Origin of the sequence: Glycomyces sp. NPDC049804 (genome assembly GCF_040674615.1) — a bacterium.
Classification (GTDB): domain Bacteria; phylum Actinomycetota; class Actinomycetes; order Mycobacteriales; family Micromonosporaceae; genus Glycomyces; species Glycomyces niveus.
The window spans coordinates 55349-111823 of sequence record NZ_JBFAMQ010000004.1; the positions used below are offsets into that span (position 1 = coordinate 55349).

The following is a 56475-nucleotide window of genomic DNA, read 5'->3' on the forward strand; positions in this document are numbered from 1 at the left end:
TCTCGTCGCCCTTCTTGAGCCGGTCGCGCGCGACCGGGTACACGAACTGCTCCTCGGCCACTTCGTGGCGCACGAGCTCGGCGATGACGTGGTCGACGAGGTCCTTGCGGCCGTAGCCGATCCCGGTGTGGGTCTCGAGCTCGGTGAACACGGCCTCGAAATGGCGGTGGTCCTTGATGATGACATCGATCAAGTCGGTGTCGGCCTCGGTGTAAGGCATCGGTCCTCCCTTGTGCGATCGATCCGATACAGGGCATACCCGAGCTGTGCAGGGCAAAACACCTGCCGTGCCCGGCCGCACACGAGACAGCGCCGCCGCGGCCGAAGCCGCGGCGGCGCCCCACCCCCCTGTGGTCTTGCGTCCCAGGGACTCCCGGTCCGCCCGGTCGGGCGTCAGGACTTGATGGCGTCCACGAGACTGCCGGTGACGGACTCCGGCATGTGATGGGCGACGTCCATGATCGAGATGATGCCCACCAGGCGGCCGTTGTCGATCACCGGAAGCCGGTTGATCTGGTGCTCCTTCATCTTCGCGATCGTGACGTCGACGTCCTCGTTCGCGTCGGCGAGGATCAGGTGCTGCTGCGGCAGCTGGTCGACCGTGTACGACTCCGGATCATGGCCCTTCGCCATGACCTGGAGGACCAGGTCCCTGTCCGTGACCATGCCGTGGAGCTTGTCGTCGTCCGCGCCGCAGATCGGCATGGAGCCGACGTTCAGTTCGGCCATCATCCGGGCCGCGTTGGCGGCCGTGTCATTGCTCTTGACGCAGGTGCACCCGGTGTGCATGAGGTCGCGTGCGGTTGCCATGCTGCTCGTCTCCTTCGTTGAGCCGTTGACACGAGTATCGTTCGCGTCACTTTCCTTTGCGGCGTTTTGACAGTTCTCAGGCCACGAGCCGCTGCGTGGCCCGCACAATCGCGGCCGCGTCGATCCCGGCCGCAGCCAGCTGCTCGGCCGGCCCGGCCGAACCGGGCATGCCGCGCACGGCCAGCTTGTGAAAACGGACATCCGGGATCTGCCCGGCCACGGCCTCCAAGACCGCGTCCCCCAGACCCCCGACCGGCCAGTGGTCCTCCACCGTGAGCACCCGGCCGGTGTCCGCGGCGGCCTGGCGGATCGCCGCCGCGTCCAAAGGCTTGATCGAATACGCGTCGATCACGCGCACCGGAATCCCCTCGTCGGCCAGGCGCTCCGCCGCGCCCAACGCCTCCGAGACCGTGATCCCGGCCGCCACGATCACCGCCCTGTCATGCGCCGAACCCACCAGGGTCCGGCTCCCCCCCACCGGGAACAACTCGTCCGGCCGGTAGATCACCGGCGTCGCCGCGCGCGTCGTGCGCAGGTAGCTGATCCCCGGCAGGTCCGCCATCGTCGCCGTCAGATGCGCGCACTGGTTCGCGTCGCACGGGTACAGCACCACGCTGCGCCACAGCGCCCGGAACATCCCCAGATCCTCCAGGCCCATCTGGCTCGGCCCGTCCGCGCCGATCGACACCCCCGCATGCGAACCCACCACCCGCAGGTCCGCGCCGCCGATCGCGGCCATCCGCAAGAAGTCGTGCGCCCGCGTCAAGAACGCCGCGAACGTCGCCGCGTACGGGATCCACCCCTGCGTCTGCAGCCCCACGGCCGCGCCGATCATCTGCTGCTCGGCGATGTAGCACTCGAAGAACCGGTTCGGGAACGCCTTCTTGAACGCCGCCGTCCGCGTCGAGTCCGCGACCTCGCCGTCCAGCACCACCACATCCGGGTTCGCGTCGCCCAGCGCCTCAAGCGCCGCACCGAACCCGTCCCTGGTCGCCACGTTGCCGCCCACCGGGAACGACGGCCGCTCCACCACCCGCGACGGCTGCGACTGCCGCGGCTCGCTCGACCGCGGCGGATTCACCCGCACCCGCGCCTCACGCACCCCGCCGAGCTCCACCACCGCCTTCTCCGGCTCGTCCAGCGGCTTCCCGTGCAGCCCCTCCTTGTCCTCCGCGGCCGCCACGCCCTTGCCCTTGCGGGTCTGCGCCAGGATCGCCGTCGGCCGCGAACCCTCATGCTCCGCCGCCGCATACGCCCGGTCGATCTGCGCCGGATCGTGCCCGTCGATCTCCACCGTGTGCCAGCCGAACCCGCCGATCTGCGCCGCGTACGCCGCCGTGTCCCACTCGTAGCGGGTCGGCCCCGTCTGACCCAGCCGGTTCACGTCCACGATCGCGCACAGGTTCCCCAGCCCGAAATCCGCCGCCGCCGCGAACGCCTCCCACATGGAGCCCTCCGCGACCTCGCCGTCCCCGCACAGCACCCACACCTTCGCCGGCGAACCCGACAACCGCGCCCCCAGCGCCATGCCCACCCCGATCGGCAGGCCCTGCCCCAGCGACCCCGTCGCCACGTCCACCCACGGCAGCCGCGTCGAGGGATGCCCCTCCAGGTCCGAACCCAGCTTCCGGTACGTCAGCAGATGCTCCTCGTCGATCACGCCCGCCGCGTGCAGCATCGCGTACAGCAGCGGCGACGCGTGCCCCTTCGAGAACACCAGCCGGTCGTTCCCCGGCAGATGCGGATGCTCGAAGTCGTAATGCAGATGCCCCGCCAGCAGCCCCGCCATCAGATCCGCGGCCGACATCGACGACGTCGGATGCCCCGACCCCGCCCGGGCCGACGCGCGCACCGCGTCCACGCGCAGCTGCTGCCCGAGCTCGGCGATGTCACTCGTGCGGGCCTCGATGACGCTCACGGCTGCTCCTCCTGTGTGTCAAGTCCCTGAACGCCAGGACTACCCGTGCTCACCCGCCCGAAACCGGGTGTCGCCGCGCCCCGCCCGGGTACCCCCGCAACGCGGGTCCGACGGACCCCGCGGCGCGCCGCCTCGCCTGGGATGCCCATAGGCGGGCGGGCGGCGCGCTCACACACTTCGAGGAGGGAACGATGAACTCGCACCCGATGTCCACCACCGGACACCACTGGTGGGAGGCCGAACGTCGGCGCACCACCGCCATCCAGGACGGCGCCTCCGGGGTCGGCCTCGTGTTCGTGGTGGTCGGCGTGCTCGGGTTCCTCCCGGGCATCACCCAGGACTTCTCCAGCATGACCTTCTCCGGAACCGACTCCGAGGCCCACCTCCTCGGCGTCTTCCAGGTCTCGGTCCTGCACAACCTCGTCCACCTCGTCTTCGGCGTCCTCGGCCTCTTCATGGCCTGGACCGTCAGGACCGCCCGCTGGTACCTCATCGGCGGCGGCGTCCTCTACCTGCTCCTCGGCCTGTACGGCTTCCCCGTCGGCGACGAGCACGCGGGCAACTTCCTGCCCGCCAACACGGCCGACGACTGGCTGCACCTCGGCCTCGGCCTCCTCATGATCGCGCTCGGCCTCCTCCTGCACTCCAAGCTGCCCAAGGAGAGCGAGGCCCGCGGCGAAGGCGACTTCGGCGAGACCAACCGCGGCGCCGCCCGCTGACCGCGCACGCGCAACGGCGCTTCGGGACGGATTCCCGAAGCGCCGTTCTCTCTCGGTGCTCCGCCGACCAGGCACGGCAGCCCTCTAACAGACCGCGCCGACCGACGGGAGTTGACCCGCAAGCCTCGCTTGCCGGGAAGGACTACCCGACCCGCCCCGAAATATGCGCCCGCGCCCCACCAGGCGCGCCGCCCCCCGGCCAGGTTTTCACCGAACCCGGGCGGGGAACCCGAACCTCATCGCAGCCGGGCGAAACCGGACACCGTGGAGGTGAACGCCATGCCGCAGCGGCAATGGAGCGACAAGGAAGAACGCCAGTACAAGCACATCCGAGACCAGGCCGAAGACCGAGGCATGGGACACGACCGGGCCGAGGAGATGGCCGCGCGGACCGTCAACAAGGAACGCGCCCGCAAGGGCAAGACCAAGACGGCCAGCCGCACTTCCACCAAGGACATGTCGTCCTCCAAGCGCGGAGGACAGCGCTCGCACTCGGGCCCCAAGGGCCGCACCAAAGAGCAGCTCTACCAAGAGGCCCGCCGCATGAACATCGAAGGCCGATCCAAGATGAACAAGGCCGAGCTCAAACGCGCCGTCGACCGGCGCAAGTGAGCCGGCGGAGAGAGGTGACGACATGGAGGTCCGACACGACCCCGAGGCACCGGCCATCCGCGCCGCCGAGCGCGAGCACGAATGGGCCGACCGCGACACCCGCCAGGGCAGGCGCGGCTGGGGCCGTCACGACTTGAACGAACACGACCGGTCCGTCGGCCAGATCGTGGGCGACCTGACGTCAGAGGTCGCGCACCTGGCCCGCGTCGAGGCCCGACTGGCCGCACGCGAGATCGGCGACAAGGCCAAACGCGGCGCCTTCGGCGGCGGCATGTTCGCCCTCGCCGGGGTCATCGCGATCTACGGCGGCGCGGCGCTGGCCCTCGCGGCGGGCATCGCGCTCGCGCTCGTGTGGCCCGCGTGGCTGGCCGCGATCGTGACGGGCGTGGCCCTGTTCGCGCTCGCGGGGATCTTCGCGCTGGTGGGGCGCGCGAAGCTGCGCGCGGCGCTGCCGCCGGTCCCCGACGAGACCATGGAGCACGTCCGGGAGGACGCCCGGGCCCTGCGAGGGAGGATGGACCGATGAGCGGCATGCCAGGACCGACGGGCGGACCGATTCCGCCCGGAGTCGGGCTCGCGCCGCCGCCTTCGGTGTCGATGCCGTACTGGCCGAACGTGGAGGCGCCGAGCGAGTCGGACCTGGAGCACGAGCGCGAATGGGCGCTCCAGGACGCCGAGGCCGATCAGTACAAGTCCAGGGCGGAACTGGAGAAGGACGCCGAGCGGACCCGCGAGCGGGTCAACGACTCGGTGCTGGAGCTGCGCGCGAAGCTGGGGCTCGACCCTGACGCGGCGCACGCCCACGGGCCGTTCACGCCGGTGCGGCGCCACCCGTTCACGGTGGCGATCGCGGCGGCCGGGGCGGCGACGGCGACGGTGATCGGGGTGCACATGTACCGCGACCACCGCAGGTCTTCGAAGGCCGCGCGCGACGCGGCCCGCGAGGCGATGAAGATGAGCGAGCTGCGGCGCAAGGCGGCGCGGAAGGCGGCCCGCAAGCGCTGGGCCGCGGCGAAGGACGTCTTCGGTTCGGCCGCGAGGACCGTGCAGCGGCAGCGCAAGAAGGCGATGCGCCGGCTCACCCACCGGTGAGTCGACGCCTGAGGCGCGGAACGGCGGGCCATGGCCCGCCGTTCCGCCTGTGCGGGCGGGAGACGTGAACGGAGGGTCCCGGCGAATCGGGCAACGGTGCAAATCGACGGCTCGCAAGCGTCGCCGAGACCCGCCCCGGCCCCCGGTTGCAACCTCACCGACGGGTACGACCGTTTCCGGCGCGCCGCGGTCGACCTGCGCGTTCGTGCCGCGGCCGAGAACGGCCGCGGCACGTGTCGTTTCCGCTGGTCAGCCGGGCATGGTCTCGCCGCCGAGGGCGGCGATGACCTCGCCGGTGATGAAGGAGGACATGCGGTTGGCGGCGAGGAACACGAACGAGGGCGCGAGTTCGTCCGGTTCGGCCGGGCGGCCCATCGGCGTCTTGTCGCCGAAGCCTTCGACGTGGTCCTCCGGCAGTGTGGAGGGGATCAGCGGCGTCCAGACCGGGCCCGGCGCGACGCAGTTGACGCGGATGCCGCGCGGCGCGAGCGCCTGCGCCATCGAGTACGTCCAGGCGATGATCGCGCCCTTCGTCGCGGAGTAGTCGATGAGCGTCTTATTGCCGCGCAGTCCGTTCACGGAGGCGCAGTTGACGATCGCGTCGCCTTCGCCCAGGTGCGGCAGCGCCGCCCTGGTGACGCGGTGGAAGCTGTGCATGTTCACGTTGAACGTGTGCTCCCACTGCTCGTCGGTGATGTCCTCGGGCCGCTCGACGGGTGTCTGCGTCGCGATGTTGTTGACGAGCAGGTCCAGTCCGCCGAGGGCCTTGACGGTCTGGTCGACGACTTCCCGGCAGTGGTCGCGGTCGGCGAGGTCGCCCGGGAGCAGCGCGCATTGGCGGTGCTCGGCCTCGACGAGTTCGGCGGTCCGCTCGGCGTCCTCGTGCTCGTCGAGGTACGCGATGGCGACGTCGGCGCCTTCCTTCGCGAAGGCGATCGCGACGGCCCGGCCTATCCCCGAGTCGCCGCCGGTGATGAGCGCGCGGCGGTCCTTGAGCAGCCCGCGGCCCTCGTAACCTTCCATGGCGTCCTTGGGCTTCGGGGTCATCTCCTCGGTCATTCCGGGGGGTTCCTGCTGCTGTCCCGGCTTGCTCATCGGATCGTCCTTCCGCTCCAGCCCGGCCGCGGCGCGGCCGGGTCCCGGTCCGGCGAATACCCGTGGGCCTCCGCAGGTAATCTCGTACGCTGTACGATGTGCTCCGTGAAAAGATGTGCTGAGGGACCTCGGTCACACCCCTGCGCTCCGCTCGGCCGGAATCGATCCGGTATTTCCGGTTCCGCCTCCCGTTCATCGGACCACTGCTGGTACCGAACGTGTGAATGCGTTAGGTTGTTGGGGATCCAACTCTGTGCACACGCCGCCGCCCACCGGTGGAACAGCATCATGTGAGCGATCACTTTTTACTTGTGGACCTCGACGAACGTGTCGAAAACGAGCACCCCCAAGGAGGCGCAATGACGGGCAGCGACAACGATGCCGTTGCTATCGGGATCGACTTCGGCACCTTGTCCGGCCGGGTCGTCGTGGCATCGGTGGCCGACGGCCGCGAGCTGGCCAGCGCCGAGCACGTGTACGAGCACGGCGCCATCGAAGAGGCCCTCCCGGGCTCGGGCGTCCGCCTCGGCCGCAGCTGGGCGCTCCAGTCGCCCAAGGACTGGGTCGACGTCCTCCGCAACGCCGTGCCCGCCGCCATCGCCGCCGCGGGGGTGAGCCCCGACCAGGTCATCGGCATCGCCACGGACTTCACCGCGTGCACGATCCTCCCGACCACCGCCGACGGCACGCCGCTGTGCGAGCTGGACGAGTTCAAGGACCGCCCGCACGCGTGGCCGAAGCTGTGGAAGCACCACGCCGCGCAGGGCCAGGCCGACCGCATCAACGCCGTCGCCGCCGAGCGCGGCGAGGCGTGGCTGCCCCGCTACGGCGGCAAGATCTCCTCGGAGTGGGCCTACGCCAAGGGCCTGCAGCTCCTCGAGGAGGACCGCGAGATCTACGACCGCGCCGAGCGCTGGATCGAAGCGGCCGACTGGATCGTGTGGCAGTTGTGCGGCCAGGAGACCCGCAACTCCTGCACCGCCGGATACAAGGGCATCGTCCAGGACGGCGAGCGCCCCTCCCGCGAGTACCTGGCCGCGCTCAACCCCGACTTCGCCGACTTCAACGCCAAGATGGAGCACCCGCTGCTGCCCTTGGGCGACAAGGCGGGCGAGCTCACCGCGCAGGCCGCCGAGTGGACGGGCCTGAACGCCGGCACCGTGATCGCCGCCGGGAACGTCGACGCGCACGTCACCGCCGCCTCCGCGAAGGCCGTCGGCCCCGGCCAGATGGTCGCCATCATGGGCACCAGCACCTGCCACGTCGTCAACGGCGAGAACCTGACCGAGGCGCCGGGCATGTGCGGCGTGGTCCGCGACGGCATCACCAAGGGCCTGTGGGGCTACGAGGCCGGGCAGTCCGGTGTGGGCGACATCTTCGCGTGGTTCACCAAGAACGGCGTCCCCGGCGAGTACACCGCCGAGGCCGAGCGGCGCGGCATCTCGATCCACCAGTACCTGACCGAGCTCGCCGAAGGGCAGGCCGTCGGCCAGCACGGCCTGGTCGCGCTCGACTGGCACTCGGGGAACCGCTCCGTCCTGGTCGACCACGACCTGCACGGCGTCATCCTCGGCCTGGGCCTGCAGTCCAAGCCCGAGGACATCTACCGGGCGCTGGTGGAGGCCACCGCGTTCGGCACCCGCATGATCGTCGAGACCCTGGTCAAGGCCGGCGTCCCGATCGAGGAGTTCGTCGCCGCGGGCGGCCTGCTGAAGAACAAGTGGCTGATGCAGACCTACTCGGACGTGCTGCGCATGCCGATCACGGTCCTCACCTCGCAGCAGGGCCCGGCGCTGGGCTCGGCGATCCACGCCGCGGTCGCGGCGGGCGCCTACCCGGACATCGTGGCGGCCGCGGAGGCCATGGGCAAGGTCGAGCGCAACGCCTACGTTCCCGACGAGGCCCGCGCCGACGCCTACGACCGGCTGTACGCCGTCTACGCGGAGCTGCACGACCACTTCGGCCGCGGCGGCTCGCGCGCCCTGCACACGCTGCACAAGATCGCCACGGAGGCAACGAAATGACGTTCAAGACGACTGCGGCCGTCGAGGAGATGAAGGTCAAGGTCAGCGACTTGCACGCCGAGCTCCTGCGCTGGGGCCTGGTGACCTGGACCAGCGGCAACGTCTCGGGCCGCGTCCCGGGCACCGACCTCATCGTCATCAAGCCGAGCGGCGTCTCCTATGACGACATGAAGCCCGAGCTGATGGTCGTCACCGACCTCGAGGGCAACATCCTCGACGGCGACCTCGCGCCGTCCTCGGACGCGGAGAGCCACAACGTGGTCTACCAGGAGATGCCCGAGGTCGGCGGCGTGGTCCACACGCACAGCCCGTACGCGACGGCGTGGGCCGCGCGGGCCGAGCCGATCCCGTGCGTGATCACGGCGATGGCCGACGAGTTCGGCGGGGAGATCCCGCTGGGCCCGTTCGCGCGCATCGGCTCGGACGCGATCGGCAAGGGCATCGTGGAGACCCTGCGGGGGCACCGCTCCCCGGCGGTCATCATGCAGAACCACGGCGTGTTCACCATCGGCAAGGACCCCAAGGCCGCCGTGAAGGCCGCCGTCATGGCCGAGGACGTGGCGCGCACCGTCCACATCTCGCGCCAGCTGGGCGAGCCGGTCCCGATCCCCCAGGCGGACATCGACAAGCTCTACGACCGCTACCAGAACGTCTACGGCCAGCAGCCGTCCTCCAAGGAGCAATAGCACACATGGAAACGAAAGAACTCTGGTTCGTCACCGGCAGCCAGCACCTCTACGGCCCCGAGGCGATCGAGCAGGTCGCCCAGAACTCGGCCGACATCATCGCCGGGCTCGACGCGGCCCCCTCGATCCCGGTCAAGGTCGTGGCGAAGCCGGTGCTGACCACCCCCGAGGAGATCAAGAAGGTCCTCCTGGAGGCGAACGCCGACGACGCCTGCATCGGCGTCATCACCTGGATGCACACCTTCTCCCCGTCGAAGATGTGGATCGCCGGGCTCGGCGCCCTGCAGAAGCCGCTGCTGCACCTGCACACGCAGCACAACCGCGACCTGCCGTGGGCCGACATCGACATGGACTTCATGAACCTGAACCAGGCCGCCCACGGCGACCGCGAGTTCGGGTACATGCTCACGCGCCTGCGCCACCGCCGCAAGACCGTGGTGGGCCACTGGGCGGACGCGCGGGTCCAGGGCCGCATCGGCAACTGGGCGCGGGCGGCGCTGGGCTGGAACGAGGTCCAGAACCTGAAGCTGGTGCGCTTCGGCGACAACATGCGCTATGTGGGCGTGACCGAGGGCGACAAGGTCGAGGCGCAGATCCGCCTGGGCGTCGAGGTGAACACGTACGGCGTCAACGAGCTCGTCGAGCGCGTGGCGACCATCGAGGACAAGGCCGTCGACGACCTCGTGAAGGTCTACGAGGCCGACTACGACGTGGTGCCGGAGCTGCGCGTCGGCGGCGAGCGGCACGAGTCGCTGCGCGACGCGGCCCGCATCGAGCTGGCGCTCCGCTCGGTGCTGGAGGAGCACGGCGCGAAGGCGTTCACGGACACGTTCGAGGACCTGGGCGCGCTCAAGCAGCTCCCGGGCATCGCGGTGCAGCGGCTCATGGCCGACGGCTACGGCTTCGGCGGCGAGGGCGACTGGAAGACCGCCGTGCTCGTGCGGGTCATGAAGGTCATGGCGCAGGGCCTCGAGGGCGGCACGTCCTTCATGGAGGACTACACGTACAACCTCGGTTCGGAGACCCCGCAGATCCTGGGCGCGCACATGCTCGAGGTGTGCCCGACGATCGCGTCGGCGAAGCCGGCGGCGGAGATCCACCCGCTGGGCATCGGCGGCAAGGAGGACCCGGTGCGCCTGGTCTTCACTGCGCCGCCCGGCCCGGCGATCGCGGTGGGCCTGATGGACTTCGGGACGCGGCTGCGTCTGGTGGCCAACGAGGTCGACACGGTCGAGCCCGACGAGGACCTGCCGAACCTGCCGGTCGCGCGTGCCGTGTGGGTGCCGCGCCCGGACCTGGAGACGGCGGCCGAGGCCTGGCTGACCGCCGGCGGCCCGCACCACACTTCGTACACGCAGGCCTTCGGCCGCGAGGTGATGGAGGACTTCGCGGAGATCGCGGGCCTCGAGCTCGTCGTGATCGGCGAGGGCACCACCGCCACCGAGTTCAAGCGCGAGCTGCGCTGGAACCAGGTGTACCACCACCTCGAGGGCGGCATCTAGGGAGCGCCGCAAGGCGAAAGCGATGAGGGGCGGGCCCGGTCGGGCCCGCCCCTCACTCGTTCGAGTGGATGCTGCGGCGGGGCGGGGTTACGGCGGGCTTTCTTGTCGGACCCGGGGGCAATGCTGGGCTCCCCTGGGTGGGTGGGGGTTCGGGAAGGCCTGTACGACCATCCCGAACCCCCGCCCTCCCCGAGGGGCTGTCGCGATCATCGCGCCCGGGTGTGACAGCACACCCGGGCGTGTCGCGTTCACTGCCGCGATTTCACCCATTCGGGGGTCAGGATCGCGTCCCACGCGATCTCGGCCGCGCCGGTCAGCGGTCCCGCGTCGCCGACCGTGCCGGGGATGATCCGCGGCGGCTCGTCGCGGCGGAACGCCATCAGGAACTCGGCGCAGCTCGCTTCGATCAGGCTGCGCCGCAAGCGGATCAAATCCACCCCCAGGCCCGAGAGGCTGATCGCCTCCGGGTCGAGCGCGTTCGCGAGCGCGCCGAGCCCGCGGCCGAGCGCGGCGGCGTTCTCGTCGAGGGCCGCGCCGGCCTCCGGGTCGCCGTTCTCGGCGCGGCGCAGGATCTCCCGCGCCAGGTCGCGTCCCGTGCCGTAGCCGGGCTGCTCGCCGAACCGCCGCACGAGCGCGTTCGCGCCCACGTCGAGACTCCAGCAGCCGCGCACCCCGCACATGCACGTCAACTCCGACCCGGTGAGGGGCATGTGCCCGAACTCCCCGGCGATGTTGTGCCCGCCGCGCTGCGCGTCGCCGGCCAGCAGCAGCGTCCCGCCGATGTCGAAGTCGATGTGGAAGTGCATCGCGGTCCCCATGCCGCGCAGCGCGCCCCGCCGCGTTTCGGCGAGCCCGGCGAGCCGCGCGTCGTTGTCGATCACGGTCGTGGGCCAGTCCGCGCCGATGAGCGTCCCCAGCTCCACCTCGTCCCAGCCCAAGTGCGAGATGTGCAGCCGGTGCCCGTCGCGGATCGGCCCTGATGTGGCGAACCCGACGACGGCCAGCCGCTCGTCCTCGTGCCGGGCGATGGCGGCGCGGATCTGCGCGAACACCGCCGGGGTGCGGTCGTGCTCGCCGGATTCGAGCTCGGTGATCGCGCCGCCGAGGGCGACCGACGCGAGTGTCCACGTGTCCTCCCGGAAGTCGACCGCGAACGCCAGCGGCCCTTCGGGATGGGGCACGAGGAGGGTCGTGGGCCGCCCGCGGCCGCTGCTCTCGGCCGGGACCTCGTGCAGCAGGCGGGCCTGCTCGAGCTCGCCGACGAGCGCGGCGGCGGTGTTGCGGCCGATGCCGAGGAGCCGCGCGGCCTCGGCCCGGGTGAACGGCGCGGCGGCGTCGTGGACGGCGCGCAGCAGCCGGACCTGGTTGCGGACGCGGAGGTCGGCGCTGGTCATCGTCTGGGGCATGCAGGGATTATGCCAGCCTCCCGATTTTTGTATTCGGCTTGAACATAACCCTTGACGACAGCCCGCGACCGTTGTTATGTTCATATCGAGAACAAAAACGTGGCGGTGCGCCGCCTCCCGATCGCAAGGACCGACCGCTGTGCCCACCGCGACCACCGCCCCCGACCTCCGCCGCGCCCGCATCGGCCTCCACGGCGCCTTCGCCACCTCAGGCTTCGTCATGGGCGCCTGGGCCGCCTCGCTGCCCGGCATCGACGCCCGCCTCGGCCTCGGCGAAGCGAAGCTCGGCACCGCGCTCCTGCTCATCCAGCTCGTCGGCCTCGGCTCGATGGTCCTCGCCGGCCGCATCGCCGACCGCGTCACCAGCCGCAAGCTCCTCCTGTGGACCGCCCCCGCCACGCAGCTCGTGCTCATCGCCCCCGCCCTCGCCCCGAACTACACCACCCTCCTCGCCTGCGCGGCCCTCTACGGCGTCGGCGTCGGCTTCATCGAGGTCGGCATCAACGCCCACTCGGTCGAACTCGAGCAGCGCTACGGGCGGCCCATCATCTCCGCCTTCCACGGCCTCTGGAGCCTCGGCAGCGCCCTCGCGGGCGCCGTCACCGCCATCGCCCTCGGCATCGGCCTCGGCGGCCGGACCGTGCTCCTCGCCGTCGCCCTCATCAGCGCGGTGGCCATGGCCGCCTTCACACGTCCGCTGCTGCCGCCACCGGGTCGAGACAACTCCGGCGGCAGCAGCGGAACCCCCGTCCGCCGCATCGGCGCACTGCTCCTCGCAGCCCTGTTCGTCCTCGGCCTCGGCGGACACCTCATCGAATCCGGCGCGATCGACTGGGCGAACCTCCACGCCGCCAAGGCCCTCGAGGCCGACGACGCGCTCGCGCCCCTCTCCTACACCGTCTTCGCCGTCGCCATGACCGTCTTCCGGCTCTTCGGCGACCCCATCCGCGCCGCACTCGGCCCCGGCCGCACCCTCCTGTGGGCCGGCGCCACCGCCACCGCCGGCTACGTCCTCGTCCTCGCCTCCGGACAAGCGGGCGGCCTCCCGCTCGCCTGGGCCGGCTGGCTCCTCGCCGGCAGCGGCATCGCCATCATCGTCCCGGTCCTGTTCAGCGCCATCGGCCAAGCCGGCGGCACGCCCTCCAACATCGCCCTCATCTCCATGTCCGGCTCCGCAGGCCTCCTCATCGGCCCCGCCGCCATCGGCTACATCGCCGAAGCCACCAGCATCACCACCGGCCTCCTCGTCCCCACCGCGCTGGCCGCGTTCGCCGCCTTCGCCGGCCCCCTCACCCTCCGCCGCCTCTTCAAGGACCGGGCGCCCGAACCCGAGAAGACCCCCGCCGCAGTCTGACCGCGGCGCACGTCACGCACCGGGCCCGTCGCGCCGCGACGGGCCCCCGCGTAGACTTGCCCGTGCAGAAGGGGAGTAGCTCCCAACGCTGCGGTCGACATACTGGTTCCCCTCGGTTACAGCTCGCAAGCTCCGCCGAGACCGAACCCGGCCGCACGGCCTCGGTCCCCGAGGCGAGCGAGACCTTCGACCAAGGCCGTACGGCCGGGTCGAGGTCGCTGTGTCCCCTCCTCCCGGCGTGAACACTGGGAGGATCACCCTCAATGGAAGCACTGCTCATCGCCGCCGGCGTCGCGTTCGGCGCCGTCTTCCTCGGCGAAATGGGAGACAAGAGCCAGCTCATGGCCCTCACTTTCGCCACCAGATACCGGATGCGCACCGTCATCCTCGGCCTCGTCATCGCCATCGGCGCCCTCATCGGCCTCTCCGTCGGCGTCGGCGCCGCCCTCGGCAACCTCCTCCCCACCGACTGGATCCGCCTCGCCGCCGCCCTCATGTTCATCGGCTTCGGCCTCTGGGGCCTCAAACCCGAACGCGGCGACGAGGAAGCCGAAGGCCCCATCACGGAGCGAAGCACCGGCCTGCTCACCGTCGTCACCGCCATGTTCCTCGCCGAATTCGGCGACAAGACCATGATCATCGCCATGGGCATGGGCTCCAGCTACCACCCTTCCGGCGTCTGGCTCGGCGGCACCGCCGGCATGCTCGCCGCCGACCTCCTCGCCGTCTTCGCCGGCGCCTGGGTCGCCAAGCGCATCCCCGAGAAGGTCATCCGCTACGTCTCCTCCGGACTGTTCCTCGTGATCGGCGTCCTGCTGGCCATCGAGGCCCTCACCGCGCTCGCGGACTAAGCTGGCGGTCATGCCGAAACCGGACGCGAACGAGGACACCGCCGTCATCTACACCGACGGGGCGTGCTCCGGCAACCCCGGCCCGGGGGGCTGGGGCGTCTACTACCAGTGGGGCGAGCACGAGAAGGAGCTGTACGGCGCCGAGAAGGCCACCACGAACAACCGCATGGAGCTCATGGCCGCCATCCAGGCCCTCGAGACCCTCAAGCGCCCCATGCACGTCGTGCTCTACACCGACTCCGCATACGTGCGCAACGGCATCACCTCCTGGATGAACGGCTGGAAGCGCAACGGCTGGATCAACGCCAAGAAGGAACCGGTCAAGAACGCCGACCTGTGGCGCCGCCTCGACGAGGCCGCCGCCCGCCACACCGTCGACTGGCGCTGGGTCAAAGGCCACGCGGGCGATCCCGGGAACGAACGCGCCGACCGCCTCGCCTGCAAAGGCCGCGACGAAGCCGCCGGACGCCGCTGACCCCGCCTATTCCCGCCGCCGCGCGATCCACAACGCACCCGGCCCGCGCTCCCGGGCCCCGATGAGAATGGAACAATCACCACCATGAGCGACCAGGTACCGTCACGATTCTCCGGAGGCGTCGACCTCAGCACCCTCGCGGCCGCCGCCCAGCAGCAGGCGCAACAGGGCGGCCTCGGCGGCGGAGGCGTCCTCGCCATCGACGTCACCGACGCGACCGTCCAGAGCGAAGTGCTCGAACGCTCCCTCGACGCGCTGGTCGTCGTCGCGTTCTGGGCCGACCAGGTGCCCGAGAGCCTCCAAGTGCGCGACCTCCTCCAGCGCCTCGCCGCCGAAGCCGGCGGCGCATGGGTGCTCGCGAAGGCCGACGTGCTGCAGAACCAGCAGCTCGCCGCCGCCCTCCAGCTCCAGTCGCTGCCCGCCGTCGTCGCACTCGCGCAGGGCCGCCCGCTCGACCTGCTCCAAGGCCCCCAGTCCGAACAGGGCCTGCGCCAATGGATCGGCCGCGTCACCCAGGCCGCCGGCCTCGACGTCCCCCAGCCGGTCGACCCCGAGCTCGCCAGCGCCGAGAACCTCATGGTCGAAGGCGACCTCGACGCCGCCGAAGCCGCGTACGACAAGTACCTCAAGAACCACCCCGCGTCCGGCGAAGCCGAGGCCGGGCTCGCGCAGGTGCGCATGCTGCGCCGCGTCGGAGCCCTGCCCGACAACGCCGTCGCGATCGCCGACGCCGACCCCGACAACATCGACGCCGCCCTCGCCGCCGCCGACCTCCAGCTCCTCTCCGGGCAGGCCGAAGCCGCCTATGAGCGGCTGATCGCCCTGGTGGCCAAGAACTTCGGCGACGACCGCGAGCGCCTGCGCAAGCGCCTCGTCGAACTGTTCACCGTCGCCGGGACCGACGACCCGACCGTCGCCAAGGCCCGCCGCAAGCTCAGCGCCGTCCTCTTCTGACCGGACCACCAGCACCGCACGACGCACCCGGACCTCCACGCCACACCGTGACGTGGAGGTCCGGCCGTTCGGTGGACCCCCGGAACTGGTGCCGAGGCGGTCCGCTGTGACAAGCTAGCGAAGCCGGTGCCGAGTGGGAGGTGGGCGTTGCCAGCGACTCGAACGAGACGCATCGCGGTCCTCGACGCGCCCTCCAACCTCGGACTGCGCCCGCCCACACCGAGCACCGTCCCCGGCTGCGCCAAAGCCCCGGGGGCGCTGCGCGACCACCGGCTCCTCTCGCGCCTCAACGCCGTCGACGCCGGCTGCCTCACCCCGCCCCGATTCGACGCCTCCGCCTGGCGGCCCGGCGACGGCGTCGGCCAGGCCAAGGCCATCGCCGAGTACACGCGCCGCCTCGCCGACCGCGTCGAACGGCAGTGGCAGGAGCGCCGCTTCCCGCTCGTCCTCGGCGGCGACTGCTCGATCCTGCTCGGGCCCGCGCTGGCGGCCCGGCGGCGCACCGAACGCGACCGCCAGGACCGCGGCCTGGTCTTCATCGACGCGCACTCTGACTTCCGCCACCCCGGGAACTCGCAGTACGTGGGCGCGGCGGCGGCCGAGGAGCTGGCGCTCGCCACGGGCCGCGGCCAGCCCGACCTCACCGACATCGGCGGCCTGCGCCCCTATGTGGACACCGACCACCTCGTGGTGCTGGGCCTGCGCTCGGACGACCCGCACCGGGTCGAGCTCGAAGCCTCCGGCGTTGCCATGCGCACCGTGCCCGCGCTGCGCGCCAACGGGATCGGACGCTCCGCGGAGTGGGCGCTGGAATCGCTGGGGGACGTGGCGACGTTCTGGCTCCATGTGGACACCGACGTCCTCGACCCGTCTGTGATGCCCGCCGTCGACGGCCCCGCGCCCGGCGGCATCTCGCTCGGCGAGCTGAGCCAGATCATCACCACCTGCGCCGCCGACGACCGCTGCGCCGGCATGGACCTCACCGTCTTCGACCCCGACTACGACCCCGACGGCGAGTACGCGAAAGCCCTCGCCGACCTCCTCGTCGAAGCCCTCCAATAGCGTGCGATCTCGGGGAGTCCCCAAGACCCCTGTCGTCATCATCCGGTCCCGCTCCCGGCATTGGCGTTGGCGTTGCGGAGCCGCCACCGCCGCAGGTTCACGCTCTGCGTAGTACGGCCGAGGAGCCTCGCTGCGTCCGCGATCGTATGGCCGAGCACGACCAGATCCTCTTCGGAGGTCCAACGCTTCCTGACGACGCCGTACCGACCGGCTCTCGCCGGGTCCGGCGCCCAGGCGGCCACCTTGGCCGCCGCTTCGCGCTTGCGGTCGATGCCGATGGTTTCGGGGGAGTGCCACGCCCATGCGGGCCAGTTTCGCGGCGGCGATGTTGACCACCATGATGTTCGCGACGCCGTCGCGCGTGTTCGGCCGCGGGGTGCGGTCGACGCCGCATACCTCCTTGACGACGCCGCAGAAGAACTCGGCGAGGGCCAGGCTGGCGGTTACGAGGCTCACGAACGGATAGCCTTTCGCGGTGAACCCGACCGAGCCGTCGCCGTCGAGCACGCCGCGCACATAGTCGGCTTTCGAGAAGGGCTGCGGTGGCGGTGCGATCGTGCGCGATTTCCGGCCCGGCGGCACCCCGAGCGTGGCGATGGCCCTGCGAGCCTCCTGGTCGAAGAAGCCGAGGCAGGCCGATTCGTATGCCTTGCTGAAGTTCGTGTCCCGCGTTCGGGTACGGATCGAGGTGTAGCAGGGGATGACGGCCGCGAGTCGCGGGAGCACCGCGGCGTCGCGCGCAGCGAGCTCGAGTGTCACTTTGCCTTTGGCGTCGAGGCTGCCGTAGTGGGAGCCGTCCGTCTGCAGTAGGCCGATGAGGTAGGCGACCTCTGGTCGCGTTGCGTCGAACATGGATCAACTGTGCGTATATGGACCGACGCTTCGAGTCACGTAAATTCGACGTAAGCGATGCGAATCACCTTCAGGGAGTCGAGGCGGTTCCCGAAGGCCCGCTTCGAGCCTGAGATCTCCGTGCACCACAACTACGTGGCCGAGGAGACGCACGACGGGCAGGACCTTCTCGTGACCCGCAAGGGCGCGATCCGGGCGGGCCTGGGCGATCTGGGCATCATCCATGGGCGCGGCGAGCTTCATCGTTCGGGGCCTCGGCAAGGGGGCGGCCTACGAGTCGGCCTCGCACGGCGCGGGCCGGAAGATGAGCCGAAACGCGGCGAAGAAGCGCTTCACGGTCGCGGACCTCATCGCCCAGACCGAGGGCGTCGAATGCCGCAAGGACGCCGGGGTCCTCGACGAGATCCCGGGCGCCTACAAGGACATCGAGGAGGTCATGGCCGCCCAGTCCGATCTCGTGGAGATCGTGGCGCGGCTGCGCCAGGTCGTCTGCGTCAAGGGCTGATCCGAACGGCCGCAGGGCCGGACCCGCATCGCGCGGGTCCGGCCCTCAGTCGTCTGCGGGCTCGGGGAAGCCGGTCATCTTGGGAAGTGCTCGGCGCAGGGCGGCGGTGTCGGCGGGTGCCAGGTCGGCGGTGAGGTCGGCGTCGATGCCGTCGGCGATCCGGTTGCAGGCCTGCAGGAGTCGCGTGCCCTCCTCGGTGAGGGCGAGTACTTGGCGGCGGCGGTCGGCGGGGTCGCGGCGGCGGGTGAGCGCGTTGAGGTCTTCGAGTCCGTCGGCGAAGTTGACGAGGAGGCTCGGGGCGACGCCCATGATCGCGGCGGCCTCGGCCTGGGAACGTGCGCGGCCGTTCGCGAGGAGTGCGAGGAGCCCGGCGTGCTTCGGTTCGAGGCCGAGGGGTGCGATCCGGGCCGCGAACCGGTCGGCGACGGTGGTGCCGAGCGCACCGAGCTGGAAGGACAGGGACGAGGTCAGGGCGACCGGCGGTTTCGCGGACATGCCGGAGATGCTGCATGAGCGAAATGATTCACGCTCTGCATCATTCATGCTCGGTGCTGACGAGGGGCATGACGACCTGGTCGAGGATGTCGTCGATGACCTGCTGCGGGGCGGCGTGGCCGCGGGTGAGGAAGTAGTGGGTGAGGAGATTCGGGGCGAGGTTGACCACTCGCGGCTGGAGCGCTTCGGGGCGGACGGTGCCCCGGTCGACGCCGTGCTTGAGGATCTTCGCGAAGACCATGATGCGCGGGGTCTCGATGCGCTGGCGCAGATCCTCGGCCTCGGCCTCGTCGGCGGGGGAGGAGCCGAGCTCGCCGACCCAGCCGCGGATCGCCTCCCCGAACGGCCCGTCCTGGTACTGCGCGATGTACCGCATGACCTTCTCGAGGTCGGAGCGGACGTCGTCGCCGGGCACGAAGTCCGTGTCAACTTCGGTGGCCTTGTAGCGGGCCGCGGCGCGGACGAGGTGCGCGCGGTCGGGCCAGCGCTTGTACAGCGACGCCTTGCCCGCTTTGGCGCGGGCGGCGACGGCCTCCATGCGGAGGTTGGCGTAGCCGACCTCGGCCAACTCCTCCAGGGCGGCCTCGAAGATCGCGCGTTCGAGGTCGTCGCCGCGTCGGCGGCTCGCTGTGGAATCGGTCACCGGCCATCCCTTCAGTAGTGAACGGATCGTTCACTAAATGCTAGCGTCTAATAAGAGACGCAGCGTTCACTACACCGCGTCTGTCTCGTCCTCGGCCGCCGGGCCGCCCATCGACCCCCCGGCCCTCCTCCAGCAACACCCTAGGAGGCCGTCACTTGACCGCCGCAACCGCCGCACCCGCGCCGATGACCCACCGCGAGGTCCTTCGCGCCCTCTCGGGCCTGCTCATGGTCCTGTTCGCCGCGATGGTCTCGTCCACCGTCGTCTCCGTCGCCCTCCCGCGGATCGTCGGCGACCTCGAAGGCACCCAGTCCCAGTACACGTGGGTCGTCACCGCGACCCTCCTCGCGAGCACCGCCTCCACTCCCGTGTGGGGCAAGCTCGCCGACCTGTTCGACAAGAAGCGCCTGCTCCAGGTCGCCATCGTCATCTTCGCCGCCGCCTCGCTCCTGTGCGGCCTCGTCGAGAGCACCGGCCAGCTCATCGCGCTCCGCGCCGTCCAGGGCCTCGGCATGGGCGCCCTCCAGGTGCTCGTCCAGGTCATCATCGGCGCCATGGTCAGCCCGAAGGAACGCGGCCGCTACAACGGCTACCTCGGCGGGGTCATGGCCGTCTCCACCGTCGGAGGCCCCCTCCTCGGCGGCGCCATCACCGACGCCGACTGGCTCGGCTGGCAGTGGTGCTTCTTCCTCGCCGTCCCCATCTGCGTCGCCGCGTTCTGGATGCTCTCGCGCACCCTCCACCTCGCCGAGTCCAAGCGCGCCGACGCCAAGGTCGACTACCTCGGCGCGACCCTCATCGCCGCCGGCGTCAGCCTGCTCCTCCTCTGGGTCACGTTCGTGGGCAACGACTTCGACTGGATCTCCTGGCAGACCGGCGCCATGGTCGCGGGTTCGGCGGTCCTCCTGGGCGCGGCCGTCGTGGTCGAGACCAGGGTCCGCGAGCCCGTCGTCCCCGTCCACGTCCTCAAGCGCCGCGACCCGGCCCTCGCCACCGTCGCCAGCCTCGCGGTCGGCATGGCCATGTTCGGCGGCGCGGTCTTCCTCGGCCAGTACTTCCAGATCTCGCGCGGCTTCTCGCCCACCGAGGCCGGCCTGCTCACGATCCCGATGATGTTCGGCGTCATGGTCGCCTCGGCCGTCGCCGGCCGCCTGGTCTCCCGCTCGGGCAAGGTGAAGCCCTACATCATCACCGGCACGCTCGTCCTCACCGCCGGGTTCGCGGCGCTCGCCACGATCGACCACGAGACGAACCTGGTGTTCATGGGCGCGGGCATGTTCCTCGTCGGCACCGGTGTCGGCATGTCCATGCAGAACCTCGTCCTCGTCGTCCAGAACTCGGTCCCGCTGCGCGAGCTCGGCGCCGCCTCGGGCGCGATCACGTTCTTCCGCTCGCTCGGCGGCACCGTCGGCGTCTCCGTGCTCGGCGCGGTCCTCGCCGACCAGGTCGCGGACACGATCGCCTCCGGCCTGGCCGCCCTCGGCATCGAGGCCGCCGGCGGCGGCTCGTCGAGTCTGAACCTGGACGCCATGCCCGCCCCGGTCGCCGAGGTCGTGCGCGCCGCCTACGGGGACGCCACCGGGCATCTGTTCCTCATCTCCGCGTGCATCGCCGCGGCAGGGTTCATTGCGGCCCTGTTCCTCAGCCCGGTCGAACTCCGCGAGACCGTCGACCTCGCCGAGACCCCGCCGGGGGAGGAGCCCGCTTTGCTGAACGGTTAGGCGCACCAAGCGAAGCCGGGTCCGGACGCACGCCGCGTCCGGGCCCGGCTCCGGTGTTTCCGCGGCACGTGTGTTTATGGCGTAAACATCCTTGTGTATGGTGTAAACATGAGTTCGACTTCGGAGCGGATCGCCGCCGCCGCAAAGGACCTGGTCACCGCAGGCGGCAGCGCCTCGGTGAGCATGCGCAAGATCGGCGACGCCCTCGGCCTGTCGCCCATGGCCGTCTACCGGCACTTCCCGAACCGCGAGGCCCTGCTGGCGCGCGTCGCCGACGACCTGTTCGACGACGCCTACGACCGGTTGAGCCGCAAGGCGATCCCGGCCGACACCGTGGCGGCCCTCCACGGCGCGGTCGACGACCTCGTCGATCTCGCGCTCGACCACCCGCGCCAGTTCGCGTTCATGTTCATCGAGCCCCGCGACGGCGCCCGGACCTTCCCCGCCGACTTCAGCGGCGGCCGCTCCCGCCTGTTCGGCCTGCTCACCGGCATCGTCGACGCCGGGATCGCGAACGGCACCCTCGCCCCGACCGACTCCTGGAAGGTCGGCCTCACCCTCACCGCGAACGTCTACGGCCTCGTCGCCCTCCACCAGGGCGGCCGCATCGCCCTGAGCGACGAGGACTTCCGCGAACTCTGCCACGACTCCCTCGAAAGGCTCCTCAATGGCATCCTCGCCTAAGCGCCCCTGGCCCGCAGCGGTCGCCGCCGCCGCGGCCACCGCCCTCATGCTCGCGTTCGGCTTCGCCCTCGAACCCGTCTCGTGGCTCATGTGGCTCGCCCCCGCGCCGCTGCTCCTGGTCGTGCCCCGCCTCGGCTTCTGGCCCGCGCTCCTCGCGGCCGAAGCCGCCTGGCTCGGCGGCACCGCCCGGATCTGGCGGTACCTGGCCGAATCGCTCGAGATGCCGCCGGTGTTCCTCGTCGTCTCAGCGGTCATGTTCACCGGCATGTACACCGCCGTCACGCTCCTGTACCGGGCGCTGGCGCGCCGCGGCCGCCACTGGTTCGCGTTCCTGGCCTTCCCCTCCGGGGTGGTCGCGGTCGAATACGTCGGCTCGGTCGTCAACGCGGAAGCCGGCGGCGAGTGGTGGAGCTTCGCCTACACCCAGGCCGACGTCGCGGCGGTGCTGCAGCTGGCCTCGGTGACCGGCATCTGGGGGCTCACGTTCCTGCTCATGGCAGTACCGGCCGCGATCGCGACGGCCTTCGCCCCCGGCGCGGTCCGCAAGGCCCGCATCGGCATCGCCGCCACCGCGGCCGCCTGCCTGGCCGCCACCCTCGTCTACGGCCTCGCCCGGCCGGTCGACCAAGGGGAGACGATCCGCGCCGGAGCGCTCGCACTGCCCACCGACCAGGACTCCATCGACGTGGACACCGCCAAGGCCGACGACCTGTTCGCCGCCTATGAAGCCGAGATCGCCCGCATCGGCGCGGGCGACGACCTCGACGTACTCGTGCTCTCGGAGAAGATCTTCCACGTGTCGGCCGAAGCGGCGGGCCCGTACCTCGAGCGGTGGTCCGCCGTCGCCGCCGCTTCCGGCATCGACCTGGTGCTCGGCCTCGCGATCGACTACCCCGAGGACACGTTCAACGCGGCCGTCTGGATCCCCGCCGACGGCGGCGCGACGGGCGAGTACCACAAGCAGCATCTCATTCCAGGCCTTGAGGACTGGATGACCGCGTCGGACGCCGGCCCGGTCTTCGTCGCCGACGAACGGTGGGCGCTGACGATCTGCAAGGACCTCGACTACACCGCGACCATGGCCGCCTACGGCGACCAGGACGCCGGCCTCGTCCTCGCCCCGGCCCTCGACTTCACTGTGGACGGATGGTGGCACAGCCGCGTCGCCGTCACCCGCGGTGTCGAGCAGGGCTTCTCGCTCGTGCGCGCCGGCCAGATCGGCCTGATGACCGTCAGCGACGCCTCCGGAGCGGTGCTCGCCGAAGACGACCGCCTCGCCATCGCCGACGTCCCCACCGGCCACGTCGAGACCGTCTACGGCCGCCTCGGCGACTGGCTCCTGTTCCCCGTCGCCGTCATGCTGCTCGCCGGCATCGCCGCCGCGATCCCCGGTCGACGAAAGGCGAAGCAGTGATCAGCTTGACCAGCCCAGCTCACCGGCGCGCAACCCCGCCTGAAAGCGCGAATCGGCCTCCAGCTTCGCCATCAGCGCAGCCACGCGACGCCGGTACGTGCGCAAGGAGACGCCCAGGCGCCTCGCCGCCGACTCGTCGGTGAGGCCCGCCCCGAGCGCTTCCAGCACCATGCGCCCCTCCTCGTCCAGGTGGGGGACGTCGCTCCGCAGGTAGGCGTCGAGGCCGAGAGCGCCGTCCCAGATCGCCTCGAACAGCGAATGGACGCCGTCGACCAGCGCCTTCGATGTCGTCACGGTGTACTCGCGGTCGCCGCCGGTCGCTCGCCCGGCGAGGATCATCACCCGCCGGTCGATCATGATCGTCTCGTGCGGCAGCTGCGAGCCGCTGATCCGCACGACCGCACCCCGCGCCTGCACATGCCGCAGATGCTCGCGCGCCTCCTCGTCAGCCAGCGCGACCGGACTGAGCAGCTTGCGGGTCGAGAACCCAGCCGCGCGCATCCGCCTCCCGATCGACGCCCGCGCCTCCGGCTGCGACCATGTCTTCAGATCCCTTGCCGCACAAATGAATTCGGTGCGCGCCGCATGGAAGAGATGACCGGCGCGCACCATCAGCTCGGCATCGCCCCGAACGGTAAGGACCTGCTCCTCGCGCATCGCTCCAGTCTCGCACCCGTGGCAGCTTGCTGCCACTGCCTCGCATCCCGGCCCGCGTGCGGCGACGATGGAGCACATGACGAACACGACGCACACCCTCGGCGGCGACCGCCCCGTCAACCGGCTCGGCTTCGGCGCGATGCGCCTGGCCATGGGCACCTTCAACGGCCCGGCCCGCGATCCGGAGACCGGCATCCGCGTGCTCAAGCGCGCCGTCGAACTCGGCGTGGACCACATCGACACCGCCGGGTTCTACGGACGCGGCGACGTGCGCGCGAACGAACTCATCCGCAAGGCACTGCGCCCCTACCGCGACGACCTGGTCATCGCCACGAAGGTCGGACCAATGCCCGGCCCCGACGGCAGGCCAAGCCACCAGGCCACGCCGGAGCAACTGCGCGGCCTCGTCGAAACCGACCTGCGCACCCTCGGCCTGGAACGGCTCGACCTGGTCTATCTACGAGTGGGCGGCATGACCGGACCCGGCGGCGAGTCGATCGCCGAGCGTTTCGCCGCACTGGCCGAGCTCCGCGATGCAGGACTGATCCGGCACCTCGGCGTCAGCAATGTCGATGCGGCGCAGTTCGGAGAGGCACGCGCCATCGCCCCTGTCGCGGCCGTGCAGAACCACACCGACAACGACGGGCTGCTCGCCGAATGCGAGGCGGCCGGGATCGCGTATGTGCCGTTCTTCCCGATCGGCGGCGGCGGCAACCCGCTCGACGAGGAGCGGCTCGGCAAGGTCGCCGCACGCTTGGGCGCCACCACTGTGCAGGTAGCGGTCGCGACGCTGCTCGCGCGATCTCCGGTGGCGCTGGCGATCCCGGGCACCGGTTCGCTCGCGCACCTTGAGGAGAACCTCGCCGCAGGGGAGCTGACTCTGAGTGACGAGGACCTGGCCGAACTGCGTGCCTGATCCCTCAGCGCGCGGGCCGGTCTGGCGGGCCGGGCACCCAGCTAGACACCAGCGAGACCAGCAGTGCTGCAACCATCCTCAGAATCCGCCCAGCCGTCCGGCCCCCCTGCCCCCCGGGGCGCCGCCGACGAGGAACGCCCTGCGAACCGAGCGCGCCGGGGCCCGCCGCATTAGGCTGTCGGGCATGGTCGAGCGCATACGAAACCGCGTCGTCGAGGGCGGTACGACGTGCCCGGGTGGCTGAGCGCGGGCGGCTGGGGCCTGCTCGCGGGTTCCGCCCTGGTCATGGGCGCGCTGGCCGGGTACCTGGTCCGCGTGCCGCCGAGAGTCATCGCGAGTGTCATGGCATTCGGCGGCGGGGTGCTGCTCTCTGCCGTGTCGTTCGACCTCATCGCCGACGCGAACGAACGCGGCGGCCTGCTGCCGACCTCGCTTGGAGCGGTCGCCGGAGCCCTGGCCTACACGCTGTCCAACGTAGCGCTCGCGCGCCGGGGCGCACGCCACCGCAAGCGCTCAGGCGAGCTGCAGCCCTCTGAGGACGCCCACCCCGGGTCGGGCACGGCGATCGCCCTGGGGGCCTTGCTGGACGGCATCCCCGAGTCAATCGCCATCGGCACCAGTCTGCTGGGCGGCGGGGCGGTCAGCGTGACGACCGTGGTCGCGGTGTTCATCAGCAACGTCCCTGAAGGACTCTCGAGCGCCGCTGGTATGCGGCGGGCCGGGCGAGGCCGCGTCTATGTCTTCGGCCTGTGGAGCGCGATCGCCCTTGCGAGCTGCCTGGCCTCGATACTCGGCTATAGCCTGCTCGGCGACGCCCCGACTTCGGCCCTGGCTGCGATCACCGCGCTGGCGGGCGGCGCGATCTTGGCGATGATCGCCGACACGATGATTCCCGAAGCCTTCGACGACGCCCACTTGTGGACTGGGCTGATCGCGGTCCTCGGATTCCTGGCCGCCTTCAGCCTCGAGCAGTGGTGACGCGCCGCGGCCCTCGCTGCGCCCGCGACCCGATCGCTGCCGCCCGGCGGAGCCTGCAGGCGCGCGTCGCGATCTGACTCGTTCACTCGAGGCCGCGTTCATCGGCACCTCGGTTCTGCCACGGCAATGACCGGGTGCTGGCCGGAGAGGCTGAGCTGGTGGCGCTCGATGACTCGCCAGCCTGATCGCTCAGCTTCGAAATGGCACAAGAACTCCGGTGGCACCAGGCACACGAGCCGCCCGTCGTCGGCGATGACCCGCCGCCACTCCGTCAGGAGCGCAGGGAAACGCCGTGGCATGGCAACCTGGCGTCCCCAAGCCGGATTGGTCACGATCCGATCGATGCCGCCGGTCGGTATCGGCAGCCGAGCGGCATCAGACTCGGCGAAGGCGATGCCGGTGAGGTGCTGCGCGTTGCGCGCCGCGGCGGTAAGTGCCTCCGGGTTCAGGTCGGAACCGATGAAGCCGGCGCCGGGGGTGAGGTCGCGGGCTTCGACGAGGATCGTTCCGGCCCCGCAGCAGGGATCGAGCACGGTCATCCCCGCTTCCATCCCTGCGAGCCGGGCCATTGCCGCGGCGACCGGCGGATGCAGCGTGCCGGGAACCGATGCGGTCTTCCAGGCACGGCGGTGGAGTGGCGGTCGGCGGCCTCGGTAGCCCAGCAGGAGGCCCTCAGGCGAGAGCACCGCGCGCCATTCGGCGGCACCGGCCGGAGGGCGGAGGCCGCCGCGTCGGGTGGCGAACTGTGCTCCGAGTCGCTCGGACAGAAACGAGCCGATCGCGTCCTCGAGGTCGTGGCGGTTGTAGGTGCGCCGGCCGATCATCGACGCCGAAACGGTGAGCACCGGATCGCCGTGATCGAAGTCGGACTTGATCGGCCGCAGGTCGGCAGCATCAAGTAGGAGAGGCAGACGCTGCAGATCTGCCTTGGTAGGCCCGGGATCGGCAGTTCGTACGATCTGAATCAGCAGGTCGTCGACCGTCCGTGGCAGATCGGCCATGCACGGCTTGGGAGTCGTGAGCAGGACCTGGCGCTTCCTGATGGAATCGACCTGGCATCCGAGCTCGGTGAGTTCTGCGGCGGCAAGGTGCTCGAGTCCGTTGACGGTGCTGGCGAAGAAGGGCTGATGTTCCGGTGAATCGGGCGTAGACGAGCCCACCGTCGAAGGACGGTTCGGTGACATGACAAAGCTCCGGGTGAGCGACCTGGAGCGGCGGGCAGCCGCACCACTTCGCTAGCCACGGGTGTTCCCTCTGGACGGCTAGCGGAGCGCTAACCGAGGAGGAAGAAGCTGTATGTCACGGCGCCATGCTAACTCACCCGGACGAGACCTGTCCTTCAGCTGCTTGCCGGTAACAGGCGGCACCGCACGAATCAACCTGGCCCGCAAGCCCGCACCGATGGACTCCTCCGACCGGAGATCATCGAACTGGTTGTAACTTGCCATGGCTCCTCTTGATGGACAAGCGGGTGCGATGGAGGCCGCAAGCTTCTGACAATGTGGTGTCCTGTGCGGACTCCCCGATCACTCCTTCCGTTCGATGACGTTCTCGCACTCCCGCAGTAATGAACTCGCAGGCGCGATACCGACCATGCGGACCTGGCTGTGGGGCGGGCCCGCACTCGACTGGTTCATCCGCTCAGGCCTGCACATGCCTCGACGGTCGTACCGGTCGTCTTCGTATGCCTCGTTCCGAGCATTGCCTCCGGCCGGGGTGATCCCGACCGGCGATCTCCCACCCAGCACGGCCTCTGAGGGCCGTGGTCAGCTGCGGATCCCGATAGCACTCGGGGACTGAGACCAGCATCCTGGTGAGGTTGCGGTCTCGGAATCGGTCCGGTTTGTGAGTCGGCGAGAGGCTTGGCGTAGTCTGCGTGCACCTACTCGACACCTGTACGTTTTCCGTATCCCTGTGCGTACGTCAATCATCCCTCGAGCAGCCCGGGGTGTCATCACCCACACGCGCAGAAGCGTCTCATGTTTGTATCTGGCGTCAAGCCGATCCGGCTGCGCCCCAAGCGAAACCGAGAACGCGCCCTCCACCCCGGCCCCGCCGCCTCGTCGTTGCCTGGTCGAACGGTGAGTGGATACGTCCGTGAAGCCCGCAAAAGGCCGGTCAAGTTCAGACTCGTATATGCGGCGAAGGCCCGAACGCTGACGCGCTCGGGCCTGCTTGGGTTTGGGTGCGTCAGTCGCGGCCTGCTGCGCGGAGGAGGCCGGTGTAGTCGGCGGCTCCGAGATCGAGAATCGGGGACTCGTCGCCGAGCTTGCTGTCCCGCACCTGGAAGCCGGAGGAGGCTGGACGGGCTTCAACGCACGCAGAGTCCTGCGCGCCGCCGCTTCGGCTGGACTTGCGCCACCCGGCTTGGCTCATAGCTTGAACTCCTTAATCGGCCTGACCAGGCCTTCCACAGAATCGAGTCCATTGCGGTAGTACCGGACGGACTCGGCCTCCTCGAAGTATAGGTAGGCGTTCTGCGCCTCGACGAAGACGATGTCCGGGTCGTCCTCAGCAGGGAAGGACAGCAGGATGAACGGCAGGTACAGGAGCGGCGGCGGTCCCCCTGAGAACGGGAGGTAGCTCACAGTCGCGTAGTTGAGATCGTCCGCCTCGACCAAGCGGTTGATCTGTTCGGAATCGCATCCGAACCTCAGCACGGCCTCGCTCACCAGGAAGTGGTGTTGTGGCTCGGTGCCCTGCCAGAACGGTCGTTGGCTTTGCAGTCGGAGGTGAACCTCTTGCTCCACCTCGGCTTCGCTGAGTCCGGGGTTGAGACCGAAAAGCATCCGCATATGGCTTTCCGTTTGGAGCTGCCCCGGCACGAAGGTGGACTCGTACTGGTGAACCTCGCTGGCATGGAGCAAGAGTTCGTTGAATGCACTGAACCCGAAGAGGCTCCGACCCCTCGGTTGCGTCCAGGTCGTCGCCGGTCCGAGCCTCCATAGCCGCTCCAGCTCGAACTTCTCCTCCTTCGGCATCCCGTAGAGATCGCACAGGGATCCGATGACGGGGAAGGAGAGCGTGGTGGCTTCGCCGTCCTCCAACCGCTGGACGGTCCGGGTCGATCCGGCCCTCGCGGTGACCTCCGGATGGCGCATGGAGTAGCCCGCTTGCTTGCGCGCGATCTTGAGTTTCCTGCCGATGAGTTTGCGCCGCATGGGAGTCTGGCGCGTCGCGTCGTTACGCATCTCTCCAGTAAAGCAACGGCTACGGATTGCACAACCCTCAACGCACCTCAGTTCGATGTGGCGTTCGGCTGTGGCCTGTGGGCGTACTCCACGCGCCACAGCCAGCGGCCGCAGCCCACGGCAGTGCGCCAACTGCCACCCTCTGACCTGCGGTTTTGCTATTGAATCGACCTCGGAGTCGCCCTACTGTCGACACATCGCGATTCGTTCCGCAGGAGAGGGGACAACGATGTTGCGAGCAGAGAATGGAAAGTCCGCGCCGAGTCCGAATCCAGATCCGTTGGTGCGCGGTGGTTTCACCGATGGAGTACACGAATTCTGGGTGCACGCGCTGAGTGCAGAATCGCCGGATGCGTTCCAAGTGTGCGCCAACGGGAATCAAGCGGACATCGTCCTGATCGTCTCCGGCTTGAACTCCGGGCTGATCCACGCCACCTGGGGTGAAGGCTGGCGGTCGCGGTCCGCGGAGTGGCGTGCGTGGGCGAAGGACTGCGCCGCTCACGTCTTCGACAACGGCAGCCTGCTCAAGGAGCGGCAGGCGGACATGGGGAAGGTCCGGTTCTGCGATGGCTGAGACGCGTTTGGCCGACGGCGAACCCGATCCCGACAAGAACGGCTGGCTCGGCGACTTCGCAAGGGGGCCAGCGGTGTTCTCGGTCTTCCGGACCGGGCCGAACAACGGCGGTCACCCGTTGCTCCCGCCGGAGTTCCGGATCACCTGCAATGACGGGGCGGGGCCGCGTGAGATCTGCCGGTTCACCGAGGAGCCCGAGTTCGCGCCGGAGTGGCTCGGCGCGTGGAGGAATGACCCGTGGTGTCCCTGGATACTCCGACAGGCCAAGAAGCTCATCGAGAACCCTGAGGCGTGAGTGGCGTCGGCCGCCCGCCGTGCGGCATCGCGGCCGCATGCATGGGGCAGCGGGGCGGTGGACCGGGTGGAGTCCGCCGCCCCGCTCGTGTCGTCGGGTCAGGCCTGGGGGAGTACAGAGATGAGGCGGGCGAGTTCTTCGCGGTTGACGCTGAACATGCTCACTTTACGGGGGGCGCCGTTCTGTCGCGCCCGCATGACCTTGGACGTGGCGCGGTCGAAGTAGACGCGTTCGCCCTTCGGCGCGCCGTACGTGTACTTGATGCCGAGCGGCGAGTGCAGGTACAGCGCTCCGGTCGCGGTGTCATAGGTGCAGTAGGGCTTGCTGAGCGAGAGGATGCCCATGATCAGGAACAGGGGTCCGAGGACGATCCAGACGCTGAAGCCACCGGCGAGGATCACGAGCACGCCGACGAGGCCGAGGACCGCGCCCAGGACGATTTCGAGGACCGCGAAGCCGGTGCTCAGCCTGACGGAGACGAGGTGGGGGTTCTGTTGAGTTGTCATCGGTCTTCCTTTGGACGAAGGGGGCTGGGCAGCGCCAGGATAGCGCAGGGGGGCCAGCGGGGTTCCCGGTGCGGTTCAGGCCGGGCGGCAGGGCGGCGCCGCGAGCAGCCGGGGGCGCCCCACGCTCATGACAAGCGCGGTCAGGCGGCCCGGGACGGCGGTCAGTAGTTGTTCCATTCCGACTCGACGCGGTCGAGGATCACCGGGTGCATCAACGTGGACGGCTCCATGTCCATCCGCGCCCGGTCGGGCGGGAAGACCTGGGCGGCTTCGATCAGTTCCGGTGTGAGGGACTGGAACGGGCCCACGGAGGTGTCGAGCCCGAGGGCGGGGGCGTCGCCGTTCGCTTGCACGAGCTGGTATCCCCAGTCGCCGAAGCTCGGCACCGACACCCAGTACGGGCTCGTCGCGTACCCGGCGGCTTCGAGCGTGGACGCGATGGTCCAGAACGTCTTGGGCGCGAAGTACGGCGAACCGGCCTGCACGACCATCCGGCCGGTCTCGTTGAGGTGGGCGGTGGCGAGGCCGTAGAACTCGACGGAGTACAGCTTCGCGGTCTCGGTCGCGTCAGGGTCGGGCATGTCCACGATGATGGTGTCCCAAGTGCCGGTCTGCTCCCGCAGCCACGTGAACGCGTCCGCGTTCACCACTTCCACTTTCGGGTCGTTCATCGCGTTCCCGTTGAGCGCCACCAGGTCGTCGAAGTGGCGCGCCAGGTCGGTGACCGCGCCGTCCAAGTCGACCAGGGTCACCGACTCGACGTCGGGGTAGCGCAGGATCTCGCGCACCGCGAGGCCGTCGCCGCCGCCGAGGACCAAGACGTTCTCGTGCGGGCCGTGCATCGCCGGGTGCACCAGCGCCTCATGGTACCGGTATTCGTCCACTGAGGAGAACTGCAGGTCGCCGTTCAGGTACAGGCGCAGGTCCCGCTCCCCGAACGGCGACGCGGCCTCCGTCATGACGATCTGCTGGTACTGGCTGTCCTCGGTGTACACGATCGGCGCCGCGTACAGCGCCTGCCGCGCCGCCGTCTCGAACCGGTCCGTGTACACGAACGCCGCCACCAGCAGGACCGCCGTCAACCCCGTGACGAGCGCGAGCAGTTGCTTCGCGGCCTTCGGCAGGTCGTCGCGGAACAGGATCCACACCAGCACCACGCCCGCGACGGCGTTCACCGCGCCGACCAGCAGCGCCCCCTGGATCTGCCCGAAGAACGGCAGCAGCACGAACGGGAACGCGAGCCCGCCGATGAGCCCGCCCAGGTAGTCCGCCGCGTTCAAGTCGGCGACCGCCGCGCCGGCGGCCTGCTCCCGGATGCGCTGCAGCAACTCCATGAGCAGCGGAATCTCCGCGCCGATCAAGAGCCCGATCGCCGCCGCGACCACCACCAGCGGCAGGCTGTACAGGTCCGTCCACGAGAACGCCGCGTACAGCAGCATCACACTGAACCCGCCCAGCAGCGCCAGCGCGAGCTCGACCGCCGCGAACGCCAGCGCCGGCCAGCGGCGCAGCGGCTTCGCCGCGAGCGCCCCCAGCCCCATCGCGAACACCATGACCGCCAGCACGATCGACGCCTGCTTCGCGGTGTTCCCGACCAGATACGCGCCCAACGTGATGAGCGCGAGTTCGTACACCAGCCCGCACGCCGACACCGCGAACGCGGTCGCGAGCAGACCGAAGCGCGCCAGGCGGACCCGGCGCGCCGGCATTACCTGCTGAGGGGCGGCCTCAATCGTCAAGATTCCTGCGCCTGCTCTACGACAGCGCCATCGCGATGACCCCGCCCAGCGCGAGGTGCATCGCCGAACTGACCCACACCGCCGGGTGCGGCTCCTCGTCCACGACGAGCGCGCCCAGCTTCCCGGGCGTGATCGCGTCGAGGATCAGGAACGCCACGGCCATCGCGCCGAGCCCGATGACGCCGAACACGAACGTCGAGACCACGCCTTCGACGAGGTTGCCCTCCGACGCCCAGATCGCGCCGACGACGATGAGCCCCACACCGATCAGGTTGGAGGACAGGAGGAGTGAGGCATTGCGGTTGCGGTGCGTCCAGATGAGCTCGCCGAGCTTGCCGGGGGTGAGCCAGTCGACGATGAAGAATCCGAGCACCATCAGCGCGATGCCGATGGCGCTGTAGGCGATCGCGCCGACGACGTCGGTCCCGAACCCTCCGAAGACCTGCTCTCCGAGTGCGAACATGATGGGCTGCCTTTCCTTGACTGGGTTGGGATGGGTTCGGGCTTACTTACCGGAGCCGGGTCCGCCGCCGCGGAACGGCGACGGCGGGGACGACGACCATCCCCACAGGACGAACACCGAGGAGTAGTGGTTGTAGCCGCTGCGGTAGTCGTGCAGCAGGATCTTCGAGCCGCCGTTGTAGGGCGAGACGGCCACGATGTGCTTGGAGTACTGCAGGTAGTAGACGCCGTTCGAGGACCGCTCCGAGCGGGCCTCGGCGTCGTCGTCGATCTGGTCGGCCACCGTCGCCGGCGACGCGCTCGACGTGTACGCCCTCCCGCCGCCCTCGTCGAGGTTCGCGGCCCGCGTGTAATGGTCGCGGATCGTGTCCGTCGGGTTCGAGAAGTTGGTGTTCATCAGGAACACCCCGCCGCAGCACAGGACGAGCACCACGGCGATCGCCGTCCAGTGCTTCCAGTTCAGGCCGCGTGAAGCGGGCGGCGGAGGGGCCGGGTGCTGATAGGTCATCGGTGTTCCTCGGGTCGTCCTGTCGGGGAGTCGGTTCAGCTTACGGGCGCACGGCCATCAAGACGGTACGACAGCGCCGCCGGCTCCGGCGGCGCTGTCGGGAACGACGGTGCTGTGCGTCGTCACGACCTCGCCGTACTGCGGGTAGGTGTGGACGGTCCGCCACGACAGCGGCGCCGTCCCGGTGACCTCGAGCGCGGTGAGCGCGTCCAGGTCGTCCCCGAACACCCCCACCAGCAGGTCCGGCTCCCCGGTGCGCATGACGGCCCGGTCGCGCAGCGACCGGACCCGTTGGCGCAGTTCGGGAACCGTGAGCCGCTCGACCCGGCACTCGTACCGGTGCCGCCAGGAGCCGACGCGCTGGCTGAACGCTTCGGGGAGGTCAGGGGCGAAGTCGGAGCGGTAGGCGAGGGTCTCGGCGATGAGCCCGTCAGGGGTGGCGACGACGGCCTGGTGGCTGGCGCCGAGGAGGCGCAGCGACAGCCGCAGCGGGCCGGCGTCGCGTTCGAGAAGGTCGAGGACCGGCATGGACGGGGCGTCGGGGCGGAAGGTGAGCGAGGCCGCCGAGACGTCGACGAACGGCACCTCGATATGCGCTATCAGCGTGGGCTCCCTGGTGGGGTGGGGCGGGGGACGGGGTCAGGCGTCGTCGCTCTGGTGGTAGATCGTCACCTGGTTGCGGTCCAGGGTAAGCCCCTTCGCCACCTCCCACTTGGCGTCGTCGCCGTACGCCTCGAAGGAGAGCTTCTGCCCGTCGGGACCCGCGTAGTCGTGGTAGCGCAGCGTGCCAGTGGGCGCCAGGCCCGTCGTCGCCTCGCTCACGTACTTCGCCTTGCCCTTCTCGTCCGACTTGAACGAGACGCCTTCGTGACTGAGTTCACGCGGGCCGGGCTGGAGGTCGGTGCCGGTGAGCTCCTCCCACAGGACCATCTCCACGTCGGGGTCGGCCTCGACCGACAGCCAGCGCTTGACGCCCGTCCCGGTGTCGAGGAAGTGCTCCGCCCACTGGTAGTCGCCTTCGGAGAGGCGCAGGGTGCCGCGCACGGCGAGGGTCTTGCCGTACAGCTCGACCAGGTCGGCGGCCTTGATCCGGCGCGGGTCGCCGCGCAGCACGTCGGTGTCGGCGTCGGCGAACGGGTCGACCGGCGGCGGGGGGCCGGCCGGTTCGCTCTTGCGGGTGCTCTTGCGCCACAGCCACCACGCGGCGAACACAGCGGCGACGATGAGGAGGATGACGACGAATTCCATGGTCGATGCCTTCACAGGGTGGGTGCGGGATGGTTCCTTGACGTCACTCTACCGCCAAGTTGGCAATACTGGTGTAACCGATGTGTCGCCTGAGAACCCTAAGATCCCGGGCGGATCCTTACGATCTAGCCTGTAGGCGGCCCACGACGAGGTGGGCCGAGTCGAATCGGACTGGAGATCGAGACGTGTTGGCGTTCATCGGCGACGAAGAGTTCCGCGAGACCCTCCCCGACCGGGAGGAACTGCTCCACGAGGCCGCACAACTGGCCGGATCCGACGCCTCGCTGGCCAGACTGGTAGAGCTCTACTGGAGCCTCGTCGCCGACGACGACCTCGTCGGCCGCAGCGCCCAGCAGCTCCTGGAGACCACCGCCCACCACCGCCGCATGGCCGAGACCCGCGCCCCCGGCGCAGTGGCCCTCGAACTGGACTGCCCCGAAGACGCCGAGGGCCCCGACGCCGCCGCCTCCACCCGGGTCGACATCGTCTGCGACGACTCCCCGTTCCTCGTGGACTCCCTCACCGGCCTGTTCAACAAGCACGGGATCGACATCTCCGTGTTCGTCCACCCGATCGTGCCCGTCACCCGCGACGCGGACGGCACCCTCCAGGAGGCGCCCGCCGCCGAAGGCGGCCGCGCCGAATCCTGGATGCACATCGAGACGCAGCGGGTCGCCGACCCCGCGCTCCTCGCCGAACTCGAGGCCGACATCCTCGAAGTCCTCTCCGACGTCAGCGTCTGCGTCGCCGACTGGCAGGCCATGCGCGGCAAGGCCCTCGAGATCGCCGACGACCTCGACCGCGCCGCCGCGGGCGCGCCCGGCACCACCGCGCTCCCCGTGCCGCCCAAGGACATCGACGACACCGTCGAACTCCTGCGCTGGCTGGCCGACGACAAGTTCACGTTCCTCGGCTTCCGCCAGTACCGCCTCACCGGCGAAGGCGACGATGAAGCGCTCACGCCGCTCGCCGAGACCGGCCTCGGCCTGCTCCGCAAGGCCCCCGTCGGGCCACGCCCGCTCGCCTCGTTCAACACCGACGCGCGCGCCCAGATCGGCGAGCGGCGGCTCCTGGTCATCACCAAGTCGAACGCCCGCTCCACGGTCCACCGCACCTCCTTCATGGACTACATCGGCGTGAAGACCTTCGACGCGAACGGGGAACCCGACGGCGAACTGCGCTTCCTCGGCCTGTTCACCTCCGCCGCCTACCTCTCCAGCGTCACCGAGCTGCCCGTCGTCAAACGCAAGGTCCACGACGTGCTCGAACGCTCCGGCGTCACCCTCTCCTCCCACTCCGGCAAGGACCTCGTCACCGCCCTCGAGACCTACCCGCGCGACGAGCTGTTCCAAGCCCGCACCGACGACCTCTACACGACGGCCATGGGCGTCCTGCGCCTCGCCGGGCGCCGCCGCCTGCGCCTGTTCGCCCGCCGCGACGTGTACGGCCGCTTCTACTCCTGCCTGGTCTACCTGCCCCGCGACCGGTACAACACCGAGAACCGCGAGAAGATCGAGTCCATCCTCAAAAGCCGCCTCTACGGCGTCGACATCAGCTACGACGCCCGCGTCACCGAATCGGTGCTCGCCCGCCTCCACTTCGTCGTCCGCATCGACCCGTTCGTCGACCACCCGCCCATCGACGTCGAGGCGATCCAGGCCGAACTCGCCGACGCCACCCGCTCCTGGGACGCCGACCTCATCCTCCAACTGGACCACCACATCGGCGAAGGCCAGGCCCGCACCCTCGCCAAGCGGTACGCCGGCGCCTACCCGCCCGCGTACAAGGCCGAGCACACCCCCATGGACGCCGCCAAGGACATCGCGGCACTCGAGATGCTCCGCGAGTCCGGCGACATGGAACTGCAGCTGTTCCGCCGCGGCGGCGACGACACCGACGTCCACTTCAAGATCTACGCCCTCAACCAGACCATCGGCCTCTCCGAAGCCCTCCCGGTGCTGCGCCACCTCGGCGTGAAGGTCGCCGAAGAACGCCCGTACCACATCACCCTCGACGAAGCGACCACCATCCACCTCCACGACTTCGGCGTCCAACTCCCCGGCAACGCCGCCGAATCCGTGCCCCAGCTGCGCGTCCGCTTCGAGAACGCCTTCCGCGCCGCCTGGACCGGCGAAGCCGAATCCGACCGGTTCAACGAACTCGTCATCGCCGCCGGCCTCACCTGGCGCCAAGTCGTCGTCCTCCGCGCCCTCGCCAAATACCTCCGCCAATGCGGCTTCGTGTTCTCCCAGGCGTTCATCGCCTCCACCCTCGGCGCCTACCCCGCGATCGCCGCGAACCTCGTGCGCCTCTTCGAAGCCCGCTTCGACCCGCGCGTCGGCGACGACCGGGAAGCCGCCGTCGCCCGCATCGACGCCGACCTTGCCGAAGGCCTCGCCACCGTCCCCAACCTCGACGCCGACCGCATCCTCCGCGCCTTCCTCACCCTCATCCGATCCACCCTCCGCACCTCCTACTTCCAACGCGCCCACACCGGCCGCCCCAAGGAATACGTCGCCTTCAAGTTCGACGCCCGCGCCATCGACTTCCTGCCCAAACCGCGCCCCATGTTCGAAGTGTTCGTCTACTCCCCGAACTTCGAAGGCGTCCACATGCGCTACGGCCGCGTCGCCCGCGGCGGCCTGCGCTGGTCCGACCGCAAAGAGGACTTCCGCACCGAAATCCTCGGCCTCGTCAAAGCCCAAGAAGTCAAGAACACCGTCATCACCCCCGTCGGCGCCAAGGGCGGCTTCGTCCTCAAACGCGCCGACTTCGCCGACCGCGCCGCATTCCAGACCGAAGGCGTCACCCGCTACCGCGAGTTCATCTCCGCCCTCCTCGACATCACCGACAACCGCGACGCCGACAACACCGTCGTCCCCCCGCCGGGCGTCGTCCGCCACGACGGCGACGACCCCTACCTCGTCGTCGCCGCCGACAAGGGCACCGCCACCTTCTCCGACACCGCCAACGCCGTCGCCGCCGAATACGGCTTCTGGCTCGGCGACGCCTTCGCCTCCGGCGGCTCCGTCGGCTACGACCACAAGAAGATGGGCATCACCGCAAGAGGCGCATGGGAATCCGTCAAACGCCACTTCCGCGCCGAAGGCCTCGACACCCAAGCCCAGGACTTCACCGCCGTCGGCATCGGCGACATGGGCGGCGACGTCTTCGGCAACGGCATGCTCCTCTCCGAGCACATCCGCCTCGTCGCCGCCTTCAACCACATGCACATCTTCATCGACCCCAACCCGATCGCCGCCGTCTCCTTCACCGAACGCCGCCGCCTCTTCGACCTCCCCCGATCCACCTGGGCCGACTACGACCCCACCCTCATCTCCGCCGGCGGCGGCGTCTGGGAACGCACCGCCAAATCCATCCCCATCGCACCCGAAGTCCGCACCGCCCTCGGCATCGACGACGACGTCAAGGACCTCACCCCGCCCGAACTCATCCGCGCCATCCTCACCGCCCCCGTCGACCTCCTCTGGAACGGCGGCATCGGCACCTACGTCAAATCCGCGACCCAGACCGACGCCGACGCCGGCGACAAAGCCAACGACGCCGTCCGCGTCAACGGCGAACAGCTCCGCTGCCGCGTCGTCGGCGAAGGCGGCAACCTCGGCTTCACCCAGCTCGGCCGCATCGAATACGCCCAAAGCGGCGGCCCCGAAGGCACCGGCGGGCACTGCAACACCGACTTCATCGACAACTCCGCCGGCGTCGACACCTCCGACCACGAGGTCAACATCAAGATCCTCCTGCGCTCGGCCGCCCTCACCGGACGCATCGACCCCGGCCACCGCGACAAGCTCTTCATGGACATGGCCGACGACGTCGCCGAGGCCGTGCTCGCCGACAACTACGGGCAGAACATGGCGCTGGCGAACGCGAAGCGCCTCGGCACCCGGCTGCTGCCCGTGCACATCCGGCTCATGAAGCACCTGGAGAAGACGGTCGGCCTCGACCGGGAGATCGAAGGGCTGCCCAGCGACAAGCAGCTGAAGGAACGGGTGGCGACGGGCACGGCGCTGACCGAACCGGAGCTGTCGGTGCTCCTGTCGTACGTGAAGATCTGGGCGAAGCGGGCGGTGCTCGACTCGGGGCTCCCCGACGAGGACTGGACGGCGCCGGTGCTGCGGGAGTACTTCCCGGCGCCGCTGCGCGAGCCGTACGCGGACCTCATGGCCGACCACCCGCTGCGGCGCGAGATCGTCGCGACCGCGGTCGTGGGCGAGGCCGTGAACCGGGCGGGCACGACGTTCCTGTTCCGCATCGCCGACGAGACGGGCGCGGACGTGGTCGACGTGATCCGCGCCTACGTGATCATCCGGGACGCGTTCGGGCTGGCCGGGCTGTGGCGGCGCATCGAGGCGCTCGACAACCAGGTGCCGCAGGACGCTCAGATCGCGGGGATGCTCGTGATCCGGCGGCTGCTGGACCGGGGCGTGCGCTGGCTGGTGCAGCACCGGCGGGGGGCGCTCGATGTGGCGGCGGAGTCGGAGCGGCTGCGGCCGGGGCTCGCGGTGCTGCAGCCGCGGCTGCCGGAGCTGCTGCACGACTCGGAGGCGATCGGGTTCGAGCAGTTCTGCGACGAGCTGGAGGAGCAGGGGATGCCCGCGGAGATCGCGCGGGACGCCTCGGCGCCGATCTTCGGGTTCGGCCTGGTCGACGTGGTCGAGGTCGCGCGGGTGTACGAGACGGATCTCCACCAGACCGCGGAGGTGTACTACGGGATCGCGGCGCGCGTGCACTTGGACGCGATCTTGAACGAGATCTCGGCGCTGCCGCGCACGAACCGGTGGCAGACGCTCGCGCGGTCGGCGCTGCGGTACGACCTGTACGGCGCGATGGCGGGCCTGACCGCGAGCGTGATGCAGGCGAAGCCGGGCACGGACCCGGCCGAAGCGGTCGACTCGTGGGCCGAGCGCAACGCCGCCGAGATCGAGCGGATCCACGAGGCGACGGCCGAGGCGTCGCGCTCGGACGAGAAGCTGGCGGTCCTGTCGGTGTCACTGCGCCAGATCAGGAGCCTGGTCGAGACTGAGGGGGAGTAGGCCCGGAGCGGCCGGCGGCCGGGGGTTTCGCGGGCAGGGGCAGAGGCCCCGAGCGCCGTATCGCAGGCCCCCGGTCAAAACCCTGACATGGGGGTACGACAATTTCGTGTCTATTGTGGTGCGTGCCATATTCGCGCGGCGTGCTGCCGGCGGGAGTCGAGCCGCTGGGGCCGTGTTTCGAACCCGGTCACGGCGAATCCGGCGAGCCGTCAACCGGCGGAGCCGAAACCCGGCTTTGGGCGCGACGTTTTCGCACGTGCCGCCGCCCAGGTGCGCGGCGGCCCGCCGCTATTTCGGGTCGCGGTGGGCGTTTACCGATCACCCGTTCGGCTTTCGCGCGCTAGCTGAAGCATTAGCGTGTGGGCTCCCGTGGATAATGTGGGCTCGGAGGAGAAGGAAGTACGAATGCCGAAGAGCCACACCCCCGGGGTGCCGAAACTGCTGCGCGTCCTCAACGACCAGGCCGCGCTGAAGCTCCTGCTGGAGGACGGCCCCCAGACCCGCGCCCAGCTCGCCGAGCGGACCTCGATGTCCAAGGTCACCGCCTCGCAGATGATGGAGCGCCTGCAGAGCCGCGGCCTCGTCGAGGTCGTCGGCTCCAAGTCCGGCGGACGCGGCCCCAACGCGTCCCTGTACGCGGCCGTGCCGACCTTCACCTACGTCGTCGGCATCGAGGTCGGCCCCGTGACCACCAAAGGCGCCTGCGCCGACTTCACCGGCCGCATCGTCGGCCGCGCCGAGATCGACGTCGAGCACTCGACCGACCCCGTCGCCGTGGTCCGCCGCGTCGTCACCGACGCCGTCGCCGACGCCGGCGTCGAAATGTCGAAGGTGCAGCGGATCGTCCTCGGCACCCCCGGCGTCATCGACCCCGCCAGCGGCGACATCGGCTTCTCCTGGAACCTCCCCGCCTGGCACCGCGGCCTGCGCACCGCCCTGAACGAAGAGTTCACCCCCGCCGTCGAGATCGAGAACGACGTGAACCTCGCCTGCCTCGCCGAGCAGCGCTCCGGCGGCGCCGGCGGGGCCACCGACTTCGTGTACGCGTGGTTCGGCGGCGGCCTCGGCCTCGGCGTCATCCTCAACGGCCAGCTCTACCGGGGCGCGTCCGGCGCCGCCGGCGAGATCGGCTTCCTCCCCGTGCCCGGCGGCGACCTCCCCACCGGCGGCGTCGTCACACGCCTCTCCAAAGGCTCGTACCAGCGCGTCATCGGCGGCGACGCCGTCCTCGACATCGGCGCGAAGCACGGCTTCGACGCCACCGACCCCGAAGACGTCCTGGCCGCCGCGATCGCCGCCGGTCCCGAAGGCGCGGCCTGCCTCGACGAGATCGCCCGCGGCATCGCCCTCGGCATCGTCGCCGTCTGCGTCCTCCTCGACCCCACCGTGGTCGTCCTCGGCGGACCGGTCGGCTACGCGGGCGGGCTCGAACTCGCCGGACGCGTCGCCGCCCAGACCTCCCAGCTCGCCCCGGTCAACCCGAGCGTCGTCGCCGGGTCGGTCACCGAGGAGCCGGTCATGCGCGGCGCCATCCTCCACGGCCTCGACGCCGTCCGCGAAAGCCTCTTCGACTGACCACGTCCTCGACCCGACCGGCCCTCGCCTCCGGTCCCCGCGACCGCGACCGACCGACCTTCGAACCGGTCCGGGCGAGAGCCGCGTTCACCGCCCACCGCCTCCGGCCCACGAGGTTCCTCAGCCGCGCCTTGGCATCCGGCTGAGCCCCGACGCCCCGACGCCCCAGCGCCCGCGGCCCGGAACCGAGAACGAAACGCCGCCCGCGGTTCCCCGCGGGCGGCGCTCATCCATCGTCCATCCCATTCGCAGTGCCATGTCACACGGCACATGTCACGCGCCACCGCACGGCACCGGCACCCGATCCCGCAGTGACACGCCACGCGCTACCGCTCACCAGCCCACAACGCCCGCGCAGTGATATGTCACGCGGCACGCGCTACCGGCCGGGCCGCGCCCGGCCGGCAGCGGCTACGCCACGTCGCGGCGCTTGAACGCCCACGTCGCCAAGGCCGCGAACAGGAACACGATCCCGCCCAGCAGCAGCCCGGCCTCGCTCGAAGTGATCACCATGATGTCGGGCTGATCCGAGCTCACATCACTCCAGTCGAACAACTCGACCCGACCCTCGATCCACGCCGACACCCACGTGTACAGCGACAACCGCTCCGGGTACGCCATCTCCAACGCCATGGCCGCGAACCGCACCAACATGTCGCCGACGATCAGATAACCCGCGATGATGCCACCCGAGATCGCCGTATGCCGACCCAGCATCGCCAGCGACGCACCCAGCAAGGTCATCCCGACCGACAGCACCCCAGCGCGAGCGAACTTCTCCAAGTTCTCGTTCCACCACCCGGAGTCCAGATCGCCCACCTCCCCCCGGGCCGCCGCGATCACATACAGCAACCCGAACGCGAGCAGCATCGACACGACCACCGCCGCCGCGCACACCGCAGCCGCCGCGCCCAGCTTCGCCCCCCACACCTTCATCCGGTTCGGGTGCCACAACAGCAGATTCGCCATACCGCCGCTCGACCACTCCGCGCCGATCAGCGACGACGCCAGCATCATCATGACCAGCCCCGCGATGATCGCCACGCCGATGAGGATCAGCGGGCTCTCCGCAGCGAAATCGAACGTGTACGTGTAGATGAGATCCTCGGCAGTCCACATGCCGAACATGTCGGCGCACAGCTCATCGTGCGACATGTCCTCGTAGTACGGCTCCCCCTCGATGAAGCTGTACTCCTCGGTCTCGAAGTACGCCTCGTCGTCCAAGCACTCCTCGTACTCGTAGTTCTCCTCGTTCAACCGGTCGGCCTCGGCCTGCGCGTCGGCCAACTCGGCCTCCGTCGGGCCCTTGCTCGACGTGAACCAGAAGACCGCGGCCAGCACCAGCAGCCCCGCCGCGGCGACGATCCCGAAGACCATGGTCAGACGGCGACGCGCGATACGCCGCAACTCAGCCTTGAACAGATTCACCGCTCGGCCCCTTCCGACTCGACCTGAACCGTCACTTCACCGGCGGACACCGGCGCCGCCGGCGCCTGCGGCACCACGACCGACTCCCCGATCTGGACCGTCTGCCCCGGCACCGGCGCCGTCCCGGTCAACTCCAAGAACACCGACTCCAGGTTCTTCGTCTCCGTCCGCAGCTCCGACAGGTAGATCCCCGCGTCAGCGAGCGTCCTCGTCACCCACGCCGCCTCCGGCGCGCCCTTCACCACGAGCCGATCACGGTCGATCGCAGCGGACACCGCCGCCTTCGACCCCTCCAGACCACTCGACGCCGACACCAACGCCTCAGCCGCCTCCGGCAGCGAAGCCGCATCCGGGAACCGCACGCTCAAGCTCGACTCGCCGTGACCCGCGATGATGTCCGCGACATTCCCGTCCACGATGCGCCGTCCCCTGGAGACGATCGTCATCGAATCGCACAACTGCTGCACCTCCGAGAGCAGATGCGAACTGACCACCACGGTCACACCCTGCGAATGCGCCAGCCACTGCAGCAGCTCCCGCATGTGGTGGATGCCGGCCGGGTCGAGCCCGTTCGCCGGCTCGTCCAGGATCAGCAGCTGCGGCTGCTTCAACAGCGCCTGCGCCACAGCGAGGCGCTGGCGCATGCCCAGCGAGTAGCCCTTCACGGACGCCTTCGCGGCGTCCCTCAAACCGACCTGCTCCAGGACCTCCTCGACACGCGCCTTCGAGACGCCCGTGCTCTCGGCGAGCAGCTGGAGCGTCAGACGCCCGGAGAAGTGCTTGAAGAACTGCGGGGACTCGACGACCGCGCCGATCCGCGACACCACCTCGGGCAGGCGCTGCGGCACCTCCTCGCCGAAGATGCGCATGGTCCCGCCGTCGACGCGGATGAGGCCGAGCAGGGCCCGCAGGGTCGTGGTCTTGCCCGAGCCGTTCGGGCCCAGGAATCCATGCACCTGGCCGGCGGCGACCTCGAGGTCGAGGCCGTCCAAAGCGTTGTGCGGCTGACGGAAGGCCCTCGAATAGGTCTTCCTCAGCCCCGAGATCTCGATGATGGGGGGCATCTGCTCATTCCAGTTAGGACGTACATGGTCAGGTGTTGTCCGGCCGCGTGCGGGGCGACACCGGAGGCGCCTCCCGCCGTCGGGACACGGCGTCCCTATGCAGACGCCGCCGGACGCGGCGTCGTTGCACGGCCCGGGGATCCGCTTCCGCACGCCCAGGGGCGTTCGACCGTGTGTCGTACTCCCACCGCCGAGGCCCGCCCGCGACCGGGCGTCCGGGGTCCGTGGTTTCATTGACCCGTGGCTCAGTCTGAACGCGTCCTCGACCTGTCCGGCGTCACCGTCCGGCGCGGCGGCAACCAGCTCCTCGACGGGGTCGACTGGCAAGTCGACGCCGACCAGCGGTGGGTCGTGCTCGGCCCCAACGGCGCCGGGAAGACGACGCTGCTCAACCTAGCGGCCGCCCGCAACCACCCGACCTCCGGCGTCGTCGAAATCCTCGGCGAACGCCTCGGCCGCGTCGACGTGTTCGAACTGCGCCCCCGCATCGGCCTCACCACCACCCAGGTCGCCGACGCCATCCCCAACGACGAGAAGGCCTTCGACGTCGTCCGCACCGCCGCCTGGGGCATGATGGGCCACTGGCGCGAGGAGTACGACCCGCAGGACGACGAGCGCGCCGCCTCCCTCATGCGCTGGCTCGGCGTCTCGCAGCTCGCCGACCGCCTGTTCGGGACGCTTTCGGAGGGTGAGCGCAAGCGCGTGCTCATCGCCCGCGCGCTCATGACCGACCCCGAGCTGCTGCTGCTCGACGAGCCCGCCGCGGGCCTCGACCTTGGCGCGCGCGAAGCGCTCGTGGCGACCCTCGCCGGCCTCGCCCGCGACGAGGCCGCGCCCGCGCTGGTCCTGGTCACCCACCACGTCGAGGAGATCCCCCCGGGCTTCACGCACGCCCTGGTCCTCTCGGGCGGCGGCGTCATCGCCGCGGGCCCGATCGGCGACGCCCTCACCTCGGAGACCCTCTCCAAGGCCTTCGGCCTCCCGCTCACCCTCACCGCCAACGGCAACCGCTACACCGCCACCGCCGCCTGACCCACACCCGGTGAACCGCGACACCCGAGGTCCAGAACCGCCCGGAAATGTCGCACCCCCGAGTCAGGGTTTTGACCGGGGGCCCGAAACACGGCCCCCAGCGGCTCGGCCCCCGCCCGGAAAACGTCCCCGAACGCGAACATCAATCGGGTTCGTGGGGATGTCGTATCCGCATGTCAGGGTATACATGGGGGACCCGACAGCGGCTTCCTGAAGGCCGGACCCTGCCCGCGTTTTCCCTCCCCAGAGGCTCCCCTCACACGCGCAGCGTTCGTCGGGCCCGGCCGGGCTCGGTTACGCTGACTCGGTGAGATTTCGGTGGTGGCGTGCGACGGTCGTGACGGCCGTCGCCGTTTTCGCGCTCGTCTACCTGGCCGGCCTGAGCCGCCTCGGCGAGGCCGAGGCCGACCAGCTCCACGCGGTCCCGGTCCTCGCGGCCGACCCCGCGGGCGAGCTCGCCGCGCTCCGCGCCGGCGCCCCCGTCGCCGGCGACGACCCCGCCGCCGCGCTCGAGACGGCCCTCGCCGATTCCGCGACCGCCGCCGCCCTCGTCGACGCCGAACCCACCGCCGACTCGGGTGAACTCGGCGCCGCCCTCGCCGAGCTCTACCACGCCGGCGGCGGCCTCGACCCGCTCGATGTCAACGCGTTCTTCACCGGCCTCGGCGACGAGGCCACCGCCTGGCTCGCCGTCCTCTACCCCTCGGTCGTGGCCGAGATGCCCGGCGCTCCCTTCGACGCCCGCATCACCGCGAACCAGCTCATCCTCGAGGCCACCACCACCGCCTCGACCACCTACGACAGCCCCGACCGGCCCTGGACCGACGACGCCGAGCGCCCCGCCCGCGAAGAGCTCAAGGCGCTCGTCGGCACCGACCGCCAGTTCCTCTACCTCGACCCCTACAACAACAACGGCGACGGCTCCTGGATCGAAGTCGTCGGCGACCTCGACACCGCCGCGAACGTCGCGGTCCTCGTCCCGGGCGGCTCGGCCGTCCTCTCCAGCGAGAACTTCGAGCTCTACTACAACCGCGCCAAGTCCTTCGTCGACGCCGCCGACGGCGACCTCGCGATCGTCGTCTGGGCCGCCGCCTCCTGGCCGTCCGGCTGGGTCGAGGAGTCCTGGGCGTCCTGGTCGCAGGTGGCCGCCGAGAGCCTCGCCTCCTTCACGTTCGACCTGCGCAACCAGATCGGCCCGGACCGGCCCCTCACCCTCGCGGGCCACTCGTACGGCGGCGCGGTCATCGGCTACGCCGAGACCTACGACGTCGCGGCCGACCAGGTCCTGCACATCGCGTCCGCCGGCATGGGCAACGACGTGTACAGCCCCGCCGACTACACCGAGCCGTGCCGGCCCCGCTACTCGATCACCGGCCCGGGCGACCCGATCTCGTACGTCCAGGGCATGCCGTACGTGCCGCTCCTCGGCCACGGCGCCGACCCCGACGACTTCCCCGGCAACCGCAACCTCGTCACCGGGAACCTCTCCGACGCCCCCGACGCCGTCGACGACTACGGGCTCAGCCTCGCCGAACAGGGCCTCTCCGGGAAGCCCGTCGAAGGCGTCCACTCGCACTCGGAGATCTTCTACCCCGAGTCGGACGCCTGGAACAACATCTTCAAGGTCCTGCTCAACGAGGCGCCCGAACTCGCCGGCGAGCAGCCCGAACCCTACGAAGCCTGCTCATAGGGCGGGAGCGCGGGGAACGCGAAACGGGCGCCGCATCCGCGACGCCCGCCCCTCGAATCCCCGCCTAGTCCCGTTCGAGCAGCAGCCCGAGGTGCTTCTCCACCACCGGGAGGACCTCCTCGACCGTGACCTCGCGGCCGAGCTCCTGCGACAGGCTCGTCACGTCGGCGTCCGTGATCGCGCACGGCGCGATCCGCTCCCAGTACGACATGTCGGGGTTGCAGTTGAGCGCGAAGCCGTGCATCGTGGTCGCCCACCGCACCCGCACGCCGATCGCGCAGATCTTCCGCTCCGGGCCCTTGTCGTCCTCGGGCAGCCACACGCCCGTCCGGTCGTGCATCCGCCCCCGCGCCGAGGCCACCCCGAACTCGTGGCACACCGCCGCGATGGTGTCCTCGACCCGGCGGACGTAGCCGACGACGTCGACCTTGTTGCGCATCTTCATGATCGGGTACCCGACGATCTGGCCGGGCCCGTGCCAGGTGATCTGCCCGCCGCGGTCGACGGTGACGACCGGGGTGCCGTCCTGCGGCAGCGCCCACGTCTCGGTCCGCCGCCCGGCGGTGTACACGCTCGGATGCTCGAGCAGGAGCACGGTATCGCCGATCTCGTCGTCGATCCGCCGCTGCTGCAGTGCCTTCTGGTAGTCCCAGGCCTCCTGGTAGTCCACCAGGCCGCGCCGTTCGACGGTGATCTTCCCGCCGGCGACGCTCGCGGTTCCCACGGTTGCGGTCATGGATCGACACTAATCCCCGCAGCGCCGCCGCGGCCACCGGAGGCCGCTTGCGTCACGATTGTTCCAGCGATGGGTCGTATCCGTTATGCCCAAGTCGTTCTTTATGATGCTGTTACTTAATTGCCGACTAGTTGCGGCTCTGGCCGCCCCGCTGACCGCGGGTGAGCTGTCACACTACTATTTCCAGGTACTCAAGCCCATCCGCTCGCCCCGCGCCAGTCGAGGGTTGCACACGACAACAGGGACACGAATGGAAGCAACGCAGCCGAAGACACCGATGGTCAGCATCTCCGGGGTCAATAAGCACTTCGGAGACCTGCACGCGCTCAAGGACATCGACCTGACCGTGGAGGACGGCGAGGTGGTGGTCCTCATCGGACCCTCCGGCTCCGGGAAGTCCACCCTCTGCCGCACCATCAACCGGCTCGAGACCGTCGACACCGGCGAGATCACCGTCGCCGGCAAGCCCCTCCCGGCCGAAGGCCGCGCCCTGGCGAACCTGCGCGCCGATGTCGGCATGGTCTTCCAGCACTTCAACCTGTTCGCGCACCTGACGGTGCTGCAGAACATCACCCTCGGCCCGATCAAGGTGCGCCGCACCCCGAAGGCGAAGGCCGAGGCCCGCGCCCGCCAGCTCCTCGAACGCGTGGGCCTCTCGGGCAAGGCCGACGTCTTCCCGTCGCAGCTCTCGGGCGGCCAGCAGCAGCGCGTGGCGATCGCCCGCGGCCTGGCGATGGACCCGAAGATCATGATGTTCGACGAGCCGACCTCGGCGCTCGACCCCGAGATGATCAACGAGGTCCTCGACGTCATGCAGGACCTCGCCCGCGAGGGCATGACGATGGTCGTCGTCACGCACGAGATGGGGTTCGCGCGCCGCGCGGCGAACCGGGTCGTGTTCATGGCCGAGGGCCAGATCGTCGAGACCGCCGCGCCCGACGAGTTCTTCGACAACCCGCAGACCGAGCGCGCCCAGGACTTCCTGTCCAAGGTCATGACCCACTGAGCACCCGCACCACCACCACCACACAGTTCCGCCCCCTTGAGGAAAGGAAACATCCATGCGTACGTTCTTCAAAAGCTCGAGGCGCAGGACCGCGGTCGCAGCAGCGGTAGCCGCTGTCGCCATGTCCCTGGCCGCCTGCTCCGGTGAGGCCAGCCAGGACCAGAAGGAGCAGGAGGAGCTCGAGGACTCGGTCGGCGACTACTCGCTCGCGCAGGCCGAGAACATTCCCGAAGGCCTGATCAAGGACATCCAGGACAAGGGCAGCATCACCGTCGGCGTCAAGTTCGACCAGCCGCTCATCGGCCAGAAGAACACCGCGACCGACAAGATCGAGGGCTTCGACGCCGAGATGGCCCGCCTGCTCACGCAGTACATCTTCGGCTCGGTCGACGAGGAGGGCGACGACGCGAACCTCAAGTTCGTCGAGACGACCTCCCAGAACCGCGAGACCTACATCAACGACGGCACGGTCGACGTGGTCATCGCGTCGTACTCGATGTACCCCGAGCGCCTGGAGAAGTTCGACTTCGCCGGCCCGTACTTCAACACCGGCCAGAACGTGATGGTCCAGGCCTCCAACACCGACATCAACTCGGTCGCCGACCTCGCCGGCAAGGACGTCTGCATCGCCGAGGGCTCGGGCTCGATCGCGAACCTCGAGGCCGAGAACCCGGAGGCCAAGATCACGCCGCTCGCCGACTACGCGGCCTGCGCGCAGGCGCTCGAGAACGGCCAGACCGACGCGGTCAGCACCGACGAGACCATCCTCTACGGCTTCACCGTCGACAAGCCCGACACCTACCGCGTGCTCGACTCCGCCAACATCTTCACCGAGGAGCCCTACGGCGTCGGCATGAAGCTCGGCGAGACCGACGCGCGCCTGTTCATCGACGACATGATCGCCGAGATCACCGCCAACGGCGACTGGGAGAAGGCCTTCAACCTGACCTTCGGCGCGGCCGGCATGCCGATGCCCGCCGAGCTGCCCGTCCCGGACCGCTACGAAGCCAAGTAGCCGGTAACCCGATACCGTTCGGCTGGTCGGCGGCGGCTCAAGCAGCCGCCGCCGACCGCCCTATGGAGGAGTCCGCTTGTTCGACAATTTCGACCTCATGGTCGCGGCCCTGGGCGCGGGCGCATGGACCACGGTGTGGGTCACGCTCGTCAGCTTCACCATCGCCCTCGTCATCGGCACGATCCTCGTGGTCATGCACGTCAGCCCCGCCTGGCCCGCCCGCTGGGCCGCGAACGCCTACACGCAGCTGTTCCGGAACGTGCCGCTCCTGGCCGTCCTGTTCATCATGTACTTCGGCCTGCCCAGCGTTGGGATCGTGGCCGACAGCTGGGTCTGGGCACTGGTCGGCCTCGGCATGTACACCGGCGCGTTCGTCGGCGAGACCCTGCGCTCGGGCATCAACTCGATCCCCCTCGGGCAGGCCGAGGCCGCGCGCTCGATCGGCCTCACGTTCAGCCAGTCGCTGAGCGGCGTCATCCTGCCGCAGGCCGTGCGTGCCGTCATCCCGCCCCTCGGGTCGCTCCTGATCGCCCTGGTCAAGAACAGCGCCCTCGTGCTCGCCATCGGCGTCACCGAACTCACCGCCCAGTCGCGCCGGCTCATCGAGGACAACGAGAGCCGCTTCGACCTGTGGGGGGTCATCATCGGCGTGACCGTCAGCTACCTGCTGATCGCCTTCGCCCTCAGCTACCTCGTGCGGCTCGTCGAACGACGCACCGCCTTCGTCCGATGAGAGCGGGTGACACATGAGCCGACAGAATGAGAGCACAGTCCTGTTCGACGCGCTCGGCCCCAAGGGCAAGCGCAACTCGAACATCGCCTCCGCCGTCTCCGCGGTGGTCATCCTCGGCATCCTGGCCTTCGCGGCCGTGCAGCTCGCCGGCGAGGGCTTCTTCGAGGAGTCGCGGTGGGCCAACCCGCTGGACGTCCTGGTCGTCCAGACCACATGGATCCCCGCGATCATCGACACCCTCACCGCCTTCGCCCTCGGCTCGATCGGCGCACTCCTCCTGGGCACCCTCGTGGGCTTCGGGCGGATCTCGCGGTTCGCCGCGACCCGGTGGGCCTCGACGGTCTACGTGCAGTTCTTCCGGTCCCTGCCGCTGGTGCTGCTCATCTGGATCTCCTTCACCATCGACGGCTACTTCGGGTTCACGACCGAGGTGCTCGGCTGGGACGGCGACGCCCGCCGCCTGACCTTCCTCGTCGTGGGCCTGGCCGTCTACAACGGCGCGGTCCTCGCCGAGATCCTGCGCGCCGGCGTCAACGCCCTGCCCGCGGGCCAGGCCATGGCCGGCTACGCGATCGGCCTGCACCACGGCCAGGTCCAGCGTTTGATCGTCCTCCCGCAGGTGCTGCGGAACATGCTCCCGGCGGTGCTCGCCCAGCTGGTCATCCTGCTCAAGGACACCTCCCTGGGTTATGTGATCACCTACCCCGAGCTCCTGCACTCGGCCAACATCATCGGCCGCGACTACGGGAACTCCTTCCTGCAGGCGCTCATCATCGCCGCGTTCATCTACTTCGTCCTCGCCTACGCGCTCTCCAAGCTCGTGGTCCTGGTCGAGCGCCGCCTGCGCAAGAAGACCGCCGCGCCCGCCGAGAGCGTCCAGCAGATCGAGCAGGCCGCCGTCATCGCCGAATAGCACGTCACACATCACGCATCACGCACTACCGAGGGCCCCGCCGCGAACCGCGACGGGGTCCTCGTCGTTCCCCGGGTCGTTTCCCGGTAGTGCGTGACGCATTACCGCCCACCGCGAAACGACACGCCCGTCACCCGATCGATATGAGGCGCATACGCATTCGCGCCCTGCTAACCTCCTTTTGAAACCAACAACCATTTTCAATTGGTGGGGGACCACAGCATGAAACTCGCCTTCGTCGGCAAGGGCGGCTCCGGCAAGACCACGATGGCCTCGCTCTTCGCACGCCGCGCAGCAGCACTCGGACACCCGGTCATGGCCATCGACGCCGACATCAACCAGCACCTCGCCGCCGCACTCGGCCTCGACCCCGAAGCCGCCGCCATGGGCCCCGTCCTCGGCGAGCACCTGCCCGACATCAAGGACTACCTCCGCGGCGCCAACCCGCTCATCCCCAGCACCGACCTCATGCTCAAGACCACGCCCCCCGGACCGGGCTCCCGCCTCCTCACCGTCCGCGAGGCCAATCCCGTCTTCGACACCCTCTTCACCGAACACGAAGGCATCCGCTTCGCCGCCACCGGCGGCTTCGTCGACGACGACCTCGGCGTCTCCTGCTACCACTCCAAGGTCGGCGCCGTCGAACTCCTCCTCAACCACCTCGTCGACGCCACCGACGAATTCGTCATCGTCGACATGGTCGCCGGCGCCGAAGCCTTCGCCTCAGGCATGTTCACCCGCTTCGACCACACCTTCCTCGTCTGCGAACCCACCCTCCGCAGCGTCGGCGTCTACAAGCAGTACCTCGGCTACGCCGAAGACTACGATGTCCGCATCTCCGTCATCGGCAACAAGATCGACGACGAAGACGACGTCGCCTTCCTCCGCGAGCACGTCGGCGACGCCCTCATCGGCTGGTGCTCCCGCTCCCGCTACGTCAAAGCCGCCGAACGCGGCAGCGTCGGCCCCGTCGCCGACCTCGAACCCCGCAACCTCGCCGTGCTCGACGCCGCCCGCGAACGCGCCGTCAGCGGCGGCAAGGACTGGGCCAAGTTCACCCGCCAAGCCCACGAATTCCACCGCAAGGCCGCCCTGGCCTGGGGGAACGACCGCGCGGGAGTGGACCTTGCCGACCAGATCGTGCCCGACTTCGTGCTCGGGGAGCACCTGCTCCGGGCCCAGACCGTCTGACCGGCGGGGCCGCCCAGCGCCGTGCGGCCTCCCGGGTGCTCGGGGCCGGGCTGAAATTTTCAGGACCTCTCTGCGTCGATTACCCGACAGCGGAGGGTCACCGGGACCGAGCACAATGAACCGATTCGAACCGAGAGGAGAACGCATGTCCCTTGACGTCTCTGAAGACCTGCTCGCCAAGGCCGAGGCAGGGGAGGTCGGCGACGCCGACTTCATCGACTGCGTGAAGCAGTCGCTGCCGTTCGCGTGGGAACTCATCGCGAAGGTGGTGAACGACCTGAAGAACGGGGTCGTCTCGTCCAGCGGCTCGACCCAGTTCGCCGACAACACCACGCCGCCGCCGGACGAGCAGGCGCGCGGGCAGCTGCTGCGGGTGCTCGCCTCGGACTCGATGCGCGGTGCGCTGGAGCGCCACTACGGCGTGAAGCTCGCGTTCCAGAACTGCCACCGGATCGCGGCGTTCCCGATGGCGGAGGTCGACTCGGACACGTACCGCAAGTTCATCTCCCCGCGCGGGCAGCTGCTCAACCAGTCGCCGGAGCTGCGCGACTGCTGAGCCGCACAGCTCGACCTGTTGCGACGCAAGTTGAACGGGCCGACGGGACGCACGTCCCGCCGGCCCGTTCGGCGTTCACGCCGGGCGGCGGGTGATGAGGAAGTCCCGCACGAGCTCCTCGCCCTGCTTCACCAAGGGCCGCAGGATCTTCAGGCGGGAGAGGGCGACGACGCGGGCGGCGAGGGGCGCGGTGCGCTGCGCGAGCTCGCGCGACTTCTCCTGGCCGGGGGAGTTGTCGTACACCCAGTAGAGGACCACGACCATCTGGTGGAGCCACAGCATCTCGGGGAGGATGTCCGCCATGTCCTTGGGCACCTTGGTCTTCGAGCCTTCGAGGACTTCGCGGTAGAGCGCGATGTCGCGGTCGCGGCTCTCGGTCGAGTCTTCGGAGAAGGGGCTGAGCGGGCTGGCGGGGTCGGCGGCGTTCCTGAAGAACTGGCCCGCGAACGCGTGGTAGGGCCCGGCGATGTCGAGCCAGGCGAGCAGCGCCGCCTCGATCCGCTCGGCCAGGGTCTCCTTGCCGTCGAGCAGGCGCGGGGTCAGTTCGGCGTGGCGGGTGGTGGCCTGCTCGTAGAAGCCCTGGATGAGGTGTTCTTTGGACTTGAAGTAGTAGTACGCGTTGCCCACGGACACACCGGCCTCGGCGGCGATCGCGCGCATCGTGGTCTTGTCGTAGCCGCGTTCGGCGAACATGTCGAGCGCGGTGTCGATGATGCGCTGCCGCGTCCGCTCGCCCTTCGATGAGGGGCGGGCGGACGCGTCGGAGGACTCGGATTCGGTGCTCACGCAGGCGATCCTACTTGGGTCAGGCGCCGTACGGCTGCGGCCGCTGGGGCGGGGTCGGCGGTTCGAGGGTGGCGAGGGCGCGGGCGTCGACGTGGCCGCGCTTGCGGAAGCCGTTGAGCACGACCACGTTGAGCACGTGGAGGACGCCGAGGACGAGGAGCACGGCGCCGATCTTGACGGCGACGGTCTCGAAGACGCCGCGTGCGTCGTGGACGGGCTGGGCGGTGCGCAGCCACAGGGCCACGAACCCGAAGTTGAGGAGGTAGAAGCCGACTTGGAGGAGTTTGTTGACGGCCTGGGCCAGCTGCTCGTCGCCGGAGAAGACGTCCTTGATGAAGTGGAAGCCGTTCGCGCCGAGGGTGCGGGCGACCCAGACGGTGAGCGGGATGGCGACGAGGAGGTAGGCGATGTAGCCGACGACTGCCAGGTCCATGACAGTGCTCCGTTCTGTGCGGGGGTGGTGCAGGGCTTGAGTTGAACATGTTCAACTACGGGTCGACGCTACACCCGATTCTTGAACATGTTCAAGACCGATGGGGAAATATGGCGGACGACACGGCCGGGCCGCGCCTGTAGGCTTGCCGCGTGACTGTTGCGGTGCGTGTGATCCCCTGCCTGGACGTGGATGCCGGGCGGGTCGTCAAAGGCGTGAACTTCGAGAACCTGCGCGACGCGGGCGACCCCGTGGAACTCGCGGCCGCCTACGACGCCGCCGGCGCCGACGAGCTGACGTTCCTCGACGTCAGCGCCTCCTCCGGCGACCGGGCCACCATGTACGACGTCGTCGCCCGCACCGCCGAACAGGTCTTCATCCCCCTCACCGTCGGCGGCGGCGTCCGCACCCCCGACGACGTCGACCGGCTCCTGCGCGCCGGCGCCGACAAAGTCGGCATCAACACCGCGGCCATCGCCCGGCCCGAAGTCATCTCCGAGATCGCCGAACGATTCGGCAACCAGGTGCTCGTGCTCTCGGCCGACGTCGCCTCCGGCCGCGACACCGACTCGGGCTGGGAAGTCACCACCCACGGCGGCCAGAAGCGGTCCACCGGGCTCGACGCCGTCGAATGGTGCGCCCGCGCCGCCGAACTCGGCGCAGGGGAGATCCTGCTCAACTCCATCGACTCCGACGGCATGAAGCAGGGCTTCGACCTCAAACTCATCGCCGCCGTGCGCGCGGCCGTCGACATCCCGCTCATCGCCTCCGGCGGCGCGGGCAAAGCCGCCGACTTCCCTCCGGCCGTCGACGCCGGCGCCGACGCGGTCCTCGCCGCATCGATCTTCCACTTCGGCGACGTCACGATCGGCGAAGTCAAGCAGGAACTCAAGAACGCCGGCCACCCCGTCCGCTGACGCCGACGGCGCCGGCCACACCCTGGTCCAGCGGCCAGACCGCTCGGGAACGCTGACGAACCAGAACGCAGCCCCGCTCCCGCACGCAACCGGCGCTCCAACGCCGGCAGCGAATTCGCCGCGATACGCCGCCGACAACCGTGAACGGATGTCCGTCGCAGAGCAGACCACCTCTGCAAATCGACCGCTCACAAGCTGCACCGAGACCAGCCCCGTCTCGACCCTGCCTCACGGGAACGACACCTTCCCGGACCATGCCGCCCGATCCAAGGCGCCGACCTGCCGGAACGGACAAAGCGCGAAACCGGTTGGCGACCGCCGCGCGCGCGAGGCATGATTGCTAGCGGTTGCTTGCCGACCGGCTAGCCAGCGCGCGACACCTGGCGCCCGAACCCACCCGACCGGAGACCCAATGACGCTGCCCACCAGCGACGCCGCACCGTCCCTCGACGATCAGCCCGCTGACGACCGCATCCTCCGCCAAGGTCTGCGGAACATCGGCGACATGATCCGACTCCAACCCAAACCCTTCGCAGTCGGCGCCGCCGGAGCCATGGCCAACACCGCCATGACCCTCTTCCTCTCCTTTGTCGTCGGCTGGGTCGTCTCCGGCATCGCCGTACCCGCCTACGAGAACGGCGAAGTCGCCTTCGGCACCGTCATGATCGGCGTCGCCGCCCTCCTCGGCACCTCCATCATCCGCTTCTCCACCATGTGCGCCCGCCGCATCGGCGCCGGCGTCATGATGTTCAGCGTCCAAGCCCACTGGCGCCGCCAGATCACCCGCCGCTACCTCGCCCTCCCCCTCTCCTGGCACCAGAAGCACCCCACCGGCACCCTCCTCTCCAACGCCAACGCCGACGTCGAAGCCGCCACCCGCCCCCTCGCCCCCCTCCCCTTCGCCGTCGGCACCCTCTTCATGGTCGCCGTCGCCATGGTCGCCTTCTTCTGGATCGACTGGGCCATCGCCCTCGTCGCCCTCGGCATGTTCCCCGCACTCTTCGCCCTCAACGCCCTCTTCGCCACCAAGATGGCCCCCCGCGCCAAACGCGCCCAAGAACTCCGCGCCGAAGTCTCCGCCGTCGGCCACGAATCCTTCGACGGCGCCCTCGTCGTCAAGGCCATGGGCCGCGAAGCCGCCGAAACCGAACGCTTCAGCGCCTCCGCCGAAGAACTCCGCGACGCCATGATCGGCGTCGGCCGCCTCCGCGCCGCCTTCGAACCCGCCATCTCCGGCCTCCCCGAGATCGGCGTCCTCGTCGCCCTCCTCGTCGGCCTCGCCCGCTTCGAAGCCGGCGCGATCGACCTCGGCCAACTCGTCACCGTCTCCTTCATGTTCTCCGTCCTCGCCTTCCCCGTCCGCGCTATCGGCTGGGTCCTCGGCGACCTCCCCGGCTCCGTCGTCGGCCGCCGCCGCGTCGACCACGTCCTCTCCGCCACCGGCGACATGGCCTACGGCCGCAGCGAACTCCCCGACACCACCGCCCCCGCCCGCCTCGGCTTCGACGCCGTCGCCTACGCCTACCCCGACGGCCACGAAGCCCTCCGCGAAGTCACGTTCACCGTCGAACCCGGCACCACCGTCGCCCTCGTCGGCGCCACCGGCTCCGGCAAATCCACCCTCGCCCACCTCGCCGCCCGCCTCATCGACCCCACCCGCGGCACCGTCACCCTCGACGGCACCGACCTGCGCGACCTCACCCACGGCAGCCTCGCCCGCACCACCGCGCTCGTCCAGCAGATCCCCTTCGTCTTCGACGACACCGTCCGCGCCAACCTTGCCCTCGACCGCGCCGGACTCACCGACGACCGCCTCTGGGACGCCCTCGTCGCCGCCGGCGCCGAAAAATTCACCGCCGCACTCGAAGACGGCCTCGACACCGAAGTCGGCGAACGCGGCACCACCCTCTCCGGCGGCCAGCGCCAACGCCTCACCCTCGCCCGCGCCCTCGCCGGCGCACCACGGCTCCTCATCCTCGACGACGCCACCAGCGCCGTCGACCCCAAAGTCGAATCCCAGATCCTCAGAGGACTCAAGGACTCCGCCGACGCCGCCAGCGTCCTCGTCGTCGCCTACCGCAGAGCCACCATCGCCCTCGCCGACGAAGTCGTCTTCCTCGAAGACGGCCGCATCACCGCCCGCGGCCCCCACCACGAGCTCCTGCGCACCCACCAGCCCTACGCCGACCTCGTCACCGCCTACGAACGGGCCGAGGCCGAACGCGAGTTCAACGACGAGGAGGCCGCCGCGTGAGCACGCAGCAGGAGACCCCCACCCAGCCCGGCCCCTGGCAGACCGTCAAACGCGGCCTGCGGCTATCACCCGAACTGCGCCGCGGCCTCGGCTTCACCGTGTTCCTCGCCGCCGTCACCTCCATCGGACGCCTCGTCGTCC

At 69.7% G+C, this 56475-nt stretch carries 54 protein-coding genes and 1 pseudogene (2 of these 55 only partly in view); 33 read left to right on the forward strand and 22 right to left on the reverse strand.

Annotated elements, in window-relative coordinates; genetic code table 11:
- The 3 genes from AB0K52_RS07160 to AB0K52_RS07170 all read right to left on the reverse strand — a co-directional run.
- On the reverse strand, positions 1-220 hold the 5' end (the start) of the coding sequence (locus AB0K52_RS07160) for a hemerythrin domain-containing protein (protein WP_363527406.1). The gene continues 347 nt to the left of window position 1, outside the view; 220 of the gene's 567 nt are visible here — the first part of the coding sequence; its start codon is at positions 218-220; the stop codon falls past the left edge of the window.
- Positions 221-393: 173 nt separating this feature from the next.
- Positions 394-810 (reverse strand): CBS domain-containing protein, encoded by a 417-nt coding sequence (locus AB0K52_RS07165; RefSeq protein WP_363527409.1) that lies wholly within the window; start codon positions 808-810, stop codon positions 394-396.
- Positions 811-886: 76 nt separating this feature from the next.
- Positions 887-2728 (reverse strand): transketolase, encoded by a 1842-nt coding sequence (locus AB0K52_RS07170; RefSeq protein ID WP_363527412.1) that lies wholly within the window; start codon positions 2726-2728, stop codon positions 887-889.
- A gap of 206 nt (positions 2729-2934) precedes the next feature.
- Between AB0K52_RS07170 and AB0K52_RS07175 the strand changes: the two genes are divergently transcribed.
- From AB0K52_RS07175 to AB0K52_RS07190, 4 genes are all read left to right on the forward strand, one after another.
- Positions 2935-3447: a DUF4383 domain-containing protein gene (locus tag AB0K52_RS07175; RefSeq protein ID WP_363528364.1), complete on the forward strand. Its 513-nt coding sequence runs from the start codon at positions 2935-2937 to the stop codon at positions 3445-3447.
- Between the two features lie 279 nt (positions 3448-3726).
- Entirely contained in the window at positions 3727-4059 is a 333-nt protein-coding gene (locus AB0K52_RS07180; protein WP_363527415.1) for a plasmid stabilization protein, read from the forward strand.
- Positions 4060-4081: 22 nt separating this feature from the next.
- Positions 4082-4585 (forward strand): phage holin family protein, encoded by a 504-nt coding sequence (locus tag AB0K52_RS07185; protein ID WP_363527418.1) that lies wholly within the window; start codon positions 4082-4084, stop codon positions 4583-4585.
- Positions 4582-5151: a hypothetical protein gene (locus AB0K52_RS07190; protein ID WP_363527421.1), complete on the forward strand. Its 570-nt coding sequence runs from the start codon at positions 4582-4584 to the stop codon at positions 5149-5151. The genes AB0K52_RS07185 and AB0K52_RS07190 overlap by 4 nt, the downstream gene beginning before the upstream one ends.
- 249 nt (positions 5152-5400) lie before the next feature.
- On the opposite strand, the gene AB0K52_RS07195 is transcribed toward AB0K52_RS07190, so the two are convergent.
- Entirely contained in the window at positions 5401-6246 is an 846-nt protein-coding gene (locus AB0K52_RS07195; protein WP_363527423.1) for an SDR family oxidoreductase, read from the reverse strand.
- Between the two features lie 359 nt (positions 6247-6605).
- Here AB0K52_RS07195 and araB point away from each other — a divergent pair, with 359 nt between their 5' ends.
- From araB to araA, 3 genes are read left to right on the forward strand one after another with little or no spacing between them, the layout of a single operon-like run.
- The gene (gene araB / locus AB0K52_RS07200) at positions 6606-8270 is read left to right on the forward strand and encodes a ribulokinase (protein ID WP_363527425.1); all 1665 of its coding nucleotides are present in this window, start codon (positions 6606-6608) and stop codon (positions 8268-8270) included.
- On the forward strand, positions 8267-8956 hold the full coding sequence (locus tag AB0K52_RS07205) for an L-ribulose-5-phosphate 4-epimerase (protein ID WP_208494039.1): 690 nt from the start codon (positions 8267-8269) through the stop codon (positions 8954-8956). The genes araB and AB0K52_RS07205 overlap by 4 nt, the downstream gene beginning before the upstream one ends.
- A gap of 5 nt (positions 8957-8961) precedes the next feature.
- Positions 8962-10458 carry an L-arabinose isomerase gene (gene araA, locus AB0K52_RS07210; RefSeq protein ID WP_363527428.1) on the forward strand — a complete coding sequence of 499 codons (1497 nt, stop codon included), beginning with the start codon at positions 8962-8964 and terminating at the stop codon, positions 10456-10458.
- Between the two features lie 248 nt (positions 10459-10706).
- Here the strand turns inward: araA and AB0K52_RS07215 are convergent, their stop codons facing one another.
- On the reverse strand, positions 10707-11864 hold the full coding sequence (locus AB0K52_RS07215) for an ROK family protein (RefSeq protein WP_363527431.1): 1158 nt from the start codon (positions 11862-11864) through the stop codon (positions 10707-10709).
- Between the two features lie 139 nt (positions 11865-12003).
- Here AB0K52_RS07215 and AB0K52_RS07220 point away from each other — a divergent pair, with 139 nt between their 5' ends.
- From AB0K52_RS07220 to AB0K52_RS07245, 6 genes and pseudogenes are all read left to right on the forward strand, one after another.
- Positions 12004-13218, forward strand: coding sequence for an MFS transporter (locus AB0K52_RS07220; RefSeq protein WP_363527434.1), 1215 nt, complete (start codon positions 12004-12006; stop codon positions 13216-13218).
- Between the two features lie 263 nt (positions 13219-13481).
- A complete protein-coding gene (locus AB0K52_RS07225; protein ID WP_363527437.1) occupies positions 13482-14069 on the forward strand; it encodes a TMEM165/GDT1 family protein in 588 nt (195 codons plus the stop codon).
- Between the two features lie 10 nt (positions 14070-14079).
- Positions 14080-14544, forward strand: coding sequence for a ribonuclease HI (gene rnhA, locus AB0K52_RS07230; RefSeq protein ID WP_363527440.1), 465 nt, complete (start codon positions 14080-14082; stop codon positions 14542-14544).
- Between the two features lie 84 nt (positions 14545-14628).
- Positions 14629-15498 carry a tetratricopeptide repeat protein gene (locus AB0K52_RS07235; protein WP_363527443.1) on the forward strand — a complete coding sequence of 290 codons (870 nt, stop codon included), beginning with the start codon at positions 14629-14631 and terminating at the stop codon, positions 15496-15498.
- Between the two features lie 147 nt (positions 15499-15645).
- Positions 15646-16560 (forward strand): arginase family protein, encoded by a 915-nt coding sequence (locus AB0K52_RS07240; RefSeq protein ID WP_363527446.1) that lies wholly within the window; start codon positions 15646-15648, stop codon positions 16558-16560.
- 945 nt (positions 16561-17505) lie between these two features.
- A pseudogene (locus AB0K52_RS07245) lies at positions 17506-17917 on the forward strand (RtcB family protein); the annotation flags it as partial.
- 45 nt (positions 17918-17962) lie between these two features.
- On the opposite strand, the gene AB0K52_RS07250 reads toward AB0K52_RS07245, so the two are convergent.
- Positions 17963-18412 (reverse strand): MarR family winged helix-turn-helix transcriptional regulator, encoded by a 450-nt coding sequence (locus AB0K52_RS07250; protein WP_363527449.1) that lies wholly within the window; start codon positions 18410-18412, stop codon positions 17963-17965.
- A gap of 40 nt (positions 18413-18452) precedes the next feature.
- The gene (locus AB0K52_RS07255; RefSeq protein ID WP_363527452.1) at positions 18453-19055 is read right to left on the reverse strand and encodes a TetR/AcrR family transcriptional regulator; all 603 of its coding nucleotides are present in this window, start codon (positions 19053-19055) and stop codon (positions 18453-18455) included.
- Positions 19056-19240: 185 nt separating this feature from the next.
- Between AB0K52_RS07255 and AB0K52_RS07260 the strand changes: the two genes are divergently transcribed.
- From AB0K52_RS07260 to AB0K52_RS07270, 3 genes are all read left to right on the forward strand, one after another.
- The gene (locus tag AB0K52_RS07260; protein ID WP_363528367.1) at positions 19241-20776 is read left to right on the forward strand and encodes an MDR family MFS transporter; all 1536 of its coding nucleotides are present in this window, start codon (positions 19241-19243) and stop codon (positions 20774-20776) included.
- Between the two features lie 108 nt (positions 20777-20884).
- Positions 20885-21460 carry a TetR/AcrR family transcriptional regulator gene (locus AB0K52_RS07265; protein ID WP_363527455.1) on the forward strand — a complete coding sequence of 192 codons (576 nt, stop codon included), beginning with the start codon at positions 20885-20887 and terminating at the stop codon, positions 21458-21460.
- Entirely contained in the window at positions 21444-22874 is a 1431-nt protein-coding gene (locus AB0K52_RS07270; protein WP_363527458.1) for a nitrilase-related carbon-nitrogen hydrolase, read from the forward strand. Before AB0K52_RS07265 ends, AB0K52_RS07270 begins: the two co-directional genes overlap by 17 nt.
- Here the strand turns inward: AB0K52_RS07270 and AB0K52_RS07275 are convergent, their stop codons facing one another.
- The gene (locus AB0K52_RS07275; RefSeq protein WP_363527461.1) at positions 22875-23531 is read right to left on the reverse strand and encodes a DNA-binding response regulator; all 657 of its coding nucleotides are present in this window, start codon (positions 23529-23531) and stop codon (positions 22875-22877) included.
- Between the two features lie 76 nt (positions 23532-23607).
- Here AB0K52_RS07275 and AB0K52_RS07280 point away from each other — a divergent pair, with 76 nt between their 5' ends.
- On the forward strand, positions 23608-24447 hold the full coding sequence (locus tag AB0K52_RS07280) for an oxidoreductase (protein ID WP_363527464.1): 840 nt from the start codon (positions 23608-23610) through the stop codon (positions 24445-24447).
- A gap of 228 nt (positions 24448-24675) precedes the next feature.
- On the forward strand, positions 24676-25425 hold the full coding sequence (locus AB0K52_RS07285) for a ZIP family zinc transporter (protein WP_363527467.1): 750 nt from the start codon (positions 24676-24678) through the stop codon (positions 25423-25425).
- Positions 25426-25523: 98 nt separating this feature from the next.
- Here AB0K52_RS07285 and AB0K52_RS07290 read toward each other — a convergent pair whose 3' ends face one another.
- The 3 genes from AB0K52_RS07290 to AB0K52_RS07300 form a co-directional block, all read right to left on the reverse strand.
- Complete coding sequence (locus AB0K52_RS07290; protein ID WP_363527470.1) at positions 25524-26609, reverse strand: methyltransferase domain-containing protein; 1086 nt, start codon at positions 26607-26609, stop codon at positions 25524-25526.
- A gap of 1006 nt (positions 26610-27615) precedes the next feature.
- Positions 27616-27801: a DUF397 domain-containing protein gene (locus AB0K52_RS07295; protein WP_363527473.1), complete on the reverse strand. Its 186-nt coding sequence runs from the start codon at positions 27799-27801 to the stop codon at positions 27616-27618.
- Entirely contained in the window at positions 27798-28616 is an 819-nt protein-coding gene (locus tag AB0K52_RS07300; protein ID WP_363527476.1) for a helix-turn-helix transcriptional regulator, read from the reverse strand. Before AB0K52_RS07300 ends, AB0K52_RS07295 begins: the two co-directional genes overlap by 4 nt.
- A 229-nt stretch (positions 28617-28845) precedes the next feature.
- Between AB0K52_RS07300 and AB0K52_RS07305 the strand changes: the two genes are divergently transcribed.
- Together AB0K52_RS07305 and AB0K52_RS07310 are read left to right on the forward strand one after the other, a co-directional pair.
- Positions 28846-29190, forward strand: coding sequence for a hypothetical protein (locus AB0K52_RS07305; RefSeq protein ID WP_363527479.1), 345 nt, complete (start codon positions 28846-28848; stop codon positions 29188-29190).
- Positions 29183-29485 (forward strand): hypothetical protein, encoded by a 303-nt coding sequence (locus AB0K52_RS07310; RefSeq protein WP_363527482.1) that lies wholly within the window; start codon positions 29183-29185, stop codon positions 29483-29485. The genes AB0K52_RS07305 and AB0K52_RS07310 overlap by 8 nt, the downstream gene beginning before the upstream one ends.
- A 98-nt stretch (positions 29486-29583) precedes the next feature.
- Here the strand turns inward: AB0K52_RS07310 and AB0K52_RS07315 are convergent, their stop codons facing one another.
- The 6 genes from AB0K52_RS07315 to AB0K52_RS07340 all read right to left on the reverse strand — a co-directional run bounded on the left by AB0K52_RS07315 (position 29584) and on the right by AB0K52_RS07340 (position 33948).
- The gene (locus AB0K52_RS07315; RefSeq protein WP_363527485.1) at positions 29584-29991 is read right to left on the reverse strand and encodes a hypothetical protein; all 408 of its coding nucleotides are present in this window, start codon (positions 29989-29991) and stop codon (positions 29584-29586) included.
- Positions 29992-30152: 161 nt separating this feature from the next.
- Positions 30153-31700 (reverse strand): polyamine aminopropyltransferase, encoded by a 1548-nt coding sequence (locus AB0K52_RS07320; RefSeq protein WP_363528370.1) that lies wholly within the window; start codon positions 31698-31700, stop codon positions 30153-30155.
- 46 nt (positions 31701-31746) lie between these two features.
- Positions 31747-32193 (reverse strand): DUF350 domain-containing protein, encoded by a 447-nt coding sequence (locus tag AB0K52_RS07325; protein ID WP_363527488.1) that lies wholly within the window; start codon positions 32191-32193, stop codon positions 31747-31749.
- 42 nt (positions 32194-32235) lie between these two features.
- Positions 32236-32700 (reverse strand): DUF4247 domain-containing protein, encoded by a 465-nt coding sequence (locus AB0K52_RS07330; RefSeq protein ID WP_363527491.1) that lies wholly within the window; start codon positions 32698-32700, stop codon positions 32236-32238.
- Positions 32701-32757: 57 nt separating this feature from the next.
- Positions 32758-33285 (reverse strand): DUF2617 family protein, encoded by a 528-nt coding sequence (locus AB0K52_RS07335; RefSeq protein ID WP_363527494.1) that lies wholly within the window; start codon positions 33283-33285, stop codon positions 32758-32760.
- Between the two features lie 54 nt (positions 33286-33339).
- Complete coding sequence (locus AB0K52_RS07340) at positions 33340-33948, reverse strand: DUF4178 domain-containing protein (protein WP_363527497.1); 609 nt, start codon at positions 33946-33948, stop codon at positions 33340-33342.
- 185 nt (positions 33949-34133) lie between these two features.
- Between AB0K52_RS07340 and AB0K52_RS07345 the strand changes: the two genes are divergently transcribed.
- Both AB0K52_RS07345 and AB0K52_RS07350 read left to right on the forward strand, forming a co-directional pair.
- Positions 34134-39005 carry an NAD-glutamate dehydrogenase gene (locus AB0K52_RS07345; RefSeq protein WP_363527500.1) on the forward strand — a complete coding sequence of 1624 codons (4872 nt, stop codon included), beginning with the start codon at positions 34134-34136 and terminating at the stop codon, positions 39003-39005.
- 405 nt (positions 39006-39410) lie between these two features.
- Positions 39411-40580 carry an ROK family transcriptional regulator gene (locus tag AB0K52_RS07350; RefSeq protein WP_363527502.1) on the forward strand — a complete coding sequence of 390 codons (1170 nt, stop codon included), beginning with the start codon at positions 39411-39413 and terminating at the stop codon, positions 40578-40580.
- 411 nt (positions 40581-40991) lie between these two features.
- Here AB0K52_RS07350 and AB0K52_RS07355 read toward each other — a convergent pair whose 3' ends face one another.
- A complete protein-coding gene (locus AB0K52_RS07355) occupies positions 40992-42008 on the reverse strand; it encodes an ABC transporter permease subunit (protein WP_363527505.1) in 1017 nt (338 codons plus the stop codon).
- On the reverse strand, positions 42005-43072 hold the full coding sequence (locus tag AB0K52_RS07360; protein ID WP_363527508.1) for an ABC transporter ATP-binding protein: 1068 nt from the start codon (positions 43070-43072) through the stop codon (positions 42005-42007). The genes AB0K52_RS07355 and AB0K52_RS07360 overlap by 4 nt, the downstream gene beginning before the upstream one ends.
- A 240-nt stretch (positions 43073-43312) precedes the next feature.
- On the opposite strand from AB0K52_RS07360, the gene AB0K52_RS07365 reads away from it, so the two are divergent.
- The gene (locus AB0K52_RS07365) at positions 43313-44104 is read left to right on the forward strand and encodes an ABC transporter ATP-binding protein (RefSeq protein WP_363527511.1); all 792 of its coding nucleotides are present in this window, start codon (positions 43313-43315) and stop codon (positions 44102-44104) included.
- A gap of 307 nt (positions 44105-44411) precedes the next feature.
- Entirely contained in the window at positions 44412-45794 is a 1383-nt protein-coding gene (locus AB0K52_RS07370; protein WP_363527514.1) for an alpha/beta hydrolase, read from the forward strand.
- A 64-nt stretch (positions 45795-45858) separates the two neighbouring features.
- Here the strand turns inward: AB0K52_RS07370 and lipB are convergent, their stop codons facing one another.
- Positions 45859-46530 carry a lipoyl(octanoyl) transferase LipB gene (gene lipB / locus AB0K52_RS07375; RefSeq protein WP_363527517.1) on the reverse strand — a complete coding sequence of 224 codons (672 nt, stop codon included), beginning with the start codon at positions 46528-46530 and terminating at the stop codon, positions 45859-45861.
- Positions 46531-46780: 250 nt separating this feature from the next.
- Between lipB and AB0K52_RS07380 the strand changes: the two genes are divergently transcribed.
- The 6 genes from AB0K52_RS07380 (at position 46781) to AB0K52_RS07405 (ending at position 51944) form a co-directional block, all read left to right on the forward strand.
- Positions 46781-47536, forward strand: a complete 756-nt coding sequence (locus AB0K52_RS07380) for an amino acid ABC transporter ATP-binding protein (protein ID WP_363527520.1) — start codon at positions 46781-46783, stop codon at positions 47534-47536.
- A gap of 55 nt (positions 47537-47591) precedes the next feature.
- Positions 47592-48551, forward strand: a complete 960-nt coding sequence (locus AB0K52_RS07385) for a glutamate ABC transporter substrate-binding protein (protein WP_363527523.1) — start codon at positions 47592-47594, stop codon at positions 48549-48551.
- A gap of 76 nt (positions 48552-48627) precedes the next feature.
- Entirely contained in the window at positions 48628-49284 is a 657-nt protein-coding gene (locus AB0K52_RS07390) for an amino acid ABC transporter permease (RefSeq protein WP_363527526.1), read from the forward strand.
- Between the two features lie 13 nt (positions 49285-49297).
- On the forward strand, positions 49298-50197 hold the full coding sequence (locus AB0K52_RS07395) for an amino acid ABC transporter permease (RefSeq protein WP_363527529.1): 900 nt from the start codon (positions 49298-49300) through the stop codon (positions 50195-50197).
- 222 nt (positions 50198-50419) lie between these two features.
- On the forward strand, positions 50420-51388 hold the full coding sequence (locus tag AB0K52_RS07400; protein WP_363527532.1) for an ATP-binding protein: 969 nt from the start codon (positions 50420-50422) through the stop codon (positions 51386-51388).
- A 145-nt stretch (positions 51389-51533) separates the two neighbouring features.
- Positions 51534-51944, forward strand: a complete 411-nt coding sequence (locus tag AB0K52_RS07405) for an SCO5389 family protein (protein WP_363527535.1) — start codon at positions 51534-51536, stop codon at positions 51942-51944.
- Between the two features lie 75 nt (positions 51945-52019).
- Here AB0K52_RS07405 and AB0K52_RS07410 read toward each other — a convergent pair whose 3' ends face one another.
- Both AB0K52_RS07410 and AB0K52_RS07415 read right to left on the reverse strand, forming a co-directional pair.
- Positions 52020-52730 carry a TetR family transcriptional regulator gene (locus AB0K52_RS07410; RefSeq protein WP_208494072.1) on the reverse strand — a complete coding sequence of 237 codons (711 nt, stop codon included), beginning with the start codon at positions 52728-52730 and terminating at the stop codon, positions 52020-52022.
- Between the two features lie 19 nt (positions 52731-52749).
- Positions 52750-53163, reverse strand: coding sequence for a hypothetical protein (locus AB0K52_RS07415; RefSeq protein ID WP_363527538.1), 414 nt, complete (start codon positions 53161-53163; stop codon positions 52750-52752).
- Positions 53164-53315: 152 nt separating this feature from the next.
- Between AB0K52_RS07415 and hisF the strand changes: the two genes are divergently transcribed.
- From hisF to AB0K52_RS07430, 3 genes are all read left to right on the forward strand, one after another.
- Positions 53316-54080 carry an imidazole glycerol phosphate synthase subunit HisF gene (gene hisF, locus AB0K52_RS07420; RefSeq protein WP_363527541.1) on the forward strand — a complete coding sequence of 255 codons (765 nt, stop codon included), beginning with the start codon at positions 53316-53318 and terminating at the stop codon, positions 54078-54080.
- Positions 54081-54552: 472 nt separating this feature from the next.
- Positions 54553-56334 (forward strand): ABC transporter ATP-binding protein, encoded by a 1782-nt coding sequence (locus AB0K52_RS07425; RefSeq protein WP_363528373.1) that lies wholly within the window; start codon positions 54553-54555, stop codon positions 56332-56334.
- Positions 56331-56475 carry the 5' portion of an ABC transporter ATP-binding protein gene (locus tag AB0K52_RS07430; RefSeq protein ID WP_363527544.1) on the forward strand. Its footprint extends 1640 nt past the window's final position, so 145 of the gene's 1785 nt are visible here — the first part of the coding sequence; the start codon lies at positions 56331-56333; the stop codon falls past the right edge of the window. The genes AB0K52_RS07425 and AB0K52_RS07430 overlap by 4 nt, the downstream gene beginning before the upstream one ends.

Bases quoted from the DNA above. Each gene is read 5' to 3' on its own strand.
- AB0K52_RS07395 (WP_363527529.1), top strand. From the start codon at position 49,298: ATGAGCCGACAGAATGAGAGCACAGTCCTGTTCGACGCGCTCGGCCCC.
- AB0K52_RS07175 (WP_363528364.1), top strand. From the start codon at position 2,935: ATGTCCACCACCGGACACCACTGGTGGGAGGCCGAACGTCGGCGCACC.
- AB0K52_RS07320 (WP_363528370.1), bottom strand. From the start codon at position 31,700: ATGCCGGCGCGCCGGGTCCGCCTGGCGCGCTTCGGTCTGCTCGCGACC.
- AB0K52_RS07165 (WP_363527409.1), bottom strand. From the start codon at position 810: ATGGCAACCGCACGCGACCTCATGCACACCGGGTGCACCTGCGTCAAG.
- lipB (WP_363527517.1), bottom strand. From the start codon at position 46,530: ATGACCGCAACCGTGGGAACCGCGAGCGTCGCCGGCGGGAAGATCACC.
- AB0K52_RS07300 (WP_363527476.1), bottom strand. From the start codon at position 28,616: ATGCGTAACGACGCGACGCGCCAGACTCCCATGCGGCGCAAACTCATC.
- AB0K52_RS07305 (WP_363527479.1), top strand. From the start codon at position 28,846: ATGTTGCGAGCAGAGAATGGAAAGTCCGCGCCGAGTCCGAATCCAGAT.
- AB0K52_RS07290 (WP_363527470.1), bottom strand. From the start codon at position 26,609: ATGTCACCGAACCGTCCTTCGACGGTGGGCTCGTCTACGCCCGATTCA.
- AB0K52_RS07385 (WP_363527523.1), top strand. From the start codon at position 47,592: ATGCGTACGTTCTTCAAAAGCTCGAGGCGCAGGACCGCGGTCGCAGCA.
- araB (WP_363527425.1), top strand. From the start codon at position 6,606: ATGACGGGCAGCGACAACGATGCCGTTGCTATCGGGATCGACTTCGGC.
- AB0K52_RS07280 (WP_363527464.1), top strand. From the start codon at position 23,608: ATGACGAACACGACGCACACCCTCGGCGGCGACCGCCCCGTCAACCGG.
- AB0K52_RS07265 (WP_363527455.1), top strand. From the start codon at position 20,885: ATGAGTTCGACTTCGGAGCGGATCGCCGCCGCCGCAAAGGACCTGGTC.
- AB0K52_RS07235 (WP_363527443.1), top strand. From the start codon at position 14,629: ATGAGCGACCAGGTACCGTCACGATTCTCCGGAGGCGTCGACCTCAGC.
- AB0K52_RS07275 (WP_363527461.1), bottom strand. From the start codon at position 23,531: ATGCGCGAGGAGCAGGTCCTTACCGTTCGGGGCGATGCCGAGCTGATG.
- AB0K52_RS07270 (WP_363527458.1), top strand. From the start codon at position 21,444: ATGGCATCCTCGCCTAAGCGCCCCTGGCCCGCAGCGGTCGCCGCCGCC.
- araA (WP_363527428.1), top strand. From the start codon at position 8,962: ATGGAAACGAAAGAACTCTGGTTCGTCACCGGCAGCCAGCACCTCTAC.
- AB0K52_RS07195 (WP_363527423.1), bottom strand. From the start codon at position 6,246: ATGAGCAAGCCGGGACAGCAGCAGGAACCCCCCGGAATGACCGAGGAG.
- AB0K52_RS07190 (WP_363527421.1), top strand. From the start codon at position 4,582: ATGAGCGGCATGCCAGGACCGACGGGCGGACCGATTCCGCCCGGAGTC.
- AB0K52_RS07260 (WP_363528367.1), top strand. From the start codon at position 19,241: ATGACCCACCGCGAGGTCCTTCGCGCCCTCTCGGGCCTGCTCATGGTC.
- rnhA (WP_363527440.1), top strand. From the start codon at position 14,080: ATGCCGAAACCGGACGCGAACGAGGACACCGCCGTCATCTACACCGAC.
- AB0K52_RS07250 (WP_363527449.1), bottom strand. From the start codon at position 18,412: ATGTCCGCGAAACCGCCGGTCGCCCTGACCTCGTCCCTGTCCTTCCAG.
- AB0K52_RS07360 (WP_363527508.1), bottom strand. From the start codon at position 43,072: ATGCCCCCCATCATCGAGATCTCGGGGCTGAGGAAGACCTATTCGAGG.
- AB0K52_RS07180 (WP_363527415.1), top strand. From the start codon at position 3,727: ATGCCGCAGCGGCAATGGAGCGACAAGGAAGAACGCCAGTACAAGCAC.
- AB0K52_RS07185 (WP_363527418.1), top strand. From the start codon at position 4,082: ATGGAGGTCCGACACGACCCCGAGGCACCGGCCATCCGCGCCGCCGAG.
- AB0K52_RS07350 (WP_363527502.1), top strand. From the start codon at position 39,411: ATGCCGAAGAGCCACACCCCCGGGGTGCCGAAACTGCTGCGCGTCCTC.
- AB0K52_RS07225 (WP_363527437.1), top strand. From the start codon at position 13,482: ATGGAAGCACTGCTCATCGCCGCCGGCGTCGCGTTCGGCGCCGTCTTC.
- AB0K52_RS07330 (WP_363527491.1), bottom strand. From the start codon at position 32,700: ATGACCTATCAGCACCCGGCCCCTCCGCCGCCCGCTTCACGCGGCCTG.
- AB0K52_RS07295 (WP_363527473.1), bottom strand. From the start codon at position 27,801: ATGAGCCAAGCCGGGTGGCGCAAGTCCAGCCGAAGCGGCGGCGCGCAG.
- AB0K52_RS07380 (WP_363527520.1), top strand. From the start codon at position 46,781: ATGGAAGCAACGCAGCCGAAGACACCGATGGTCAGCATCTCCGGGGTC.
- AB0K52_RS07205 (WP_208494039.1), top strand. From the start codon at position 8,267: ATGACGTTCAAGACGACTGCGGCCGTCGAGGAGATGAAGGTCAAGGTC.
- AB0K52_RS07340 (WP_363527497.1), bottom strand. From the start codon at position 33,948: ATGGAATTCGTCGTCATCCTCCTCATCGTCGCCGCTGTGTTCGCCGCG.
- AB0K52_RS07315 (WP_363527485.1), bottom strand. From the start codon at position 29,991: ATGACAACTCAACAGAACCCCCACCTCGTCTCCGTCAGGCTGAGCACC.
- AB0K52_RS07405 (WP_363527535.1), top strand. From the start codon at position 51,534: ATGTCCCTTGACGTCTCTGAAGACCTGCTCGCCAAGGCCGAGGCAGGG.
- AB0K52_RS07415 (WP_363527538.1), bottom strand. From the start codon at position 53,163: ATGGACCTGGCAGTCGTCGGCTACATCGCCTACCTCCTCGTCGCCATC.
- AB0K52_RS07310 (WP_363527482.1), top strand. From the start codon at position 29,183: ATGGCTGAGACGCGTTTGGCCGACGGCGAACCCGATCCCGACAAGAAC.
- AB0K52_RS07215 (WP_363527431.1), bottom strand. From the start codon at position 11,864: ATGCCCCAGACGATGACCAGCGCCGACCTCCGCGTCCGCAACCAGGTC.
- AB0K52_RS07325 (WP_363527488.1), bottom strand. From the start codon at position 32,193: ATGTTCGCACTCGGAGAGCAGGTCTTCGGAGGGTTCGGGACCGACGTC.
- AB0K52_RS07400 (WP_363527532.1), top strand. From the start codon at position 50,420: ATGAAACTCGCCTTCGTCGGCAAGGGCGGCTCCGGCAAGACCACGATG.